Annotated in this window: 53 protein-coding genes (1 of these 53 running past the window's edge); 40 read left to right on the top strand and 13 right to left on the bottom strand. The window is 51.8% G+C overall.

Features of this window, described 5'->3' with window-relative positions:
* Positions 1-319 precede the first annotated feature (319 nt).
* A complete protein-coding gene (locus AC5JMP_RS21610; RefSeq protein WP_495853561.1) occupies positions 320-679 on the bottom strand; it encodes a hypothetical protein in 360 nt (119 codons plus the stop codon).
* Positions 680-985: 306 nt separating this feature from the next.
* Between AC5JMP_RS21610 and AC5JMP_RS21605 the strand changes: the two genes are divergently transcribed.
* The 3 genes from AC5JMP_RS21605 to AC5JMP_RS21595 all read left to right on the top strand — a co-directional run bounded on the left by AC5JMP_RS21605 (position 986) and on the right by AC5JMP_RS21595 (position 3,001).
* The gene (locus AC5JMP_RS21605) at positions 986-1,273 is read left to right on the top strand and encodes a hypothetical protein (protein ID WP_495853560.1); all 288 of its coding nucleotides are present in this window, start codon (positions 986-988) and stop codon (positions 1,271-1,273) included.
* A 3-nt stretch (positions 1,274-1,276) separates the two neighbouring features.
* Positions 1,277-1,510: a hypothetical protein gene (locus AC5JMP_RS21600; protein WP_495853559.1), complete on the top strand. Its 234-nt coding sequence runs from the start codon at positions 1,277-1,279 to the stop codon at positions 1,508-1,510.
* A gap of 84 nt (positions 1,511-1,594) precedes the next feature.
* Complete coding sequence (locus tag AC5JMP_RS21595) at positions 1,595-3,001, top strand: AMIN domain-containing protein (RefSeq protein ID WP_495853558.1); 1,407 nt, start codon at positions 1,595-1,597, stop codon at positions 2,999-3,001.
* A gap of 106 nt (positions 3,002-3,107) precedes the next feature.
* Here the strand turns inward: AC5JMP_RS21595 and AC5JMP_RS21590 are convergent, their stop codons facing one another.
* The 3 genes from AC5JMP_RS21590 to AC5JMP_RS21580 all read right to left on the bottom strand — a co-directional run bounded on the left by AC5JMP_RS21590 (position 3,108) and on the right by AC5JMP_RS21580 (position 4,856).
* A complete protein-coding gene (locus AC5JMP_RS21590; protein WP_495853557.1) occupies positions 3,108-3,755 on the bottom strand; it encodes a glutathione S-transferase family protein in 648 nt (215 codons plus the stop codon).
* A gap of 2 nt (positions 3,756-3,757) precedes the next feature.
* Positions 3,758-3,985, bottom strand: a complete 228-nt coding sequence (locus tag AC5JMP_RS21585) for a ferredoxin family protein (RefSeq protein WP_495853556.1) — start codon at positions 3,983-3,985, stop codon at positions 3,758-3,760.
* Positions 3,986-4,058: 73 nt separating this feature from the next.
* Positions 4,059-4,856 (bottom strand): PhnD/SsuA/transferrin family substrate-binding protein, encoded by a 798-nt coding sequence (locus AC5JMP_RS21580; RefSeq protein ID WP_495853555.1) that lies wholly within the window; start codon positions 4,854-4,856, stop codon positions 4,059-4,061.
* A gap of 141 nt (positions 4,857-4,997) precedes the next feature.
* Here AC5JMP_RS21580 and AC5JMP_RS21575 point away from each other — a divergent pair, with 141 nt between their 5' ends.
* The gene (locus tag AC5JMP_RS21575) at positions 4,998-5,675 is read left to right on the top strand and encodes a MotA/TolQ/ExbB proton channel family protein (protein ID WP_495853554.1); all 678 of its coding nucleotides are present in this window, start codon (positions 4,998-5,000) and stop codon (positions 5,673-5,675) included.
* A gap of 76 nt (positions 5,676-5,751) precedes the next feature.
* Positions 5,752-6,156 carry an ExbD/TolR family protein gene (locus AC5JMP_RS21570; protein WP_495853553.1) on the top strand — a complete coding sequence of 135 codons (405 nt, stop codon included), beginning with the start codon at positions 5,752-5,754 and terminating at the stop codon, positions 6,154-6,156.
* 13 nt (positions 6,157-6,169) lie between these two features.
* Here the strand turns inward: AC5JMP_RS21570 and AC5JMP_RS21565 are convergent, their stop codons facing one another.
* From AC5JMP_RS21565 to AC5JMP_RS21555, 3 genes are all read right to left on the bottom strand, one after another.
* Positions 6,170-6,373, bottom strand: a complete 204-nt coding sequence (locus AC5JMP_RS21565) for a hypothetical protein (protein ID WP_495853552.1) — start codon at positions 6,371-6,373, stop codon at positions 6,170-6,172.
* Between the two features lie 277 nt (positions 6,374-6,650).
* On the bottom strand, positions 6,651-7,871 hold the full coding sequence (locus tag AC5JMP_RS21560) for a nitroreductase family protein (protein WP_495853551.1): 1,221 nt from the start codon (positions 7,869-7,871) through the stop codon (positions 6,651-6,653).
* On the bottom strand, positions 7,871-8,527 hold the full coding sequence (locus AC5JMP_RS21555) for a TetR/AcrR family transcriptional regulator (protein WP_495853550.1): 657 nt from the start codon (positions 8,525-8,527) through the stop codon (positions 7,871-7,873). Before AC5JMP_RS21555 ends, AC5JMP_RS21560 begins: the two co-directional genes overlap by 1 nt.
* Positions 8,528-8,782: 255 nt before the next feature.
* Between AC5JMP_RS21555 and glyA the strand changes: the two genes are divergently transcribed.
* A complete protein-coding gene (gene glyA / locus AC5JMP_RS21550) occupies positions 8,783-10,066 on the top strand; it encodes a serine hydroxymethyltransferase (protein ID WP_495853549.1) in 1,284 nt (427 codons plus the stop codon).
* 85 nt (positions 10,067-10,151) lie between these two features.
* On the opposite strand, the gene AC5JMP_RS21545 is transcribed toward glyA, so the two are convergent.
* From AC5JMP_RS21545 to ndhN, 3 genes are all read right to left on the bottom strand, one after another.
* On the bottom strand, positions 10,152-12,065 hold the full coding sequence (locus tag AC5JMP_RS21545) for a R3H domain-containing nucleic acid-binding protein (RefSeq protein WP_495853548.1): 1,914 nt from the start codon (positions 12,063-12,065) through the stop codon (positions 10,152-10,154).
* Positions 12,066-12,122: 57 nt separating this feature from the next.
* Complete coding sequence (gene ldpA, locus AC5JMP_RS21540) at positions 12,123-13,229, bottom strand: circadian clock protein LdpA (protein WP_495853547.1); 1,107 nt, start codon at positions 13,227-13,229, stop codon at positions 12,123-12,125.
* Between the two features lie 194 nt (positions 13,230-13,423).
* Positions 13,424-13,900, bottom strand: coding sequence for an NAD(P)H-quinone oxidoreductase subunit N (ndhN, locus tag AC5JMP_RS21535; RefSeq protein WP_495853546.1), 477 nt, complete (start codon positions 13,898-13,900; stop codon positions 13,424-13,426).
* Positions 13,901-14,382: 482 nt separating this feature from the next.
* Between ndhN and rplC the strand changes: the two genes are divergently transcribed.
* The 32 genes from rplC (at position 14,383) to AC5JMP_RS21375 (ending at position 33,632) form a co-directional block, all read left to right on the top strand.
* The gene (rplC, locus tag AC5JMP_RS21530) at positions 14,383-15,021 is read left to right on the top strand and encodes a 50S ribosomal protein L3 (protein WP_495853545.1); all 639 of its coding nucleotides are present in this window, start codon (positions 14,383-14,385) and stop codon (positions 15,019-15,021) included.
* A gap of 97 nt (positions 15,022-15,118) precedes the next feature.
* On the top strand, positions 15,119-15,754 hold the full coding sequence (rplD, locus tag AC5JMP_RS21525) for a 50S ribosomal protein L4 (protein ID WP_495853544.1): 636 nt from the start codon (positions 15,119-15,121) through the stop codon (positions 15,752-15,754).
* The gene (locus AC5JMP_RS21520) at positions 15,747-16,049 is read left to right on the top strand and encodes a 50S ribosomal protein L23 (RefSeq protein WP_495853543.1); all 303 of its coding nucleotides are present in this window, start codon (positions 15,747-15,749) and stop codon (positions 16,047-16,049) included. Before rplD ends, AC5JMP_RS21520 begins: the two co-directional genes overlap by 8 nt.
* A gap of 21 nt (positions 16,050-16,070) precedes the next feature.
* Entirely contained in the window at positions 16,071-16,934 is an 864-nt protein-coding gene (gene rplB, locus AC5JMP_RS21515; protein ID WP_495853542.1) for a 50S ribosomal protein L2, read from the top strand.
* A 52-nt stretch (positions 16,935-16,986) separates the two neighbouring features.
* Complete coding sequence (gene rpsS, locus AC5JMP_RS21510) at positions 16,987-17,265, top strand: 30S ribosomal protein S19 (RefSeq protein WP_495853541.1); 279 nt, start codon at positions 16,987-16,989, stop codon at positions 17,263-17,265.
* A gap of 100 nt (positions 17,266-17,365) precedes the next feature.
* Positions 17,366-17,725 (top strand): 50S ribosomal protein L22, encoded by a 360-nt coding sequence (rplV, locus tag AC5JMP_RS21505; RefSeq protein WP_495853540.1) that lies wholly within the window; start codon positions 17,366-17,368, stop codon positions 17,723-17,725.
* Positions 17,726-17,780: 55 nt separating this feature from the next.
* Positions 17,781-18,533, top strand: coding sequence for a 30S ribosomal protein S3 (rpsC, locus tag AC5JMP_RS21500; protein ID WP_495853539.1), 753 nt, complete (start codon positions 17,781-17,783; stop codon positions 18,531-18,533).
* Positions 18,534-18,604: 71 nt separating this feature from the next.
* Complete coding sequence (gene rplP / locus AC5JMP_RS21495; protein ID WP_495853538.1) at positions 18,605-19,024, top strand: 50S ribosomal protein L16; 420 nt, start codon at positions 18,605-18,607, stop codon at positions 19,022-19,024.
* On the top strand, positions 19,024-19,239 hold the full coding sequence (gene rpmC / locus AC5JMP_RS21490) for a 50S ribosomal protein L29 (RefSeq protein WP_495853537.1): 216 nt from the start codon (positions 19,024-19,026) through the stop codon (positions 19,237-19,239). The genes rplP and rpmC overlap by 1 nt, the downstream gene beginning before the upstream one ends.
* Positions 19,240-19,264: 25 nt before the next feature.
* Complete coding sequence (rpsQ, locus tag AC5JMP_RS21485) at positions 19,265-19,513, top strand: 30S ribosomal protein S17 (protein ID WP_495853536.1); 249 nt, start codon at positions 19,265-19,267, stop codon at positions 19,511-19,513.
* Positions 19,514-19,546: 33 nt separating this feature from the next.
* Positions 19,547-19,912, top strand: a complete 366-nt coding sequence (gene rplN / locus AC5JMP_RS21480) for a 50S ribosomal protein L14 (RefSeq protein ID WP_495853535.1) — start codon at positions 19,547-19,549, stop codon at positions 19,910-19,912.
* Complete coding sequence (gene rplX, locus AC5JMP_RS21475; protein WP_495853534.1) at positions 19,912-20,253, top strand: 50S ribosomal protein L24; 342 nt, start codon at positions 19,912-19,914, stop codon at positions 20,251-20,253. The genes rplN and rplX overlap by 1 nt, the downstream gene beginning before the upstream one ends.
* Before the next feature lie 90 nt (positions 20,254-20,343).
* On the top strand, positions 20,344-20,892 hold the full coding sequence (rplE, locus tag AC5JMP_RS21470; protein ID WP_495853533.1) for a 50S ribosomal protein L5: 549 nt from the start codon (positions 20,344-20,346) through the stop codon (positions 20,890-20,892).
* A 23-nt stretch (positions 20,893-20,915) separates the two neighbouring features.
* On the top strand, positions 20,916-21,317 hold the full coding sequence (rpsH, locus tag AC5JMP_RS21465; protein ID WP_495853532.1) for a 30S ribosomal protein S8: 402 nt from the start codon (positions 20,916-20,918) through the stop codon (positions 21,315-21,317).
* A gap of 65 nt (positions 21,318-21,382) precedes the next feature.
* Positions 21,383-21,922, top strand: coding sequence for a 50S ribosomal protein L6 (gene rplF, locus AC5JMP_RS21460; RefSeq protein WP_495853531.1), 540 nt, complete (start codon positions 21,383-21,385; stop codon positions 21,920-21,922).
* 2 nt (positions 21,923-21,924) lie between these two features.
* Complete coding sequence (rplR, locus tag AC5JMP_RS21455; RefSeq protein ID WP_495853530.1) at positions 21,925-22,287, top strand: 50S ribosomal protein L18; 363 nt, start codon at positions 21,925-21,927, stop codon at positions 22,285-22,287.
* A 47-nt stretch (positions 22,288-22,334) separates the two neighbouring features.
* A complete protein-coding gene (gene rpsE, locus AC5JMP_RS21450; RefSeq protein ID WP_495853529.1) occupies positions 22,335-22,859 on the top strand; it encodes a 30S ribosomal protein S5 in 525 nt (174 codons plus the stop codon).
* A 75-nt stretch (positions 22,860-22,934) separates the two neighbouring features.
* On the top strand, positions 22,935-23,381 hold the full coding sequence (gene rplO / locus AC5JMP_RS21445; RefSeq protein WP_495853528.1) for a 50S ribosomal protein L15: 447 nt from the start codon (positions 22,935-22,937) through the stop codon (positions 23,379-23,381).
* A gap of 134 nt (positions 23,382-23,515) precedes the next feature.
* Positions 23,516-24,826 carry a preprotein translocase subunit SecY gene (gene secY, locus AC5JMP_RS21440; RefSeq protein WP_495853527.1) on the top strand — a complete coding sequence of 437 codons (1,311 nt, stop codon included), beginning with the start codon at positions 23,516-23,518 and terminating at the stop codon, positions 24,824-24,826.
* The gene (locus tag AC5JMP_RS21435; RefSeq protein ID WP_495853526.1) at positions 24,826-25,404 is read left to right on the top strand and encodes an adenylate kinase; all 579 of its coding nucleotides are present in this window, start codon (positions 24,826-24,828) and stop codon (positions 25,402-25,404) included. The genes secY and AC5JMP_RS21435 overlap by 1 nt, the downstream gene beginning before the upstream one ends.
* A 179-nt stretch (positions 25,405-25,583) precedes the next feature.
* Positions 25,584-25,814 carry a translation initiation factor IF-1 gene (infA, locus tag AC5JMP_RS21430; protein ID WP_495853525.1) on the top strand — a complete coding sequence of 77 codons (231 nt, stop codon included), beginning with the start codon at positions 25,584-25,586 and terminating at the stop codon, positions 25,812-25,814.
* A gap of 283 nt (positions 25,815-26,097) precedes the next feature.
* Positions 26,098-26,211 carry a 50S ribosomal protein L36 gene (gene rpmJ / locus AC5JMP_RS21425; RefSeq protein ID WP_006618079.1) on the top strand — a complete coding sequence of 38 codons (114 nt, stop codon included), beginning with the start codon at positions 26,098-26,100 and terminating at the stop codon, positions 26,209-26,211.
* A 116-nt stretch (positions 26,212-26,327) separates the two neighbouring features.
* Complete coding sequence (gene rpsM / locus AC5JMP_RS21420; protein ID WP_495853524.1) at positions 26,328-26,711, top strand: 30S ribosomal protein S13; 384 nt, start codon at positions 26,328-26,330, stop codon at positions 26,709-26,711.
* A gap of 195 nt (positions 26,712-26,906) precedes the next feature.
* Positions 26,907-27,302, top strand: coding sequence for a 30S ribosomal protein S11 (gene rpsK, locus AC5JMP_RS21415; protein ID WP_495853523.1), 396 nt, complete (start codon positions 26,907-26,909; stop codon positions 27,300-27,302).
* Positions 27,303-27,466: 164 nt separating this feature from the next.
* Positions 27,467-28,414 carry a DNA-directed RNA polymerase subunit alpha gene (locus AC5JMP_RS21410; protein ID WP_495853522.1) on the top strand — a complete coding sequence of 316 codons (948 nt, stop codon included), beginning with the start codon at positions 27,467-27,469 and terminating at the stop codon, positions 28,412-28,414.
* Positions 28,415-28,479: 65 nt separating this feature from the next.
* The gene (gene rplQ, locus AC5JMP_RS21405) at positions 28,480-28,830 is read left to right on the top strand and encodes a 50S ribosomal protein L17 (RefSeq protein ID WP_495853521.1); all 351 of its coding nucleotides are present in this window, start codon (positions 28,480-28,482) and stop codon (positions 28,828-28,830) included.
* Positions 28,831-28,890: 60 nt separating this feature from the next.
* Positions 28,891-29,805: a tRNA pseudouridine(38-40) synthase TruA gene (truA, locus tag AC5JMP_RS21400; protein WP_495853520.1), complete on the top strand. Its 915-nt coding sequence runs from the start codon at positions 28,891-28,893 to the stop codon at positions 29,803-29,805.
* 32 nt (positions 29,806-29,837) lie between these two features.
* Positions 29,838-30,293, top strand: coding sequence for a 50S ribosomal protein L13 (gene rplM / locus AC5JMP_RS21395; RefSeq protein ID WP_495853519.1), 456 nt, complete (start codon positions 29,838-29,840; stop codon positions 30,291-30,293).
* Positions 30,293-30,706 carry a 30S ribosomal protein S9 gene (gene rpsI, locus AC5JMP_RS21390; RefSeq protein WP_495853518.1) on the top strand — a complete coding sequence of 138 codons (414 nt, stop codon included), beginning with the start codon at positions 30,293-30,295 and terminating at the stop codon, positions 30,704-30,706. The genes rplM and rpsI overlap by 1 nt, the downstream gene beginning before the upstream one ends.
* Positions 30,707-30,790: 84 nt before the next feature.
* Positions 30,791-31,048: a 50S ribosomal protein L31 gene (gene rpmE / locus AC5JMP_RS21385; RefSeq protein WP_495853517.1), complete on the top strand. Its 258-nt coding sequence runs from the start codon at positions 30,791-30,793 to the stop codon at positions 31,046-31,048.
* Between the two features lie 50 nt (positions 31,049-31,098).
* A complete protein-coding gene (gene prfA / locus AC5JMP_RS21380; RefSeq protein ID WP_495853516.1) occupies positions 31,099-32,211 on the top strand; it encodes a peptide chain release factor 1 in 1,113 nt (370 codons plus the stop codon).
* A gap of 170 nt (positions 32,212-32,381) precedes the next feature.
* On the top strand, positions 32,382-33,632 hold the full coding sequence (locus AC5JMP_RS21375; RefSeq protein ID WP_495853515.1) for a metallophosphoesterase family protein: 1,251 nt from the start codon (positions 32,382-32,384) through the stop codon (positions 33,630-33,632).
* An 18-nt stretch (positions 33,633-33,650) separates the two neighbouring features.
* Here the strand turns inward: AC5JMP_RS21375 and AC5JMP_RS21370 are convergent, their stop codons facing one another.
* Positions 33,651-34,667, bottom strand: coding sequence for an EI24 domain-containing protein (locus tag AC5JMP_RS21370; RefSeq protein ID WP_495853514.1), 1,017 nt, complete (start codon positions 34,665-34,667; stop codon positions 33,651-33,653).
* 74 nt (positions 34,668-34,741) lie between these two features.
* Positions 34,742-35,653 carry a tRNA pseudouridine(55) synthase TruB gene (gene truB, locus AC5JMP_RS21365; protein ID WP_495853513.1) on the bottom strand — a complete coding sequence of 304 codons (912 nt, stop codon included), beginning with the start codon at positions 35,651-35,653 and terminating at the stop codon, positions 34,742-34,744.
* A 249-nt stretch (positions 35,654-35,902) separates the two neighbouring features.
* Between truB and AC5JMP_RS21360 the strand changes: the two genes are divergently transcribed.
* Entirely contained in the window at positions 35,903-37,201 is a 1,299-nt protein-coding gene (locus tag AC5JMP_RS21360; protein ID WP_495853512.1) for a S41 family peptidase, read from the top strand.
* A gap of 242 nt (positions 37,202-37,443) precedes the next feature.
* On the opposite strand, the gene AC5JMP_RS21355 is transcribed toward AC5JMP_RS21360, so the two are convergent.
* Positions 37,444-39,162 (bottom strand): SWIM zinc finger family protein, encoded by a 1,719-nt coding sequence (locus AC5JMP_RS21355; RefSeq protein WP_495853511.1) that lies wholly within the window; start codon positions 39,160-39,162, stop codon positions 37,444-37,446.
* A 107-nt stretch (positions 39,163-39,269) separates the two neighbouring features.
* Between AC5JMP_RS21355 and AC5JMP_RS21350 the strand changes: the two genes are divergently transcribed.
* A protein-coding gene (locus AC5JMP_RS21350) for a tellurite resistance TerB family protein (protein WP_495853510.1) crosses the window boundary here: on the top strand, positions 39,270-40,760 show its 5' portion. Its footprint extends 942 nt past the window's final position; only the first 1,491 of its 2,433 coding nucleotides appear in the window; it begins with the start codon at positions 39,270-39,272; its stop codon lies beyond the right edge, outside the window.

Genomic DNA, 40,760 nt, shown 5'->3' with positions numbered 1-40,760 from the left:
GTTATTGAGAGTGGACAGTGAGTTATTGAGAGTGGACAGTGAGTTATTGAGAGTGGACAGTGAGTTATTGAGAGTGAACGGCGAGTCTCTGAGGCTCGGACGCGAGGGTCAAGCATTAGGAGATGGAGTCTAGAGGTTGAGAAGTCGGTGGGGTGGCATTGCTGAACTAAAGATTTGTCAGAGTTGACAGTTTTCTAGCCCCCTAAATCCCCCAACTCTAGGGGACTTTGAGTTCCGGAAGTCCCTAAAAATTAGGGGATTGGGGGGCAGCGCAGGATGTTCAGCCAGATTCCCAGACGGGTTTACCCAGCAGATCCCCTCACCCCCGCAGCCGATACCGCTGCAAAATCCGCATCACCTCACCCGATCGCGGTTGCGGAAACTCGCCAGGACTGGGCAAATTGCGGCTCCAGTCGGTGATGTTGGCAAAGCCGCGTTGTTGCAGCTCATACAGCGTTTCTAGCGCACCCGCCTCAGAGCCAATGACGAGGACATAGAGGAGTTCGCGATCGCCCTTGGCACGGGAGGAGTCAAGAGTAGAGGAGTCAAGAGTAGAGGAGTCAGAAGCCAGGAGATTAGAAGCCAGAAATTCAGAATTTTGACTCCTGAATCCTGCCTTCTGCCCTCCTAAATTCAACAAAAACCGATTGGCATAATCCGACTGAAACGAGCTAACCATCAGAGTTCTCCTGTTTTGGGTTTCGGGAAGGAAACCCAAAAACCTAGCCGCCCCGAAAGCATGAAGCATCAGAGCGGCTGAAAGGAGTGTTAAAATTCCTCTTTAGCCACCAGACTGCCGCACCGCAGTTTGGGGTCAGCTACTCATCGCTGCTCGTAACAGCTTTGAGTAGCGCCAGATTTTTGGGATTTAGCTACCGCACGGCGAGTTGCAAATAGCTATTAACGTGTGAGCATAGAGGAAAAGAGGGGCGATCGTCAAGCGGCGATACAGTAGAAATATAGCCACAAAAACAGGGAGGCTCTTATGGAAGTGAGTCAAGGCGATGATCCTCATAAACCTATTACCGAGTCAAACTGCGATCGCTCGGCCGTAGCTAATAAACCAGCCGATGAAGCGTTGCGGGCGATTGCTTACAGTATGGATGCCCTCATTCCAGGACTCTATCTCTGGTGTGGCTCGATGCACATTAGGTTGGGAGGCAGCTTGCCTGAAACCAGCTATCCAGGAACGCTTCACAGCTCAGTGGGGATCGCCCTAGTCCTGCCGGGATATCGCATCTACAGTACTTATCAGGGCAGCTATGACCCTTGAGCGATGACCCTCGATAAGCACAAAATTGATGGCATTCCTCAAATCACGGTTAAAACCCTTCCTGCCGCTGATTTTGATCAACAGCTCATTCAAGCAGGATATAGCAAGCTAGGTTCAGCTCCTGCTCAAGGCAACCGTCTCAAGGTCTGGTGGACTCACCCTACTTATACTAGAGTCGAAGCGATCTATAGTCCAGATAGGGCAATCGCCATCACCGCGTATCATGTCGGCTCTTAATTCGGCGAAAAATTTCGCCTCGATCGCTCAAATCTCCCTTCAAGACGTACTATAGCTGTGGAAAGTCCAGCCTCGGAGGACAGGATGCACAAACAATTTCTTGGCAGTTTAGCTTTGGGTAGCCTAGCCGCGATCGCCCCCCTCGTTCTCGCAGCTCCCGCACGGGCAGATGCGCTGGACTGGACCTATAGCCCCACTACTCAACAGCTAGAAATTACCGTGTCGGGCGGTACCCCGCGCTATTTCTTGGCGGCAGAACCCGCGCGGATTGTCCTGGATTTGCCCAACACCGAAGTAGACCCGATCGCCACCGAGCAAAACTACAGCACGGGCGCAATTCGGCAAATTCGTATCGCCCAGTTTCAGCCCGGACAGGCGCGCCTGGTTATGGAACTGGCACCGGGCACCGTACTTGCCCCCGGACAGGTGGAACTGCGGCGGGTGAATGGCGATCGCTGGGTGCTGCGTCCGCTTCTAGTGGGCGAAACAGCCGCGACTCGTGAAACGGCTGTGACTCGTGAAACAGCGACATTGCCTCCTGCTGCTTCTGGTTCTGTACCCAGAACGATCGCCACACCTTCCATGGTGTTTCCAGGGGCGGCTCCCTCGACTTCAGCCACACCGACTCCCGCAAGTTCTGATGCCAGCTTGCCGCCTCTGGAGCCTGGAGCTTTAGCGATTCCTGTAGAAGTTCCTCCTGCTGAATCTCCGGGCACTCCTGCTGCTGTTCCCAGTTCTCCAGCCCCCAGTTCTCCAGCCCCTAGCTCTTCTGAGGCGATCGCGCTTTCTGTTCCTCCTCCTGCTTCCCCCGCTCAGCCCATTCCGCCGATCGCCGCTTCTCCAGCGCCCCTGACGACACTGCCCGCAGACTTGCCACCCGCGACTCAACCTCGCGATCGCGCTACGTCGGCGATTCGAGTTCCCGCCATTGCTCCGACTGCTCCGACTGCTCCACCCGTGCAATCGCCCGTGCAATCGCCCTTGCCCGTTCCATCTCGCCAATCCTCTGCTCAGCCTTTGCCTCAGCCCGCTCCGTTAACCTCTGAGGCTCCTCCAGTTTCGCTCTCAGTCTTGCCGCCTGCCGCGAGTAACGTTATTGAGTTTGGTCAGCCTTTGGCAGTTGCTGCCGTAGTAATTCCTGCCGGAACTGTCTTGAATCTGCGCTATGCCGGAAGAGAGCCGATCGCCTTATCCAACGCCTCTCAGCAAGAAGTTCTGCTGCTGGTTGAAGCTGTACGCGATCGCTCAGGCAACGTCATTATCCCTGCCAATAGCGAAGTCATCGGTCGGTTTGAAACGAGCGATGCGGGTAGCCAATTTATTACCCAATCTATTAATTGGCAAGACCAAACGCTGCTGCTCAATGCCGAGTCAGAAGTATTACGAGGCAACCGCCGTTTCCTAGGACTCTTGGGACAACGCAGCCGCCTCCGTCAGATTCAGCCCAATCAACCTGTAAAAGTACGGTTGATAGAGGATTTGGTCAGGTAGGGATGGGTGGATGAGTGGATGGGTCAATGGGTGGATGAGTTGGTCGCGGCATACCCCACTCATCTACCCCTCACTCATCTACTCATCCACCCCTCTCCCCTCAAACCTAGTGATCGACTAAAACCTCAGTTTCTGCCGCCGCAGCTATCAGCCATTCTTGCATTGCCGGAAGCCCTAAAGTTGCCTCAGCATAGGCTTGAGCGATCGCATCCAAGGGCACTCCGTAGGTGACAAAGCGGGAGACGACGGGGGCAAACATGGCATCAGCGATTGTCCAATGACCAAACAAAAAGTCGCCGCCCTCGCCAAACTCCTGCCGACAGGCGAACCACAGGGTCAGAATGCGATCGATATCGGCTTGCACGTCGGGTGGTGCGCCTTTCCAGGCAAAGCGACTGCGGCAATCCATCGAAAGCCTCTGCCGCAGCGGAGAAAATCCGGCGTGCATCTCGGCGCTAACGCAGCGGGCGATCGCTCTTGCCCTCGGCTCGGCAGGCCAGAGGTGGCGATCGGGAAACAGCTCGGCAAGATATTCGCAGATGGCGCTTGACTCCCACAGCAAAATTTCGCCATGCCGCAACGCCGGAACTTTGCCCGTGGGCGAGTGCTGCAAGATTTGCGATCGCGTTTGCGGCGTGTCTAGCGGGATGCGAATCTCTTCAAACTCGGCTCCTGTCTGCTTCAGTGCTAACCAGGCTCTTAGCGACCAGGAGGAATAGTTTTTGTTGCCAATGATTAGGGTTAGGGGAGGCATAGTCATGCAGGGGTGTTTTGCAGCTCTGGTCGCTCTTCTTGAACGATCGCCCCTTCTACAGGGCAGACTTGAAAACAAATGCCGCAATCAATGCAGGTGGAAAAGTCAATCCAGTACCAGTCGGTGCCTTTGGCGTTTTTGCCGGGACCTTCGCTGATGCAGGCAACCGGACAAGCATCAACGCAATCGGCAACGCCTTCGCAGGTATTTGTGACAATTGTATGGGGCATGGTGTTCTCGCTCTCTCAAATCGGCAGGGGGGTGCAGGGTCAAATCTGCCTGTCTATAGCCTATCAGGTGTTGCTAAAGCCTTGCGGTTTCTGCCAGTTCTGCCCTGTGACGAAGGGCATCATAGTCCCGATCGTCTACTGCCACAAAGCGATCGATCGTTCCCTGGCTGAGAACGGCTTTCCCTTCTGGAGTCTGATGCATATGCAGGAAGACTTGCTGGAGGCGATCGCGCAACTCTGGCGGTACCTGAGTCGAAATCACCCAAGGCGGAATCGGGCTAGCTCCTAGGTCGTCAATAATGCGGATTTGAGCTGCTATTTCTGGATGCCGCTGTAGCTCTAGCTCCAGAACCGTACTGTCGATTGCCGAAGCATCAATCTTGCCGTCTAGAATCCATTGCAGGGAGGTTTGGTGAGCGCCCGACTCGATCGCGGCTCCAAAAAAGCCGTCAAATTCTCCCAATGCCGCTAAGTGGGCGCGGGTAACGTAGTAGCCAGAGTGCGATCGCGGCTCGTTATAGGCCCATGTGCAGCCCCGTAGATCAGCAAAGGTGTGATACGAGCTGTCTTGACGCACCACCACATCTGAAAAATAGATGGGTTTGCCCTGATAGCGATCGCCTTTAATCACAGGAGCCGCCAACAGCTCAATGCTAGGAATCGCCTGATCTGCTTTCCAAACATAGGGCAATCCACAAATCCAGCCCACCTGAATTTCACCGCGATCGAGTCTTTTTTCTCGCTCTTGCCAAGGAATAGCGTCGATCCATTCGATTGGCATTTGGAGCTGTTGGCTGGTGTAGGTGACGATCGCCTCGCAGATTGGCGCAAAATTCTCTGCCATGCAAGAGGTAAATTTGAGGCTTTTCATGAAGGCTTGATGTATCTTTAGATTACAGCGCCAAGCTTAATCTTTTGTTGAGCAGGTGATTACCTATTGTTAACCAATCCTCAATGGCGTTCAGCTATTCTAGCCAGGGAGGCGGGTCTGTGAATACCTGTAGCAATTTTTATGTCTAATCTGCTTGAGCTGGCTCGTGAGGGCGGGCCAGTTATGGCTCCACTGCTAGGGCTTTCGGTTGCGACAATTGCCTGTGGTCTAGAGAGAGCCTGGTTTTGGTACAAGCTCTTGAGCAAAGAAGACCAGGTGGTGCATGATGTCTTGGACGCAGCGCAGTATAGTCTTGAGGAAGCACGATCGATCGCGGAACAGTCGCAAGCTTTGCCGATTGGTCGATTTTTGACAGCTCCTCTTAAGCTGAAACGGCCCACGCCTGAAACGTTTCGCTTGGCGCTGGAAGCCTCTGCCGACAAAGAGTTTGTCAGGATGCGCAAGGGTGACAAACTGCTGGAAACTGTGGTGGCGATCGCGCCGCTGTTGGGGCTACTGGGCACAGTCATAGGTTTAATCACGACGTTTGGCAACCTGAATGTGGGGGGCGGTGGCTCTGGCGAACAGGCCAGCGCGGCGGCTGCCGGGATTGGAGAAGCGCTCATTGCTACTGCCGCCGGGATGATTGTGGCAATTTTGGCTCTGGTTGTCTTTCGAGTTTTTGTCACCTTTCAGTCACAGCAGATGGATTACTTCTCTGAAGTGGGTTCAGAACTGGAGCTAATCTATCGACAAAACTGGTATGAACCGCAGAATCTGGAAATGACCGATCGCCGTTCACCTGTGAGTAATCTTTAACTAGACTTGTAGCTGTAATCCTGATGCTTTAAGTCTGATCTTCTCAGTCTACTGTTCTATCACCCTGCTGCTCCCCATGCGATCCAATCGCCATCGTCGCTCTAATTCTCTCCCCGAAGTTAACCTGATTCCGATGATGGACGTGTTAATGACCGTCCTAACTTTCTTCATCTTGATTTCGATGACGCTTGCCCTAGAGCAGGGTGTAGAAATTCAGCTCCCTCAGCAGCAGACGGCTAACCCTCAACAGCCTACCCCGTCACCGATGATCGTTGAGCTAGATGTCCAGGGTGTTTCTCTCAATGATCAGCCCATTGCCTCTGCTCCCCTGATGCTGCAAGTCAAAGCTTATTTAGAGAAAAATCCCAAGGGCGTAGTGGTATTGAAAGCTGAACCGCAGATGCCCTATGCCGATGTGGTGAAACTGCTGACTGATCTGAAAGCAACGGGTGGCGAACGAGTTTCACTGGCGATCGAGTAGAGACTCATCTTTTTTAAGAAGCCAGAAAAGGTGAGCTGTAGGAATTTTGTAAAGGCGATCGCGTCACCATAGCTAAGTGCGCTTCAGTCTTTGAAGGGTTCTTAAAGATGAATTCGCTGTAGTCTGCCAAGTTGTCCAATCCGGTCACGTTCAACAGGATTTCGGCAGCTATCCAGAATAGAGTGTTAAAGATTTGGCTTTTACAACGAGCGTTCATCTGTCTAGCCTCCAGCCAGTTTGGGTTTGCTTTTCCCTGGTGAACTCACTTACCTATCCGAAGAGGTTCGGCAGATTATGCAGAACCAAAAAATCCCCTGGAAATCTGAGCGATCGCCAAGGGAAGATGGAGGAATTAAAGTCAAAGGCTTTACTCAAGTTGTCAGCAAGGGCGGGTAGGATTACGCAAAACTTGCCAATCTATCCAAAAGGGCAGGGCTACGCTGACCGAGCTATAAAGGCGACCTAGAGATGGCTCGAAGTTCAGCTCAATCCAATTAAGTAGGCTTAGCGCCCATTACAATATCTTCGATCGGGCGACGGGCGCTAGCTAGCGCGGCTGAGGTCGGATAGCCTAGACGAAAAGCAAATGTTGGCTTCCAGCTTGCATCTTGAGTCATCTGGGCTAAAAGTTCCGCTGTTTGGGGCGCTTTGCCGAGCTGTCGTTCTCGATCTACCATCTCTGGAAGCTGGTTAAGCGGTTGCATAGCCAATCCTTGTGTCGTTGCCCAGAGATGAATCTGTTGCCAGAGCTGTCCAGCTTGTAAGGCTTGAGGCTGATCATACAAATCCCGAACGGCAATCAAACCAAACGCAGGCGAGGTGTCTAAAGCGGTTTTGGTGCTATTTATCCACGATTGATGCTGCGTCTCAGGTGAGACAGAGGGCAACATCTTAACCAATGAGCGCATCATCCAGGACAAGCCAGAAGCATCGATATGCACACCGCTCCGCTGCTTTTGAAGGTCTTGCCAGCTTGACCGAAACCAGCGATCGCCATCATGAGACATGGTTGGATCTGCGACGATCGCTTCTGTTGCCGCTAGCGTTCCTTCAGAAAAGCGCTGGCGCTCTGGGTCTGAAACTAACAGAAATAGCTTTAACTTAGCCTGATCTTCAGCCTGATCTTGAGCTAGGGCGGCCAATGATGCTAAAGCCTCAGGCGCAACCGAACGCTGGAGGTCATAAGCCGCACGATTTGTCCGCCGATTGGGGATGGCATCATACAGCGCTGGGGTAGAGCGTTGGCCGGAGGATAGGTTGAGCGTGGCTACCCGTTGAGAGTCGAGATTAGCAGGCGGTTGGGTCAGGGTGCCTGGGTCAAGCGTGAGTTGAGCGCGATACCCTTCAGCTTGAGCCGCCAGCAGCATGTTCTCAACAGCGCACCCTAGCCCGATTCGCATTTCTCGGAGGTAGGGGTCCATTGCACCCAGGTGGCGGCGGGTATCTGCATACACATTGATCTGCTCGCCTTGCTGAGAGCTTGTGACTTGGAATATCCAGGGCTGGGTATTGTGGGGGCTAGAGGCTAAGATTGCCGATCGCACTAGGGCTAAAGCTCCTTCAGGGCGATCGGTTCGCCAGGTTTCCCAGGGTTCATAGGCGGGGCCAGTGCCCGTGCTCCATACGCCTCGGTCATAAGAGCGCCATACACCGCCTGCAACGACAACGGTCACAGCACTAGCTGCCGTGAGTTTTAGAAAGCTTCGTCTTTTCATCAAGTTCTCTCTGGGGTGAGGGTAGGAATCGCAGCAGGCATTGCGGTTAGCTGGGGCCACTCTGCTAGAGCTGTTTTGCTCATGTAAGGGCGCATAACTTGCAGCATTAAATTAATGGCTGCTTGAATGGTTTGAGGATTGATAGCCGCGTCCTCCATTTCCAGCGAGGGCAGCCAGGCATCATTGATCAGCCAAATAATTTTGATTAGGGCAGGTAAAGTGGTCGAATCCTCGAAACGCCGGAGAACGCCCGTCTCAACCAATCCTTGGCAAAAGGATTCAATTTCTGCTAGCCGCTGTCGATGAATGGTGCGATACCGCTTTTTCAATTCCGGATCGGCTTGAAAGAGAGCGATTTGCTCTCGGTAAAAAAAGCGATATTCCCATAACAGAAAAAAGACGCGACTCAATCTTTCATGCAGATGACTCAATGAGGGCTTAACATTCGGGGTCCAGCCTCCGTCCATTTCACGGATCATTTGCTCCAAGATGGCTTGAATAATTTCCTGTTTATTTCTGAAGTGATAGTAGAGATTGCCAGGACTGATCTTTAGAGACTCAGCAATGTGATTGGTTGAAACGGCAGATGTCCCCTGTTGATTAAACAGTTGAATCGCGGTTGCAATAATCCGAGATTTTGTACTCTGGGCAGTCATAAACAAAAGCTTAGAGTAATTACTCTAACATCCTAGAACAATTACTCTAAATGTCAACCCTACCTTGAACTCCCATCCAAACGCTGTCAGCCGTTGGCGAGTTATATTTATTAAGCTGGAGGGCAGCGGCACTTCGCGCAGAAAACCCTGTGGGGTGACTGTACGAGGTTTGTCGATCGCGGCTGCAAACTAACCTGAGCGTGAGCAGCCACCCCTATTTCTAACCGTTCTTTTACCTTAAGTGGGAGTTTGCTTGTGACTCAGACCAACCTGGATTTTCTGGCAACAACTGATCCGATCGTGGCAGGGCTGGTTCAGCAAGAGCTTCAGCGCCAGCGCGACCACCTGGAGCTAATTGCCAGCGAGAACTTTACCTCGGCAGCCGTGATGGCAGCCCAAGGCTCGGTGCTGACCAATAAATATGCTGAAGGCTTGCCCAAAAAGCGCTACTACGGCGGTTGCGAATTTGTCGATGAAGTCGAGCAGATTGCGATCGATCGCGCTAAGCAGCTCTTCGGCGCCGCCCATGCCAATGTGCAGCCGCACTCAGGTGCTCAGGCAAACTTTGCCGTTTTTCTCTCGCTCCTAGAACCGGGCGACACGATTATGGGCATGGACTTGTCCCATGGCGGACATTTGACCCATGGCTCTCCGGTGAATGTTTCTGGTAAGTGGTTCAAAGCCTGTCACTATGGCGTGAGTCAAGAAACCGAGCGACTTGACTATGATCAAATTCGCGATTTGGCTTTGCAGCACCGTCCTAAAATGCTGATCTGCGGCTACTCGGCTTATCCTCGTGTGATTGAATTCGATAAGTTCCGGGCGATCGCCGACGAAATCGGGGCTTACCTGCTAGCAGACATTGCCCACATCGCTGGATTGGTTGCCTCTGGGCATCACCCCAACCCAATTCCTCACTGTCACGTTGTTACCACCACCACCCACAAAACCCTGCGGGGACCTCGCGGCGGTTTAATCCTCACGGGCGATGCTGAGCTGGGCAAGAAGTTTGATAAGGCAGTCTTCCCCGGAACGCAGGGCGGCCCCCTGGAGCACGTGATTGCAGGTAAAGCCGTAGCGTTTGGAGAAGCGCTCCAGCCCAGCTTTAAGACCTACTGTGGTCATGTCATCGAGAATGCTAAGGCGATGGCGGCTCAGCTTCAGGAGCGGGGCCTGAAGACCGTTTCTGGCGGCACAGACAATCACCTGATGCTGGTGGATTTGCGATCGATCGCCCTCACTGGCAAGCAAGCCGATCAGCTGGTCAGCGGGGTCAACATCACGGCAAACAAAAACACCGTGCCCTTTGATCCTGAGTCACCCTTTGTCACCAGCGGTCTGCGTCTTGGTTCTCCCGCTATGACCACACGCGGCATGGGCATCGAGGAGTTCGTTGAGATTGCCAACATCATCAGCGATCGCCTCCTCAACCCCGAAGATGCGGCTGTCGCGCAAACCTGCCGTCAGCGCGTCGCCGATTTGTGCGATCGCTTCCCCCTCTACCCTCACCTAGTGGCATCCGTACCTGCCCTGGTGTAGCTTAGGGTCTAACTAAAAAGGGAGCTGAAACACGTTTCAGCTCCCTTCGCCAGAATTCAAGATCCAGAATTCAAGATCCAGGTTTTTATGCCGGGTAAATCCTCAGCCGCCGATTCGGTTCTTCACCAAAGCTAGAGGACTTGAGCCGATAATGCTCTACTAACTCATGCTGCATTTTGCGCACCTTTGCTGATCGCGGTAGAAGCTCCACAGGTTGACCTTTGGGCAACACAATTTGCTCTACGGCTAGACGCGCTTCCTCCAAAGCCTCGATTTCGTCTTCGTCAGCGCTGTTGTAAAACAGGCTCAGGCTAGCAGACTCATCTTCTTCATCCGTTTCCTGAAGGTGCAGCATCCGCTGGAGGGCACGAATGATCTGCGGCAAGCTATTCGACTTGACGACATGCACCGGAACTTGACGGTTTTTTGCTAACAGCCGCAGCTTAGAGTGATTTTTGATATGCGATCGCAATGCCAGTACCGCATCAGCGCTGTCGATATCTTTGGTCAGGACGATCGGCAGATTCAGCGTCCGGATCACTTCCTCTAGCTGATGCCGACTGATAGCGTAAGGATAAACATGCAGCGGCAGATCTTCCCCATTTGGCCCAGGTCTGGGCACTGCGCCCATCGGCTCCATCTGCGTGAAAGCGTCTGCCAGAGAATCATTCAAGAGCTGATCAAACTCCTGCCGTTCAGAAAGAGGCTCTGAGGGAGCAATAGAGTTGCCTAACTCAGCCCAGCTTGAGTCGCCCCGACCTAACTCACCCCGACCTAACTCACCCCGACCTGAGTCGCCCCGACCCATATCGTTGCGCTTGTAGGAAGACATCGGGGTGACTTGTCCAGACGATCGCCATCCCCCCCGGCTCGAATTTTGCGTGTAGCCATTCAAAGGAGAGGCTCCGAAAGGCTTAGAAGCGGCAATCTGAGGGGCAGCAGGCGTTTCCTGCGTCGTAATCACGTTGCCCTGTTCATCCACTGTGCGCACCTGCAATACGGGCTGTCGTCCTCGCAGCAGCGTATCCACGGTTTCTGCTACCTGCTCATGCACAACCCAGCGCTGCCGTTCCAGCATTTCGACAGCAATGTCAAAGGTGGGCGGCGCTTTGCGTTCCAGCACGCTCTTTTGACTGCCCCGACGACGCGCTTCCTCATCCCCCAGGGTGACAGACTGAATGCCCCCTACCAAATCGGAAAGGGTCGGGTTTTTGATCAAATTCTCAATCCGGTTGCCGTGAGCGGTGCCCACAAGCTGCACGCCTCTCTCGGCGATTGTCCGTGCTGCCAAAGCCTCCAGCTCTGTGCCAATCTCATCAATCACAATTACTTCAGGCATATGGTTTTCCACAGCCTCAATCATTACCTGATGCTGAAGCTCAGGACGAGACACCTGCATCCGTCTGGCCCGACCGATCGCCGGGTGAGGAATATCGCCATCTCCCGCAATTTCGTTCGAGGAGTCAATAATTACTACCCGCTTGTTTAGGTCATCGGCTAGCACGCGGGCAATTTCTCGGAGAGCGGTGGTCTTGCCCACGCCGGGACGACCTAACATCAGAATCGATTTTCCTGTCTCCACCAGATCGCGGATCATGCCGATCGTTCCAAAAATAGCGCGACCGACGCGGCAGGTTAGACCAATCACATCTCCGGTGCGGTTGCGAATAGCGCTAATTCGGTGCAGGGTGCGTTCAATTCCCGCCCGGTTGTCCCCGCTAAATATGCCGACCCGCTCAATGCAGTAGTCCAAATCGGATCGGGAAATGGGGACTTCAGAGAGATACTCGGCTGTTCCAGGGAAGCGGGCTTCGGGACGACGACCTAGGTCTAGCACAACTTCCACAAGGCGATCGCGCTGAGGATGGTGTTGTAAAGTCTCTCGAATTGCTCCAGGCAGCATTTCCAGGAGCTGATTGAGGTCGTCCGTAACTTGATTTGTAATCTGAACAGGCTCAACCTTATCGGACAGAGGATCAGAGGGGCTACTAAATGTCATGGAGGATGAATATCTGGGTGCGAGAAGCGAATCGAGAAAAGGAGCGTGAGAAAAGGCTTACTTTGGGACGGTCTGTCTGAGTTTCATGGGTGCCTTGACGGGTGAAATGAGCGAGTGCGCCAGATGTACGGCTTGCCACAACAGCTCTGGCGTGTCTTCTAGCGCTGGAGATGCCGCTGGGTTAACCGACTGCTGCATTTCTAACTGGTCTAGAACGGGAGAAAGCAGCACACGAGCATAGCTGCCAAAGGCCAGTCCAGAGATGCCCTGTTGCGGGTTAGGCTGCTGTCCTTTACGCAAGCCGATCGCCTCTAGCTTGGCAACGGTATGGCTGTTCGTTCCACCCGCTAGCTGCACATAGCCCGGTAAGTTCATGGCCAGAACCTTTTGACCCAATTTCACTGCCGATCGGGTTGCGCCATCACCAATGTCTCCGCTCATGGGTCTGCCGTCAGTTTGCCAAATGAGGTCACAGGGCAATGATGACAAGCCAGACATTATCTTATAGAGTGCCCGAAGATAGTCCTCCAAGCCCTCGCCATCTGGACAGCTTAAAGCCACCAGCTTTAGGCGCGGCAGGACGGGCACAATCGCCGTTTTCCACAGCCGTTCAAACTCGCTGAAACGACCCATCTGAGTATGAATCTCGACAGCATCAACATCCCTCAGCAGGGCAGCGACTGTGGTCAGAGGCGCAGTGTGAGATTGTGTAAAAATCTTTTGCTCAGGACAAATGGGCAGACAGCGACCGCAACCATAGCAATGGCTCTCAAGAACGCCTTGCTCAAAAACGATCGCTCGTGCCGGACAAATCGTTTCACAGGGACGAGGACAGTCTGTTGGACAGGTGGATGGGTCAAAGCTTGCCTTGCGGAAGTGCGGATCTTCGCCATCGCTGAGGCTCACCATTAGCCAAGGCTGACCGTTGCCCGAATATCCTCTCATCTGCGCTTCGGGTGCTAGAGCTTCTGCTGCTCGCAGCCCATCTTGCGCCGCTGATACCACGGCTGGATCAGCCGCAACGTCAACACAGTCCGCACCTGCCAAAGCATACGCCAGGGTGAGGCTTCTAACGGCAGGGAGGTGCTGGAAACTGGCTCCGCAGATCAGCTTGAACCAAGTGCCACCCTTCAGCGATCGTAGGGGATAGTACAAATCAATCACCCTTACATACTAAAGGGTTATGTCTGAGCTGACGAGAAAACTCGCATACATTGCAGTCTACCGTAGAGACAGAGAACTTGCATGTATTATGAATTGCCTCCTCTCAATAGTGATCCCCATTGGATTTGGCTCAATTCCTCGTCAGTTTGTCTCGGTAAGCGCCGCAGATTTCAACAGGCTCTAAGAGACGCAACTCAAGCAGCCGCTAAAAATTGCTGTAGGGGCTTCCAGCTAAAGCTACGTCCGCCACCCATTTCAACCACAACCTTAATTCGAGGTTCGATCGAGGGAAGCGTAATTAAGTACTCGATCTCTTGCTGCGACAGCACTACCCCCTCCTGCATCCAAATCACAAGCCCTTTAGATTTAGCGGGTAGATGCTCTAGCTGATAGCCTGCCACTGGCATTACATAGTAGCGATAGCCAACCGATCCCTCCCGCTCCAACGTTTTCTTGCCCAGATGGGGCGGACGCATGCCGTGAATGTTCATTAAGTAAGAAGATAGATCTCCTAATCCACGGGCTGTGATGGAAAGCATGGTGTAGCCTGATGCGCGCAACCGTCGCTGATAGCGCCCTTCATGTCCACCCTCTAAAGGCACGTAAAGCCCAACTGAGCCGGAGGATTCTACGTCTTGAATGAATTTTTTGCCAGTGGTGATCAATGCCATAGCCTATTCGTCCTCAAAATTCAATTTCAAGCGCTAGAGAATCATTATAGGGAAGGCGCGATCGCCAATCAAGCTTACTGTCCTGAATAATTACGTTATTTTTCACAGGGGACAGTTTTTGCCCATTGAGCGAAGAGTCGCAACAAAAAAATGGGTGATGCTCTGGACAATTTCTCAATATTTGTTTATGATGAATGACTGTTGCCAAAACATGGATTGAGGCAGTAAGCGTCTCAGAGGATACTGGAAAGATCTTGCAAATGTTCTCTCCAAGTCCTGGCACACTTGCACAGAGATAGGCAAATTAGTTTTTGACTTCTCTAAGCTGACTTGAAGCGTGTAAAAGTTTTGTGTTGTCCTCAACTGCGTAAAAGCAGCTTGAGACATCACATTCTGTTGGATTAACAGAGAGGGAGAATCTAGTGAGCTAGTTCTGACTGGCTCCATCTCTGTGTGATGTGTAAAGCAAGGGGAGACTCATTGTGTCTGTTGGTATTCTTGGCACAAAGCTTGGGATGACCCAAGTGTTTGACGAAACGGGAATTTCTATTCCTGTCACCGTTGTGCAGGCTGGTCCCTGCACTGTTACACAGATCAAGACTCCGGAAACGGATGGCTATTCTGCGATTCAAGTTGGCTATGGAGAAGTTAAAGCAAAGGCGCTCACTAAGCCCGAACTGGGTCATTTCCAGAAATCGGGTGCGTCACCGCTACGGCATCTACAGGAGTATCGCCTAGAGAATCCCGGTTCTTATGAATTGGGTCAGCAGCTCAAAGCGGATACGTTTGAAGTGGGTCAAGTTATCGACGTCGTTGGCACCAGCATCGGTCGTGGCTTTGCAGGCTATCAAAAGCGGCACAACTTCAAGCGAGGTCCAATGTCGCATGGTTCTAAGAACCACCGCGCTCCGGGTTCAACGGGTGCAGGGACTACGCCGGGTCGAGTTTACCCTGGTAAGCGGATGGCGGGTCGTTTGGGCAATAGCCGCGTCACTATTCGGAAGCTGACCGTGGTGCGGGTTGATGTCGAGCGGAATCTTTTGCTGATTAAGGGCGCTGTTCCGGGTAAGCCGGGTGCATTGCTCAACATCTTGCCTGCCACGATCGTGGGTCAGAAGTAGGGCGATCGCAACTCTCAGGTCATAGCTCTTAAGTCATAGCTCTTGAGTCATAGCATTGGGTTCCGAATAGTGCCCGCTGGTGTAAAAGGATAAAGATATGGTGGATTGTGTAGTAAAAGATTGGCAAGGAGCAGAGGCAGGACAAGCCTCGCTCGACCTAAGGGTTGCTAAAGAAGGAAGCGCGGCTCATATTGTGCACCGGGCACTTGTGCGGCAAATGAATAATGCCCGTCAAGGCACTGCCTGTACCAAGACTCGCGCTGAAGTCAGAGGCGGCGGTCGCAAGCCTTGGAGACAGAAGGGGACAGGTCGAGCTAGAGCTGGTTCAAACCGTTCTCCGTTGTGGCGTGGCGGTGGCGTGATCTTTGGACCTAAGCCCAGAGATTATTCTGTCAAAATGAACCGCAAGGAGCGCCGATTGGCTCTGAGAACGGCTTTACAGAGCCGTGTAGACAATCTAGTCATTGTTCAAGATTTTGCCGAGAATCTTCCTCGTCCCAAAACGAAGGAATTGGTGCAAGCAATGGGTCGTTGGGGCATTGAGGTGGAGTCTAAGATTCTGCTGATTGTCTCTCAAAGAAATGACAATGTTTACCTGTCTGCTCGCAACGTAGGCAATCTAAGACTGATTTCTGCCAATAACTTGAACATTTTTGACATCCTGGCGGCAGATCAGATTGTGGCAACGCAGTCCGCCATCGAAACGATTCAGGAGGTCTACGGCGATGACTAGAATTGATTCTCGTTCCCTTCCAGATTTAATCCGTCGCCCGCTCATTACTGAAAAGGCAACTCGGTTGTTGGAAGAAAACAAGTATTCCTTTGAGGTGGAGACTCGTGCCACGAAGCCTCAAATCAAAGCGGCGATCGAAGAATTGTTTGACGTGAAGGTCGTAAGCGTCAATACCTACAATCCACCTGCTAAAGAACGTCGTGTTGGTCGCTTTGCGGGACATCGTGCCCAATGCAAGCGGGCGATCGTTACCCTGGCATCAGGGGATTCCATTAGCCTGTTCCCTGAAGTTTAGAGTCTGTAAAGAGGTTGATCCATGGGCATTCGATACTACCGACCCTATACTCCCGGCACCCGCGAACGGGTCGTCTCTGACTTCTCCGAAATTACGCATACCGTTCCGGAAAAGTCCCTAACGAAGCGAGTTCATCGTCCAAAAGGTCGCAACAACCGAGGCGTCATTACCTGTCGCCATAGAGGCGGTGGGCACAAACGGCTTTATCGCATTGTTGATTTTCACCGCAATAAGCACAATATTCCTGCCAAGGTCTTCTCGGTTGAATACGATCCCAACCGGAATGCTCGGATTGCGCTGCTGCATTATCAAGATGGCGAAAAGCGTTACATTATTCATCCTGCCAATCTTAAGGTAGGCTCGACGGTAATTTCTGGACCTACGGCTCCCTTTGAAATTGGCAACGCGCTGCCTTTGGGCAATATGCCTTTGGGTACTGCCGTTCACAATGTGGAGCTGGTGCCTGGTAAGGGCGGACAGATTGTTCGGGCTGCTGGGACTTCGGCTCAGGTTGTGGCAAAAGAGGGTGACTACGTGACCCTGCGTCTGCCCTCGACTGAGGTACGCCTCATTCGCAAGGACTGCTACGCCACGATTGGTCAAGTTGGCAATGGCGATGTGCGGAACACGAGCCTGGGCAAGGCTGGACGCAAGCGCTGGAAAGGTCGCCGTCCCGAAGTTCGGGGAAGCGTCATGAACCCAGTGGATCACCCACATGGTGGAGGTGAAGGTCGGGCGCCGATCGGTCGTTCTGGACCTGTTACGCCTTGGGGTAAGCCTGCATTGGGCTACAAGACTCGCAAGAAGAAGAAGCTGAGTAGCTCTATGATTGTGCGCCGCCGCCGTCGGACATCGAAGCGGGGCAGAGGCGGACGTGAGTCTTAAGGCTCTCTGTTGAATACGCTGAACTTAATTTGACTAGAGGTTTATTAAGACTATGTCTCGTTCTCTCAAAAAAGGTCCTTTTGTCGCCGATCATCTGATGAGCAAAATTGAGGCGCTCAACGTTAAGGGTGAGAAGCAGCTCATTAAAACTTGGTCGAGAGCATCCACGATCTTGCCGAACATGATTGGACATACGATCGCCGTTCACAACGGTCGTCAGCATGTACCTGTTTTTGTGACAGAGCAAATGGTGGGACACAAACTCGGTGAATTTGCCCCTACTCGCACCTTTAGAGGTCATGCGAAGGGCGATAAGAAAGCCCGTCGATAAGGGTCAAAAGATACGGTTGGAAAGGCAGTGATAGGTAACGGCAATTAGCATCAGCGATCGGGCTGATAGCTGATGGCTAATCGCTTTAAGGAGATAAAGAATGGCTACTGCTACTGGAGAGGTCAAAGCAATTGCGCGGTACATCCGGATGTCGCCCCATAAGGTGCGCCGGGTATTAGACCAAATTCGAGGAAGGTCTTACCGTGAAGCTCTGATTATTTTGGAATTTATGCCCTACCGAGCTTGCGAGCCTATCCTCAAGGTTTTGCGATCGGCGGTTGCCAACGCTGAGCACAACGAGGGCTATGACCCAGCAAGCTTAGTGGTCAGCACAGCATTTGCCGATCAGGGTTCTGTGCTGAAGCGTTTTCGCCCACGGGCACAGGGTCGCGCTTACCAGATTCGGAAGCCAACCTGTCATATTACGATCGCCGTGGCTCCGGGCGAAGTCGAAGAGTAACGGTTTCTAAAAATTTCTATTTATTCTCTAACGCTTTCATCTCAGAGGACGCACCGTGGGACAGAAAATTCATCCAGTAGGCTTTCGCCTTGGCATTACGCAGGAGCATCGATCGCGCTGGTTTGCGGATTCCAGTCGCTACCCTAAGCTCTTGCAAGAGGATCATACGATCCGTGATTTCATTGAAAGAAACCCCATGAAGCTCAAGAGCCTTGAGAGTCCTGGAATTTCTCAAATTCGGATCGAGCGCAAGGCGGATCAAATCGATCTGGAAGTGCATACAGCTCGTCCAGGGGTTGTCGTCGGTCGGGGCGGACAAGGCATTGATGAACTGCGTGTTGGATTGCAAAAAGCCCTAGGTAATAGCGAGCGCCAAATTCGCATCAACGTTGTGGAAGTAGCGCGAGTGGACTCAGATGCGGGTCTGATTGCTGAATATGTAGGGCAGCAGCTAGAGCGCCGCGTTTCGTTCCGCCGAGTTGTGCGTCAGGCAATCCAACGAGCGCAGAGAGCTGGTGCGGAAGGCATCAAGATTCAGGTCAGCGGTCGTCTCAACGGCGCTGAAATCGCTCGGACTGAGTATACCCGTGAGGGTAAAGTGCCGCTACACACCCTGCGGGCGGATATCGATTTCGCCTACAAGACTGCTCAGACCATCTATGGCATCTTGGGCATCAAGGTGTGGGTCTTCAAGGGCGAAATTATCCCTGGTCAAGAGGAAATCGCAGCCCCCACAGGTGCACAGCCTCGGCGCAAACAGCAGCAGCGCAAGCGGCAGCAGTTCGAAGATCGATCGAATGAAGGTTAAAGGAAAGCGAACGGAGTATCGTCTCTGTTCCTGAATCCTGACCCCTGACTCCTTAAAACAAGGCAAGTATCATGTTAAGTCCAAGAAGAACTAAATTTCGCAAGCAGCATCGCGGACGGATGCGCGGTCTGGCAACTGCAGGAAACGAGATCAACTTTGGCGACTTTGCGCTCCAGGCTTTAGAACCTTCCTGGATTACCGCTCGTCAGATTGAGGCTAGTCGTCGAGCTATGACGCGCTACATCCGTCGGGGCGGAAAAATCTGGATTCGGATTTTCCCAGATAAGCCCATCACCATGCGTCCTGCTGAAACCCGGATGGGTTCTGGTAAGGGGAACCCAGAGTTTTGGGTGGCTGTAGTCAAGCCCGGTCGCATCATGTTTGAGGTTGCTGGGGTTTCTGAAGAAATTGCCCGTGAAGCCATGCGGCTTGCTTCTTTCAAGCTGCCGATTAAGACCAAGTTCATCACTCGTGAGTCTGGAGAGTCATAATGCCTCTACCTAAAGTGGATGAGGTTCGAGACCTCAGCGATCAGGAAATATCCGATCAAATCGTGTCAGTTAAGAAAGAGCTATTTCAGTTGCGCTTTCAGAAAGCCACTCGCCAGCTCGAAAAGCCCCATCAGTTTAAGCATTTGCGCCATCGCCTCGCTCAATTGATGACAATCGAACATGAGCGGCAGGCTAAAGCAGCTTCGGATTCATAAATTAAGCGCATGGAGTTAAGTGGCAATGGCAGTTAAAGAGCGGGTGGGTGTAGTCGTTAGCGACAAAATGGAGAAGACGATCGTTGTGGCGATCGAAAATCGTGCCCCCCACCCTAAGTACAAGAAAGTTATGGTGCGAACCAAGCGCTATAAAGTTCACGATGAAGAGAACCGATGCAAGGTGGGCGATCGCGTTCGCATTCAGGAGACTCGACCCCTCAGCCGCACCAAGCGCTGGACTGTGATTGAAGTTCTCAATGCCCCCAGTTTATAGAGTCAAAGGTTGAAATAACGAGGGAGGCTAACGATGATTCAACAGGAATCTTACCTGAATGTGGCAGACAACAGCGGCGCTCGCAAGCTCATGTGTATTCGGGTTTTGGGGGGTAACCGTCGCTACGCAGGCGTGGGCGACGTAATTATTGCGGTGGTCAAAGACGCGATCCCCAATATGGCTGTGAAAAAGTCTGATGTGGTGCGCGCGGTGATTGTCCGCACTCGCAAGGGTCTAAGACGCGAAAGCGGCATGAGCATTCGATTTGACGACAATGCTGCCGTTATTATCAATGCTGAAGGCAATCCCAGAGGCACTCGCGTGTTCGGGCCTGTTGCCCGTGAGCTACGCGACAAGAGCTTCACCAAAATTGTTTCACTGGCACCGGAGGTATTGTGATGGCTAAACCCACGAAGGTTCGTCACAAGGTACATGTTAAGAAGGGCGACACGGTTCAAGTGATCGCGGGTAGCGAGAAAGGGAAGGTTGGCGAAGTTTTACGGGTTCTTCCTGAAATCAGCAAAGTGGTGATTAAGGGGGTCAACATTAAGACAAAGCACGTCAAGCCTCAACAAGAAGGCGAGTCTGGACAAATCACTGCTCTAGAGGCGCCGATTCACAGCTCAAACGTCATGCTCTATTCCACCAAGGAAAAGGTGGCTAGCCGCATTTGCTACACCCTGAATGCGGACGGTCGTAAAGTGCGGATGCTGAAGAAGACGGGCGAAATGCTGGACTAGCATGGACACCGACTAAGGATAAAGCTCGATTCAAGACTAAAGATGTTTTTCCCTGACCAAGCCCAGGGATTTGATTAAGGATAAAACTTTATGGCACATAGCAAAATCAAGTCGCTCTACCAGGACACGGTTGCCCCAAAGTTAATTGAGCAATTCAACTACGGCAACATTTACCAGGTGCCCAAGGTTGTAAAGGTGACTATTAACCGAGGATTGGGGGAAGCGGCGCAAAACGCTAAGGCGTTAGAAGCTTCTCTGGCAGAGATTGCTCTGATCACGGGTCAAAAGCCTGTTGTGACGCGGGCTAAAAAGGCGATCGCCGGATTCAAGCTCCGGAAGGGAATGCCTGTTGGCATTATGGTAACGCTACGTTCTGACCGGATGTATGCGTTTCTCGATCGCTTAATCAACCTCTCACTTCCTCGAATTCGCGACTTTCGAGGAGTCAGCCCAAAAAGCTTTGATGGTCGAGGCAACTACACGATCGGCATCCGAGAGCAAATTATCTTTCCTGAAGTGGAATACGACAGGATTGACCAGATTCGTGGCATGGATATTTCAATCATCACTACTGCTAACACCGATGAAGAGGGTCGCGCCTTGCTTAAAGAGTTGGGAATGCCCTTCCGGGATAACTAAGGCAGTTTCATTAAGAGGAAGCTATGGCGGCTAACGATACTATTGCAGACATGTTGACGCGCATCCGGAATGCAACCTTGGCGCGGCACCAAACGACAGAAGTTCCATCCACCCGGATGACACGCAGCATTGCTAAGGTGCTACAGGAAGAAGGCTTTATCGCCGAATTCTCCGATCGAGAAGAAGGTCCTGGGCGCATATTGACTATCGCGCTTAAATACAAAGGCAAGGGTCGTCGTCCGATCATCACTGCTCTGAAGCGAGTCAGTAAGCCAGGGTTGCGGGTTTACTCTAACCGTAAAGAGTTGCCAAGAGTCTTGGGCGGCATTGGGATTGCGATTATCTCGACCTCTAGCGGCATCATGACCGATCGCGATGCTCGCAAGCAGGGACTGGGAGGGGAAGTGCTGTGCTACGTCTGGTAGTTGCTGCTAGCAATTGTTAGACAGCAAGGCGGCTGTGTTATTGACCGTGTTCTGGAGAAACTATCATGTCTCGTATTGGTAAGCGCCCAATTTCCATCCCCCAGAAAGTGACGATCGAGATTTCTGGACAAGATGTTGCCGTTAAAGGGCCGAAAGGCGAACTTGCACGCACTTTGCCCCCTGAAGTTGAGGTATTGCAGGAAGGGGAAACTATTCTGGTCAACCGTCGGAGCGATTCGCGTCCGGCTCGGCAGCGTCATGGTTTATGCCGCACGCTGGTGGCCAACATGGTTGAAGGGGTGTCTCAAGGCTTCCAAAAGCGTTTGGAGATTCAAGGCGTGGGCTATCGTGCCCAGGTGCAAGGACGAAATTTAGTGCTTAACGTTGGCTATAGCAATCCTGTACAGATTGAGCCTCCTGAGGGAATACAAGTTTCCGTAGAAGGGAATACAAACGTGATTGTGGCAGGGATTAACAAGGAATTGGTGGGCAATATGGCTGCCAAGATCCGTGCTGTTCGTCCGCCCGAACCTTACAAGGGCAAGGGGATTCGCTATTCGGGTGAAGTGGTTAGACGTAAGGCTGGTAAGGCAGGTAAGAAGTAATTATGAAGTCTACGCGTAAGGAGGCGACTCATCGTCGTCACAATCGAATTCGACGCAAAGTTACGGGGACGACCGATCGCCCTCGTTTAGCGGTTTTTCGCTCCAACCAGCATATCTATGTGCAGGTGATTGACGATACGCAGCATTGCACGATCGCTTCTGCTTCTACGCTGGAGGCAGATCTGCGCACTGAGCTAGCTTCGGGCGGAAACTGTGCGGCTTCAGTTCAAGTTGGTAAGCTGATTGCTGAACGGGCGATCGCCAAAGGCATCCAACAAGTTGTCTTCGATCGCGGCGGCAATCTTTATCACGGGCGGGTCAAAGCGTTAGCCGATGCCGCCAGAGAGGGTGGACTCACCTTCTAGGATCTCAATCACAGGTCTGGGTTGCAGACTTAAGGAAGAATAAGACAATGGCAAAAGAACGTCGTAAGAATGACCGCGCTAAAGAGAAAGAATCAGAGTGGCAGGAGCGAGTTGTTCAGATTCGCCGAGTCACCAAGGTGGTGAAGGGCGGTAAAAAACTCAGCTTCCGGGCGATCGTCGTCGTCGGCAACGAGCGGGGTCAAGTCGGTGTTGGCGTTGGCAAGGCAAGTGATGTCATTGGCGCAGTCCGTAAAGGCGTAGCTGACGGCAAAAAGCACCTGGTCAAGGTACCGCTGACAAAGGCTAACTCCATTCCGCATCCCGTTAACGGAGTTGGCGGTGGTGCCAAAGTCATGATGCGTCCAGCCGCACCGGGAACGGGTGTAATTGCTGGGGGTGCTGTCCGTACAGTGCTGGAGCTAGCAGGCGTTCGCAACATCTTGGCAAAGCAGTTGGCATCGGGTAATCCGCTCAATAATGCCCGTGCGGCAGCAAATGCTCTGTCGTCCCTACGCACCTTCTCTGAAGTAGCTGAAGAACGAGGTATTCCTCTAGAAAACTTGTACGGTTAGAGAACCTGTACATTCAATTATCCACACACCTTGATTTAGATCATTGGTAAATTAGCAATCATTGGTAAATTAGCCATGAGATTAGAAGACGCTTTACCCCAGGATGGCTCTCAAAAGCGGAAGCGGCGAGTCGGTCGCGGTATCTCTGCCGGACAGGGCGCAAGCTGTGGCTTTGGTATGAGAGGACAGAAAGCCAGATCTGGGAGTGGAACCCGCCCCGGATTTGAGGGCGGTCAGATGCCGCTTTATCGTCGGATTCCCAAACTAAAGCATTTCCCGCTGATCAACCGTCGCGAGTATACGGTGATTAATGTTAGCGCCCTAGCCGCGCTGGTGGCTGAAAGTGAGGTCAGCTTGTCCTCGCTGATGGAGGCAGGAATTGTCACTACTGATGATGGCCCCCTCAAAATCCTAGGCGATGGTGAATTGACGATTGCTCTAAAAGTTCAAGCTGCCGCTTTTACGGCTTCTGCACGTTCCAAAATTGAAGCAGCAGGTGGCTCTTGTGAGGTTCTGAGCTAAAGTTGTGAGCTGAGGTATTAAATTAGCGCACTTGTGATTAATCAGCTTAAAAACTTAAACTATTGAGTACAGCTTCAAAAACTGTCTCTCTTATGGGTTCTGTGTAACCGCCACTACGCAAAAGGTATTGCTCTATGGTTGTCAACCGAGATAAAGCCCCAACAGCGCAGGAAACATTCGTACAAATGGCCCAAGCAGCCGGACTCCGAGGTCGGCTGCTTGTCACTGTTGGGATGTTGATCTTGGTGCGCCTGGGCATCCGTATTCCCATACCGGGGATCGATCGCGTCGCATTTCAAGATGCTGTCCAGGGCGGTGCACTGGGCAGTATTGTGGGTCTGCTGGATATTTTTTCGGGCGGAGGACTGTCCGCCTTGGGAATTTTTGCGTTAGGCATTATTCCTTTCATTAACGCCTCGATCATCATGCAGTTGATGACGAAAGCTCTCCCTAGCCTGGAAGATTTGCAGAAGAATGAGGGAGAAGCAGGGCGACGCAAAATTTCTCAAATTACCCGATATGTTGCTGCTGGATGGGCAATCATTCAAAGCACGGGGCTGGCACTGTTTGTCAACGTCTATGCCGAGAACCCAGGAACGCCATTTATCGTCCAAACCGTTCTAGCATTAACCGCGGGTTCAATGTTCGTGATGTGGGTTGGCGAGCTGATTACAGAGCGTGGAATTGGCAACGGAGCTTCGCTGCTTATCTTTGTTAGCATCGTTTCGACATTGCCTCAGTCTTTAGGCAATACGTTTGAACTTGCTCAAAACGGCGATCCTAGCCTTGTGGGTAAGATTATCTTTTTAATCGTGGTCTTCTTGGCGATGATTGTGGGCATCGTTTTTGTTCAGGAAGGAACTCGTCGGATTCCAGTTATTTCAGCTCGTCGTCAGGTGGGTCGGCGCACCTACCAGGAACGGAGTAGCTATCTACCGCTGCGTCTTAATCAGGGAGGGGTAATGCCAATTATCTTTACCTATGCGGTGCTCTCTCTGCCTTTTTTCCTGGTTCAGGTTTTACCGAACAATCCCATCTTGGCGCAGGTCATTAAATACTTGAGTCCTGATAGCTTTGTTTATATCATCCTTTACTTGGCGCTGATTCTATTCTTCAGCTATTTCTATACTTCCCTTTTTGTGGACTCGGTGGAGTTATCCCAAAATCTTAAAAAGATGGGGTCAAGTATCCCTGGAATTCGCCCTGGTAAAGCGACAAGTGACTACATCCAACGAGTTTTAAATCACTTGACGTTCTTGGGCGCGATATTTCTGGGCGTTTTGGCGATCGTCCCGACGGCAATCGAGCAGCAGTTAGGGGTAACGACTTTCCAGCGAATCGGCGCAACGTCTCTTTTGATTCTCGTAGGTGTGGCGATCGACACAGCAAAGCAGATCCAGACCTACGTAATTTCTCAACGATATGAGGGCATGGTGAAGCAATAGTGACCAGATTAATCTTTTTGGGAGCGCCTGGGGCAGGTAAAGGGACTCAAGCTCAAGCCTTGGCTCAAGAGTATGGGATTCCTCACATTTCGACGGGTGATATTTTACGGGGTGCAGTCGCTAACAAGACTGAGCTGGGGCTAAAGGCCAAATCTTATATGGATGCGGGTGAGCTGGTTCCAGATCAGCTCATGCTAGATCTGGTGCGCGATCGCCTTAGCTCAGAGGATGTTAAGGCTGGCTGGATTCTGGATGGGTTTCCCCGCACGGTTGGGCAGGCGAAGTTCCTGGATATGCTGCTTGAGGAGATTCACCAGTCCTGTAGCCATGTCATTAACTTTGATGTACCTGACGAAGATTTGGTGGCTCGTCTGTTGGGACGGGGACGCGTAGATGACACGGATGCTGTTATCCGCAATCGATTAGCGGTCTATCATGAGCAAACGGCTCCCCTAATTGATTTTTATAGCGATCGCGGTCAGTTAATTTCAATTGATGGGAGTCAGAGCGTTGAGGCTATTGGCTCCACTTTGAGACAGACTCTAGGATCTTCCTCAGAGATTAAGTCGGCAAGCTAGGTCGGCAATGGCTAAGTGGCAATGGCTAACGTCGGCAACAGCGTGTAGTAACGCCTTAAAGTCTATTTTTCAGAGCATTTGCTACTCTAAAGTAAGGGCACGAGCCTGTATGGCTAGATCTCAAGAAGCCTCTGGATGTCCAACAACGCAATATTCAATCGCAGCAGGAGACTACAGCTTTGTCTAAACAAGATTTGATTGAGATGGAAGGGACGGTGATTGACTCACTCCCTAACGCCATGTTTCGGGTGGATCTAGACAATGGATTCAACGTTCTGGCTCACATCTCAGGCAAGATTCGGCGGAACTACATCAAGATATTGCCAGGCGATCGCGTCAAGGTAGAGCTAACGCCCTACGACCTGACTAAAGGTAGAATCACCTATCGCCTTCGCAACGCCAAAAAGTAGCATCTGAAATTCTTGGATGCCCTCTTTGAGTGTGAGCGATCGCGCTTTTGAGGCGTTATTGATCCAGCTGTAATTGATTAGCTTTTCTTTAGGTAGCTCTTTATATAGTCTATTGGATAGCAATATCAAGCTTTAGTGACAGCACAGTCCTCTTGTTCCAATGCTGTTCTAGCGCTTTGCTAGCTTAGCTTGCGCCTCTAAGGGGTTTCTCGCTTCAGATTGACAAATTAATTTTAGTCTGATACAATAGCCGTTTTGTAGTATCAAAATATAACTAGGGGACATGAAAGTCCGAGCATCTGTAAAGAAGATTTGTGAGAAGTGCCGTGTCATTCGTAGACGCGGTAGAGTCATGGTGATTTGCTCAAACCCTAAGCATAAACAGCGCCAAGGGTAATTGTGTACCCTAGCGGGTGTCAGGAAAGTCATTTTGGGAGTGTTTTTCAACATTCCAATTGGTGATTGTCTAGGTCTTAAGGTTGTAACGAAAGAGCAAAAAGAGAGGGTTAGAGCGTGGCAAGAATTGCTGGGGTAGACCTTCCACGAGACAAGCGTGTCGAGATTGGTCTAACTTATATTTACGGAATCGGTCTTACGAGATCGAAACAGGTTCTGGCTAAAACGGGTGTCAATCCCGATATTCGCATCAAAGATTTGAGTGATGCGGACGTTATTCTGTTGCGTGAAGCGATTGAGGGCGATTATCAGATTGAAGGTGACTTGAGACGATGGGAATCCATGAACATCAAGCGCCTGATGGATATTGGTACTTATCGTGGACGGCGGCATCGCTTAGGTCTGCCCGTCAGAGGACAGCGGACTCGAACGAACGCGCGGACTCGCCGAGGCGGTCGTCGTACAGTCGCAGGCAAGAAGAAGGCGCCAACCAAGAAATAGTGCAAAGGGCAGTTTGTTGGGTTGCGTGTGCGTCCTTTCATTCTGCCCCTCTTTGCGTCTGGCACCAAAGCGTCAGGCATCAGAAATCTGTGACTTCAGTTTTATAAGGTCTAAGCTGAACGCACAAAGCTCGGTCTTTGCGATCGATCTATTACTCAGTGAATTTGTTAATTAAAGGCAGCTAATTTTAGGGATATGGCGCGACAACCAACTAGAAAGACAGGTGCGAAGAAGCAGAAGCGGAATGTGCCCAGCGGCGTGGCTCATATCCAATCTACGTTCAACAACACGATTGTCACAATTACCGACAATAGCGGTGAGGCTATCTCTTGGGCTTCATCAGGTTCAAGCGGCTTCAAGGGCGCTAAGAAAGGCACTCCTTTTGCTGCACAAACAGCTGCAGATAACGCAGGTCGGCGGGCGGTCGATCAGGGCATGCGCCAAATTGAGGTAATGGTGAGCGGTCCTGGCTCAGGACGCGAGACGGCTATCCGAGCTTTGCAGGGTGCCGGACTGGAGATTACCTTGATCAGAGATGTGACTCCAATTCCTCACAATGGCTGCCGCCCACCCAAGCGACGACGTGTTTGAAGCTCAGCACTGAATTGTTTGAACACCGGAACCAGGTTTTCCAGGAAAGTCAGATTTCAAGCATCGGGTTTGAAAAGACGTTGCCGAGTCTTCGAGGCAGTACGTTTGCCAAGGGCTGAAATTTACGTTGATGTTCTAGGGTCAAAGATAAGGGAGGATAGGCTGTGGCACAATTTCAGGTTGAGTGCATAGAGTCAGATGTTAATGAAGATCGAAGCTCCTACAGCAAATTTATATTGGAGCCGTTAGAGCGGGGTCAGGGTATTACTGTTGGTAATGCCTTGAGACGTGTTCTCCTCTCCAACTTGGAAGGGGCAGCGGTCACGGCTGTTCGGATCGCAGGTGTTACCCATGAGTTTATGACCATCCCTGGTGTTCGAGAAGATGTCCTAGACATTCTCATGAACATGAAGGAGATCGTTCTCAAAAGTTATTCATCTCAGCCTCAGATTGGCAGGTTGCGAGTCGAGGGACCTGTAACTGTGACGGCAGGGTACTTTGAACTTCCTTCTGAGGTGGAAGTAATTAACCCTGATCAATACGTTGCCACTCTTGCGGCTGGCTCAACTTTAGAGATGGAGTTTCGGATTGAGAAAGGGGTAGGATACCGGGCGATCGATCGCTCTAAAGATGAAACTTCCTCCCTAGATTTTTTGCAGATTGACGCGATCTTTATGCCCGTTCGTAGAGTTAACTACACGATCGAAGGGGCAAGGGTTGGCGATACCGTGCAAAAAGATCGGCTGGTTATGGAGATCTGGACAAGCGGCAGTTTGACTCCTCAAGAGTCTCTGAGTCAGGCGGCAGACATTTTAGTGGATCTATTTAATCCTCTACGAGAAATAGATTTTGCTCCCATAGACGATTTAGACGAAGGGACAGATGATCCGGCAAATCAGATTCCAATTGAAGAGCTACAGCTTTCGGTGAGAGCCTACAACTGCTTGAAACGGGCGCAAATTAACTCTGTTGCTGATCTGCTGGATTACACGCAGGAAGACTTGCTGGAAATCAAGAACTTCGGTGCTAAATCTGCTGAGGAAGTCATTGAAGCCCTGCAAGACAGACTGGGAATCACCTTGCCCCACGACAAGTCTTCCCGACCAACCTAGCTGCGATCGCTCCTTCCTACGTCGTAAAAATAACTATTGTTCTGTTCTTTTAGCCTTTTGTTGTTATGCGCCACCGTTGTAATGTCCCTCAACTTAGCTTGCCCGCCGATCAGCGGAAGGCGCTCCTGAGAGCGTTGACGACTGAACTTATTCGTCACGGTCGAATTACCACGACCAAGACTCGTGCCAAAGCCGTTCGTTCGGAAGCAGAACGAATGATTACTTTGGCAAAAGATGGCTCTTTGGCTGCCCGTCGGCAGGCAATGGGCTACATCTATGACAAGCAGCTGGTTCATGTCCTGTTTGAGCAGGTGCAAGAGCGCTATGGCAATCGCCAGGGCGGCTATACCCGCATTCTCCGCACGGTCAACCGTCGGGGTGACAATGCTGAGATGGCTATTATTGAGCTGACTTGATTAAGTTAACTTAGCGAACTGCTAAGTTGAAGTGTTTATTGGCTAAAGTGTTTTGTCGAAATGTCTCTGAATCCGTCTACGCTAGCCTGTGTTTCTGAGTCCGAGGATGCTGATCCTCAGTCTTCAAGGACGTTGCAAAGAATTGCTCTGGTCATTCAGTACCTGGGCACTCATTTCCATGGCTGGCAGCGACAGTTAAACTATCGCACGGTGCAAGAGGAGATCGAACAGGCGCTTCAGGCTTTTATGGGCTACCCAGTGGCTCTGCATGGCGCAGGTCGGACAGATGCGGGAGTCCATGCTGCTGCTCAGGTGGCTCACTTTGAAGCCCCAGCCCATGTCCCGGCGCATCGCTGGAAGGATATTCTCAATTCGCGGTTGTCCAAAGATGTGTTGATTCGCGCTTCGGCAGCGGTGAGTCATGACTGGCACGCTCGGTTTTCGGCAATTTGGCGGCGCTACCGATATACGATCTATACAGAAAACTGTCCAAATCTGTTTGTGCGATCGTTTTCCTGGCACTACTACCACGCGCCTTTGAGTGAGTCGCTGATGCAGGAGGCGCTAAATCCGCTAATCGGACGGCAGCATCTAGCAGCCTTTCATCGAGCTGGCTCAAAACGCCCTCACTCCTGGGTTGATATGCAGGTGGCTGAGTGCGATCGACAGGGTTCACTTCTCCATATTGAGCTACAGGCGAGCGGCTTTTTGTATGGCATGGTGCGGCTGTTGGTGGGAATGCTGGTGCAGGTGGGGAGCGGGGAGCGATCGCCTGGACAGTTTACTGAACTGTGGCAGCAGCAGCGTCGCGATCTGGTGAGGTATGCCGCTCCGCCCCAGGGGCTTTGCTTGCTTAGAGTGGGCTATCCTGATTTTCCCTTTGCTCCGGAGATTTGGTATGATGCCCAGCCCAAGCTTGTTTTCCCCGCAGCGGGGGCTGCGATGAACGATGCCTTGACCTGCTGTATCCCCTAAGATTATCTTTACATTTGTTTAAGGAATGCGTGATGAACAAGACTTATTTACCGCCTCAAGACTCGATTGTTCGGGATTGGTATGTAGTGGATGCTGAGAATCAGCGGTTGGGGCGATTGGCTAGCGAGATCGCTATGGTTTTGCGCGGCAAAAACAAGCCGACCTATACGCCTCACATGGACACAGGCGATTTTGTGATTGTGATCAATGCTGAGAAGATCAATGTTACAGGCAAGAAGAGCAGCCAGAAGCTTTACCGCCGCCACTCAGGTCGTCCAGGCGGAATGAAGACCGAAACCTTTGCTAAGCTGCAAGACCGGATGCCAGAGCGGATTATTGAGCAAGCGGTTAAGGGAATGCTGCCCAAAAATACGTTGGGTCGTCAGCTCTTCACCAAGCTCAAGGTGTATGCCGGAACGAATCATCCGCATCAAGCGCAACTGCCCGTGGTTCTCAATGTTCAAACTATTCCTGGAGAGAAAAGCTAATGCAGGCAACAGATAAGAACGATCGCGTCGTCTATTGGGGCACCGGGCGGCGTAAGTCTGCGGTGGCTAGAGTTCGATTAGTGCCAGGTACAGGTCAGCTCGTGATCAATGGTAAGCCGGGAGATTTGTATCTTCAGTTCAACCCCACCTATCTGACGGCGGCTAAAGCCCCTCTGGAAACGCTAGGTTTGGGTGGTGAGTATGACATCCTGGTAAATGCTAGCGGTGGCGGTTTGACTGGACAAGCCGATTCTATCAAGTTAGGTGTGGCACGGGCACTTTGTCAGCTTGATCCCGATAACCGGAAGCCTTTGAAGGTAGAGGGCTATCTGTCTCGCGACCCGCGTGCTGTTGAGCGGAAGAAGTATGGCTTGCACAAAGCTCGTAAGGCTCCTCAATACTCGAAGCGCTAGACTTGATGCCTTATGCCTGGTGTTCCAGGCTTAACGTCTTGCTCAATTTGCTAAAATCGAATTCCATCAACTGTTTTTATTACCATGGCTAAACCCGAAATTCATCCCAAGTGGTATCCAGAGGCAAAAGTTTACTGTAACGGTGAGCTGGTAATGACCGTTGGCTCTACCAAGCCCGAACTGCACGTCGATATCTGGTCGGGTAATCACCCTTTCTATACCGGAACCCAGAAGATTATCGATACGGAAGGTCGTGTCGAACGCTTTATGCGGAAGTATGGCATGGTGGATGCGACCAAGCCTGCTGAAGTTGAAGCTGCCAAAGATGACGCTAAGAAGTAGCGATCGTAGTCCTCTTCGCGTTTTCGATCGCAGTTTCTGAGGCTACGCCCATGGCAGAATCTTATCTACTAGACAAACTAAAATCCGTTGAACAAACGTTTCATGAGCTGACCCGGCGATTGGCTGACCCTGATGTGGCAACCGATCCGTCGGAGTTTCAGCGTGTTGCCCGATCGCGTTCTTCGCTAGAGGAAACGGTTGATACCTTTGATACCTGGAAGAAAGCTCAGGAAGATTTAGAGGATTCTCGGCAAATTCTGAAGGACGCTGGCGGCGATTCAGAACTTCGTCAGATGGCTTCCCTGGAAATCGAGGAATTGGTTGCAAAAGTGACGGCTCTGGAAGCTCGCCTGAAGGTCTTGCTGCTGCCCCGCGACCCGAATGATGACAAAAACATCATGCTAGAAATTCGGGCGGGAACAGGCGGCGATGAGGCCAGTATTTGGGCGGGAGACTTGGTGCGAATGTACTCGCGCTATGCCGAAGGTCAGCGCTGGCGGGTAAAGCTGCTCAGCGAATCGCTGGCTGACATGGGCGGATTCAAGGAAGCCATTCTGGAGATTCAGGGCGATCAGGTCTACAGTAAGCTGAAGTTTGAGGCAGGTGTTCACCGCGTTCAGCGGGTGCCAATGACCGAAGCGGGTGGACGGATTCATACCTCGACTGCGACTGTGGCGGTGATGCCAGAAGTTGACGATGTTGAGGTGACGATCGATCCTAAGGATATTGAGTTAACGACAGCGCGATCGGGCGGTGCGGGCGGTCAAAACGTCAACAAGGTGGAAACAGCCGTTGACCTGATGCACAAGCCTACCGGAATCCGAATCTTCTGTACTGAGGAGCGATCGCAGCTGCAAAACCGGGAGCGCGCCATGCAGATTCTCCGGGCTAAGCTGTATGAAATCAAGCTGCGGGAACAGCAGGACGCAGTGACTTCTATGCGGCGATCGCAGGTGGGCACCGGATCACGTTCTGAGAAAATTCGCACCTACAACTACAAAGATAATCGCGTGACCGATCATCGTCTGGGGCAAAACTTTACCCTGAATCCGGTGCTGGAAGGCGACATCGAAGATGTCATCCAGTCCTGTATTTCGATGGATCAGCAGGAGCGCCTAGAAGAGCTTGCGACTTCTACTTCTCCGTCAGGCTCGTTTAACTAGATTCGGCGTGACTGGTTTTAGGTATGATTTTTCACAAGGGGCGGAGCGCCCCTTGTGAAAAATCATACCCAGATTCAGCAATATCCTAAATTCTGTCTAATTAGATCACCAGTACTAGACTCTAGACAAATGCGGGGCTACAATGACCGAATCCTAGAGTCTTTTTGCTTATGCCTCGGTTTCTCCACCTTGCTGATGTTCACCTAGGGTTCGATCGCTACGACAATAAACAGCGAACCCAAGACTTCTTTTTTGCGCTTCAGGACGCGATCGAGAAATATGCGATCGCCGAAAAGGTTGATTTTGTGGTGATTGCAGGCGATCTGTTTGAGCATCGCAATATTTTGCCTGCCACCCTTAACCAAGCACAGACCTGTCTGCAACTGCTGCAAGCAGCCAAAATCCCGGTGTTGGCGATCGAGGGAAATCACGATAACCGTCCCTATGGCACTAAAACTAGCTGGCTGCGCTACCTGGCGGATTGGGGCTTGCTGATGCTGCTAGAACCGGGTGACTCGGCTCAGGAGGAAAGCTTTTATTCGCCTTGGCAAGAAGGCTACGGTGGCTACGTGGATTTGCCCTGCGGGGTGCGAGTGCTAGGCTCACAGTGGTATGGGGCTTCTGCGCCCAAGGCGATCGAGCAAATTGCGGCGGCTATTGAAGCGTTACCGCCGATCGCCCATACGATCCTGCTGTTTCATCACGGGCTGGATGGGCAAATTGCTCGATATCAGGGCGCTCTGCGCTATGCCGATTTGCTGCCCCTCAAGCAGGCAGGAGTAGACTACCTGGCGTTGGGGCATATCCACAAAAGCTATACCGAGGGCGGCTGGATCTTTAATCCTGGCTCGACTGAGGCAAACAGCATTGAAGAGTCTAGCTTCGATCGCGGCGTATATTTAGTAGAAATTGATGCAACGGGGATCAAGGCAGAGCTAAAGCAAGACTACTATCAGCGATCGGTCGTGCGGCTGCGATGGACGGCTGAGGGGCATGAAAGTCTTGAAGAAGTGGAAGAGGCGGCGATCGCCCAAATCCAAACCGCCATTCAATTTCAGAAGCTGATTCCTGCTGACCAACCGATTGTCGAACTGCGAATTGAGGGAAAAGTCGGTTTCGATCGCCTAGATTTGGATACCCGAAAACTTCAGCAGCAGCTCCAGCAGATGAGCAATGCCCTGATTTTTTTGCTGAAATATGATGCCGATGCGGTTGCTTACGCTTCACCCCTATCGGAAGAAGCCAGTCGGCTGGAGATTGAGCAGGAGGTGTTTATGGATCTACTGACTGCCAACAACAGCTACAAGAAGCGCGCAACAGAGCTATCCCAGGGGCTAATTGACTTGAAAGATCGGCAGCTAGAAGGGCGATCGGAGTCCGATCTGTATGGGTTTGTTCAGGATTTGCTAATCGTAGACTGACAACCAGCTTGATCGCGCTTACCGACTTGCCACATCTTTGTCATACCAAGGCAGGACTCGATCGCAGAAAAACAGCGTCCCTGCCGCCACGCACACCGGAACCGCCAGTAAATTAACCAGTGGAATGCTGACTAGCCCCAGGCACACTAGCCCAAAGGAGCCGCTGGCGGGCATACTGCGCCAGACAATCCCTAGCTTTTGGCGGAAGCCAGGACGGCGACGTTCAACTGCGGCATCCATAAAGTCCATGCAGACGATCGTGGAAGCAAAAGCAATGCCCGTGAACGTGGCGATCGCTGTGCCCACGCCCGGAAAAAAGTTGAGCAGCAGTAATGGCACGCCAACGCTAATGCTCAGCAGCAGCTTTTTCAATTCATAGAAAATGGCGCGGGAAATGTCGCTTGCCACACCCACTTCCACCAGCGTCACTTTGCCTGTTTTCATGCGCTCTAGCTCCTCCGAGAGCTTGCCATACCAAGGTGCGCCCAGCAGTCCGCCAAATTGCAGAAAGATGAAGCCCGTCAGAAGGAGGAGGGCGATCGTCAGCACTCCGCGCAGAATCCAGATGAAGAACATTGCCGCCCAAGTGGGGAGAAATGCGATCCAGTCGGGAAGCGTGGGTTGCCAGTTGGGAAGTGAAAAGCTGGGGAGTGAAAAGGCAGGGAGTGGAAGAGCGGGAATTTTCCAGTGAGGGAGGGAAATTTTCCAGGCAGGGAGATGGGGCAGCCAGGTTGCTAGCCAGGTAGGTGCTGCAAACTTCCAGTCGGGGAGGTCGATCGCCCAATGGGGCACGCTGACTGTCCAGGTAGGCACGCTGGCAATGATATTATCGATCGCCTCCAATCCGGCAAACAGTAGCCCTGCATATAGAGTGATACCCACAACTAAGTTGATCAGAATCGGGAACAGGATGTAGCTGCGCAGTTTGGGAGTTGTCAAAAATAGTCGCAGGGCGCGGAGCGGGTAAGTTGCGCCGCTAAACAAGCTGCCAAGTCCACGATCGATACGTTGGGGCGGTTTGGGCGATAGCTCCATGAGAAGAAATGAGATAGGTTACAAGATTTTTCTATTTCGAGCGTAGCGAAGAATGAGAGGAAATTTCTCAATCTTTAATCCCACACTAATTTAGGAATCAGCATTTCTTCCTCAGCGTGACGCACTGCTTCTCCCATTCCCAAAAACCGCCCATCTTCATGCTGCACTTGGTAGAACGCAGATAAATCCGTGCCACAGCTTCGTAAAGAATTGGTCTGAATCTCTGCAAAGTCGATTCGTCGTCCCTGACTCCATCGCTTTGCCAAGGGTTCCGAGAGAACGATCGCCTCCCAATGCAAGGCAACCTGCGGCGAAATGGGTACGAACTGATTGGACTGGATCTGGACTTCTAGAGCGTCTAGCGTCAAGCTGTTCTCTAAGGTGAATCCGTTGCTGTGGGTACGAGTTAAGGCTGCCAACGTGCCGCCTGTCTCCATCAGTTCGCCCAAGTCTCGCGCGATCGCTCGGATGTAGGTTCCAGCTCCACAAGCAATCGCTAAATCGAGTTCGGGAAAGTCGCCCGATCGCCACTCTAGCGCCTCAAGGCTGTAAACCTCAACTGACCGGACTGGAGCCTCGATCGTTTCTCCGGCGCGGGCTAACTCGTAGAGCCGTCGCCCTCCGATCTGAATGGCGCTATAGCTAGGCGGAATTTGCTGAATCTGCCCCACAAATTTAGGCAAGTAGGGCTGGACTCGCGACAGGGTAAGCGTTGGCGCAGGTCTGGAGGTTAACACTTCGCCCTCCAAATCATCTGTTGCTGTTCTGATGCCAAACCGCACGGTGCCGCGATAGGCTTTGTCGTGCTGGAGGTATTGCAGGAGGCGGGTGGCTTTACCCAGAGCGATCGGCAATACGCCCGTTGCTGCCGGATCAAGGGTGCCCCCGTGCCCCACGCGCTTCATTTTCAGGAGCCGCCTGACCCTCGCCACACAATCATGGGAGGTCAGGCCAGCAGGTTTGTTCAAGTTTAAGAAACCATTCACGCTATTGAGCTATTTGCTATTGAGCTGTTTACACTGTTTACCGTAGCTTGCGAAGCTTGCCGTAGCTTGCGAAGCTTGCCGTGGATTGCAAAGCGCTTGTCACACGCCTGACACATCAGATCACTAAGATAGAAAAACTACAGCCGAAGCTTAAGATTCCTAACACTAAGTATTAAAAGTAAGGGCGGTTCTTCTTAAAACCCTCCATACTGGATTTTATTGGCAACACTCCTCCGATTTGATGACCCTATGACTTTACTGAATCGTCTGCATGTCAGCTTCAATCGTTTGCACGCCACGCCTCGATCGCGAACTTTTTTTGCCGTCACCACTACAATAGCGCTGGTTGGCATCCCGGCTGTGGCGATGAGAGCCTATGCTCAGCTACAGGCGAGTCCTAAGGCAGTCCTTGACCAAGCTTGGCAGATTGTCGATCGGGAATATGTAGACCCTAAGTTTAATCAGGTGGATTGGCAGCAAGAGCGGCAAACCCTGCTTTCGCGTTCCTATGCCTCACCCGAAGAAGCTTATACTGCACTGCGAGAAGCCCTTAAAAAGCTCGAAGATCCCTACACCCGCTTCATGAATCCTGAAGAGTTTCAGGCGCTGAATCGGGAGATGGGTGGCGAATTGACGGGCGTGGGGATGCAGCTTAAGCAAGACGAGACTACAAAAGCGCTCACGGTTGTCAAGCCGATCGAGAATTCCCCTGCTTTGCAGGCGGGTGTACTGCCGGGAGACCTGATTCTGCAAATTGATAGGCGCACCACTGAGGGGATGACGGTAGAAGCGGCGGCAGGTCTGATTCGGGGTGAACCTGATACACAGGTGCGGCTCCAGTTCCAGCGTGAGGGCAAAGAACCCTTCGAGCTGACGCTGACACGGGCACGGATTAGTATTCCAGCCGTGCGCTCATCGCTGCGGATGGAAGGTCAGCGGAAGATTGGCTATATCCGTTTAAATGAATTTAGCGCCCATGCAGCCGAGCAGATGGAGCAAGCTATCACTACGCTACAGAATCAGAACGTAGATCAGTTTGTTCTGGATCTGCGGGGCAATCCGGGAGGCAGGCTGGATCAGGGTGTGGCGATCGCCCGGATGTGGATCAACAGCGGCGATATCGTGCGGACGGTCGATCGCGATGGCTCCGCGGAGCAAATTCGGGCTAATAACAGCGCTCTGACGGATCTGCCGCTGGCGGTGCTGGTGGATGGCAACTCTGCCAGCGCCAGCGAAATTGTCGCAGGAGCCTTGAAGGATGATAACCGCGCCGTGGTGGTCGGCACCCAGACCTTCGGTAAAGCCCTGGTGCAGCAGGTAAATCAGCTTGCCGATGGATCAGGATTGAATGTGACGATCGCCCGTTACTTCACCCCATCCGGTCTGGATATTAACCACAAGGGCATCACGCCTGACATTGTAATTGAGCTGACCGAGCAGCAACAGAAAGACCTGGCAGCGAACCCAGACCAGGTAGGCACGGCTCAAGATCCTCAGTATCTTAGAGCAATCACCCATCTAGAACAGGCTGCGATCCCGCGTTCTTAGCAGGACGTGTCGATGTTTGGGAAGACACATACTTTCTAAACGTCAGATGACAACGGCCACTACAAATATCCCAAGGTTCGCAAATTTAATCAAACCGAATAATTTTTTGAAAAAGTGGGCGTAGCCCACTTTTTCAAAAAATTATTTCATGTTATGGCAACCGCCAAGGCGGCAACTACAATTTGTTCGCAATTTTAAGCAAATTAGCGACAGCAATAGAACCAATGGGGATTTAGCCTCTATTAGTCAAGTCCCTGATCAATCAGCAGCTTAATGAAATTTCGCTTGTTCCTATAGGTTTTCTGTAGATGCTGAGTATATGCCTCAAATTGCGATCGCAATCCCATTTTCAGCATAGTTTTCTTCGCCTTTTTCACAAATTCAATCGCTTGGGCGTAGGCATTGTTGTTCGTCTGCTGGATCAGTGGCTCAATCTCCTGAAGGTAGATGGAAAGAGCATCTTCAGGGTGGTCTTTCTGACGCGCATCTGCTAGTTTTAGCCACAGCTGTTTCGAGCATTTGCCTTGCTGTGCCTCTTGCCATGCGCTATCAATGTCTTCCTCCCACAGCAAGATTTCCACTAGCAACGAATGATCTCTAAATTGCCAGGATATTGAGTAGGGAGAGGTCGTCTTAGCTGCCTTTTGGTTCTGCTTAATCTGCTCTCGGATATAGGCGATCGCTCGTTCTCGCCATTCTGCCCACTTGTGTTTGCGATCGGCTTCGGTCTTTAGCTTTTGGTAATTTGCAAGACTGGTAGATGCGGTAAATTCTTTCCATACCAACGCCATGGCATCGGCAAACCTGCCGCGCCGCTGATATTCTGCTCGCAAGAAGTCTTGTAGCCGCGAGTCAATTCGATCGGGGAATGCTTTCAAGCCATTTTCTGCCCACTGAAGGGCGCGATCGGTCTGTCCGTCTTCCTGATAGAGCTGGGCAATCTGCAAATAGTTATAGGGATGGAACAGGCTGCGGCTTTTGATAGCCACGATCACCTCCAGATCGCCTCTCTGTCTAGCCAGGTTTTCCAGAATAGAGCTGAGCTTCCTGTGACCGATGTTTATCTGTCCCGGCGTTGAGGGCGGCAGCTTTTCCCAGTCGGCTTCTGCACGTTTTTGGTAACGATTGGCTCCAGCTGTACCCAAGACATCCGCGTACTCTTCTGCCGCACCGTAAAATATTTCATAGGGGTCTGCCATTTCGAGCTGATACAGGCGATCGGCGAGGGCGATCGGGTCGGGCTTCACTTTTTGGCAAGCTTGATGATGCAACTCCTGGACGTCGGACATGATTTCGCCTAGGTCGCCATCGGAATCGTCAATGGACTGCGTTGCCTCATTGAGTAGTGGCATTGCATACTCGCAAAGCTCCATGACGGCTTGGGCGTGATCCTCCAGCAATTTAGCAATGGACTCGATCACGACCTTGATGTTGCGAGTATAGGCTCTGGTTTCGCCGTAATCAATGTAGCCTTTAACAGCGATCGCCTTGCGCAGAGCCTGCTCAAAGGTTTTAATGTCTAGACCTTTAGGACGGGCTGCTGCCGCTTTTAGCGTTAATTGGTTGCGCCAAACGCCATCTCTGAGGGCGCGATCGACTATCATCTGCACGAGAGTATCCTTGCTCTGCTGGTTGAGGTACTGACGAACATCCTGAAGGTTCATTCCACCCGATTTCTGAGCAGGTCGCGCTAGCCATGCCAGCCCCACTGCCACACAGTGTTTGCACAAGCCGCCCACAGGGCAGTCGCATTGGTAAGCTAAACCGCCATCCTCTTCAATCCAGAACTCAACTTGATATTCTTCGCTACCCTGCACTTCTGCCGAAATCACTTCGCCCTCTTCCAGGAGGGACTGCACCTGTCCGTTCTTAAAATAGGCTTGTCCGCGCTGATGGGTTACAGCCCCCGCCGTTTTTTCCAGAAATCCAGAGGTGAGCAGATTAGCAAAGGGCGATCGCATGGCTGGATAGACTAAGTGAACGGTTTTAACAAAGCGTTTGAGCGTTTGCTCCCGTAACTAGCATAAAACGATAAACTAATCAAATCGCACTTCGATCGCCGCTTCCAATGGAATTTAGACCCTTTTGGGAACTCCTCGCTGACTTGGGCATCGCCCTACCTGAGCCTGACAAGCTTAAAGGAAAGATACTCGATCGGCTTGATCCCTCTCGCACTGAGGGAAAATCTGAACCCCAAAGAATGAAATCGGGGCGTGCATCAAGGCGAACCAATGCAATGCCAGTCAGTCCTCAAGAACTCATAGACTTCTTCTCAGAACTTGAGTTTGAGGAAAGGTTGGCGGGAAGAACCGAGAGAATGGAGCCGTCTCGTAACCAGAATGGCGAGTGGATTCCGCCAGATGAAACGGTGACTGTAGCCGGATACGAGATCCCTGGCATGGTGTATGTCGGTGAAGACCTGGCTGCCATTAACAATAGCCGAGCTTCGGAAACCAGCCTGATTAATCCCCAGCTGAAGGTAAAGCGCGATCGTCCTGATCACGAAGGCAAGCAAATGCCTTACTCGACTTCCTATAGCCAGATGCCACCTGCTTGTCGAGCAGCATATTTGCAGTGGCTCTCTACGGGTAGAAATGCGCCCAATACTTACATTGGCTACATTTGGCTGTTTTTCTATGGGCTAGAGCGACGGGTTTTTCATGACCTGCTGCGGGCAGATTTGAAAAATGACGCGGTACGCCAAGAGCTAGATCAAATTGTGGCGGAGGTAGAGCGGCTTAATAAAGTCTATGGCGGTAATTCTCTCAGCGGCGGCATTCGCTACAAGACGGAGACTTTCCTGGAAACCTGTCAGGTAATGCGATCGGCTGATTTGAGCAAGACGATCGACCCGATGACTGCCAAAGCTCTGCCGCTTCAGGTGGGTTTGGGGCAGCTTGTGGCGCAGGGTCAGCCAATTCCGGCAAATTGGGCGTTAGCCTGGTATATGCGATTGGCTAATCTACGGATGCCAACCGCTGCGACACGTTGCCCTGACGAGTTCCAAGCGCTATTTCAGTTGAGGTACAGCCAGCAATACGGTGACGGCATGAAGCTGAAGTCGGGAAAATCGAAGCTGACGACGGCTTACTACCCGGCTAGCCAGTCCTTCTGGAGTCGATCGGTAACGGTGCCGATCGGCAACCTGCCCGATGTCACCCGATTTGCAGCAAAGATTAAAAAAATTGGCGAAGTGGTGGAAACCTGCCGCGTTGAGCTGGAGCCGCTGAGCCGTTATCTGGGACGCAATCCCAAAGGGCGCGAAACCCACGGGGCGATCGCTCTTTTACCTGCCGAGTTGCTGGCGACCCACGGCGGCAAAGTCGTTCAAAAACTGCAAAAGTGGCTGGACAAAATCTTTCCCAAGCCTGAAAATCAGATTGCCGTTGTGTCAGGAGCAGATTTGCTGAAGCAATGGCTAGGCGCAAATCTTGACAAGCTCACCAGGGCAGAAGCTGCTGGGCTGGCAAAATTTCTGGAGCTACTGGGTTATGGCATGGAGCCTGACGTGCGCCTAGGCGGCACCCCACCTACCCTGAAAAACAGTATTGCCCTATTT

Source organism: Drouetiella sp. (assembly GCF_059504425.1).
The sequence above is the reverse complement of the archived record's forward strand: the minus strand, read 5'-3'. Positions and strand labels throughout refer to the sequence as shown.

Bases quoted from the DNA above. Each gene is read 5' to 3' on its own strand.
- AC5JMP_RS21595 (WP_495853558.1), top strand. From the start codon at position 1,595: ATGCACAAACAATTTCTTGGCAGTTTAGCTTTGGGTAGCCTAGCCGCG.
- AC5JMP_RS21520 (WP_495853543.1), top strand. From the start codon at position 15,747: ATGACTAGAATTGATTCTCGTTCCCTTCCAGATTTAATCCGTCGCCCG.
- AC5JMP_RS21355 (WP_495853511.1), bottom strand. From the start codon at position 39,162: ATGCGATCGCCCTTTGCTAATCTGCTCACCTCTGGATTTCTGGAAAAA.
- AC5JMP_RS21545 (WP_495853548.1), bottom strand. From the start codon at position 12,065: ATGACATTTAGTAGCCCCTCTGATCCTCTGTCCGATAAGGTTGAGCCT.
- rplN (WP_495853535.1), top strand. From the start codon at position 19,547: ATGATTCAACAGGAATCTTACCTGAATGTGGCAGACAACAGCGGCGCT.
- AC5JMP_RS21585 (WP_495853556.1), bottom strand. From the start codon at position 3,985: ATGCCCCATACAATTGTCACAAATACCTGCGAAGGCGTTGCCGATTGC.
- AC5JMP_RS21560 (WP_495853551.1), bottom strand. From the start codon at position 7,871: ATGAAAAGACGAAGCTTTCTAAAACTCACGGCAGCTAGTGCTGTGACC.
- AC5JMP_RS21565 (WP_495853552.1), bottom strand. From the start codon at position 6,373: ATGAACGCTCGTTGTAAAAGCCAAATCTTTAACACTCTATTCTGGATA.
- rpmJ (WP_006618079.1), top strand. From the start codon at position 26,098: ATGAAAGTCCGAGCATCTGTAAAGAAGATTTGTGAGAAGTGCCGTGTC.
- rplP (WP_495853538.1), top strand. From the start codon at position 18,605: ATGTTAAGTCCAAGAAGAACTAAATTTCGCAAGCAGCATCGCGGACGG.
- rpsS (WP_495853541.1), top strand. From the start codon at position 16,987: ATGTCTCGTTCTCTCAAAAAAGGTCCTTTTGTCGCCGATCATCTGATG.
- AC5JMP_RS21600 (WP_495853559.1), top strand. From the start codon at position 1,277: ATGACCCTCGATAAGCACAAAATTGATGGCATTCCTCAAATCACGGTT.
- rplM (WP_495853519.1), top strand. From the start codon at position 29,838: ATGAACAAGACTTATTTACCGCCTCAAGACTCGATTGTTCGGGATTGG.
- rpmE (WP_495853517.1), top strand. From the start codon at position 30,791: ATGGCTAAACCCGAAATTCATCCCAAGTGGTATCCAGAGGCAAAAGTT.
- AC5JMP_RS21570 (WP_495853553.1), top strand. From the start codon at position 5,752: ATGCGATCCAATCGCCATCGTCGCTCTAATTCTCTCCCCGAAGTTAAC.
- AC5JMP_RS21605 (WP_495853560.1), top strand. From the start codon at position 986: ATGGAAGTGAGTCAAGGCGATGATCCTCATAAACCTATTACCGAGTCA.
- rplB (WP_495853542.1), top strand. From the start codon at position 16,071: ATGGGCATTCGATACTACCGACCCTATACTCCCGGCACCCGCGAACGG.
- AC5JMP_RS21580 (WP_495853555.1), bottom strand. From the start codon at position 4,856: ATGAAAAGCCTCAAATTTACCTCTTGCATGGCAGAGAATTTTGCGCCA.
- rpsK (WP_495853523.1), top strand. From the start codon at position 26,907: ATGGCGCGACAACCAACTAGAAAGACAGGTGCGAAGAAGCAGAAGCGG.
- ndhN (WP_495853546.1), bottom strand. From the start codon at position 13,900: ATGGCATTGATCACCACTGGCAAAAAATTCATTCAAGACGTAGAATCC.
- rplQ (WP_495853521.1), top strand. From the start codon at position 28,480: ATGCGCCACCGTTGTAATGTCCCTCAACTTAGCTTGCCCGCCGATCAG.
- truA (WP_495853520.1), top strand. From the start codon at position 28,891: ATGTCTCTGAATCCGTCTACGCTAGCCTGTGTTTCTGAGTCCGAGGAT.
- prfA (WP_495853516.1), top strand. From the start codon at position 31,099: ATGGCAGAATCTTATCTACTAGACAAACTAAAATCCGTTGAACAAACG.
- rplF (WP_495853531.1), top strand. From the start codon at position 21,383: ATGTCTCGTATTGGTAAGCGCCCAATTTCCATCCCCCAGAAAGTGACG.
- rplX (WP_495853534.1), top strand. From the start codon at position 19,912: ATGGCTAAACCCACGAAGGTTCGTCACAAGGTACATGTTAAGAAGGGC.
- AC5JMP_RS21370 (WP_495853514.1), bottom strand. From the start codon at position 34,667: ATGGAGCTATCGCCCAAACCGCCCCAACGTATCGATCGTGGACTTGGC.
- rpsI (WP_495853518.1), top strand. From the start codon at position 30,293: ATGCAGGCAACAGATAAGAACGATCGCGTCGTCTATTGGGGCACCGGG.
- AC5JMP_RS21375 (WP_495853515.1), top strand. From the start codon at position 32,382: ATGCCTCGGTTTCTCCACCTTGCTGATGTTCACCTAGGGTTCGATCGC.
- rplE (WP_495853533.1), top strand. From the start codon at position 20,344: ATGGCACATAGCAAAATCAAGTCGCTCTACCAGGACACGGTTGCCCCA.
- rplR (WP_495853530.1), top strand. From the start codon at position 21,925: ATGAAGTCTACGCGTAAGGAGGCGACTCATCGTCGTCACAATCGAATT.
- AC5JMP_RS21610 (WP_495853561.1), bottom strand. From the start codon at position 679: ATGGTTAGCTCGTTTCAGTCGGATTATGCCAATCGGTTTTTGTTGAAT.
- AC5JMP_RS21555 (WP_495853550.1), bottom strand. From the start codon at position 8,527: ATGACTGCCCAGAGTACAAAATCTCGGATTATTGCAACCGCGATTCAA.
- rpsQ (WP_495853536.1), top strand. From the start codon at position 19,265: ATGGCAGTTAAAGAGCGGGTGGGTGTAGTCGTTAGCGACAAAATGGAG.
- AC5JMP_RS21575 (WP_495853554.1), top strand. From the start codon at position 4,998: ATGTCTAATCTGCTTGAGCTGGCTCGTGAGGGCGGGCCAGTTATGGCT.
- AC5JMP_RS21360 (WP_495853512.1), top strand. From the start codon at position 35,903: ATGACTTTACTGAATCGTCTGCATGTCAGCTTCAATCGTTTGCACGCC.
- rplD (WP_495853544.1), top strand. From the start codon at position 15,119: ATGGTGGATTGTGTAGTAAAAGATTGGCAAGGAGCAGAGGCAGGACAA.
- AC5JMP_RS21590 (WP_495853557.1), bottom strand. From the start codon at position 3,755: ATGCCTCCCCTAACCCTAATCATTGGCAACAAAAACTATTCCTCCTGG.
- secY (WP_495853527.1), top strand. From the start codon at position 23,516: ATGGTTGTCAACCGAGATAAAGCCCCAACAGCGCAGGAAACATTCGTA.
- rpmC (WP_495853537.1), top strand. From the start codon at position 19,024: ATGCCTCTACCTAAAGTGGATGAGGTTCGAGACCTCAGCGATCAGGAA.
- rpsE (WP_495853529.1), top strand. From the start codon at position 22,335: ATGGCAAAAGAACGTCGTAAGAATGACCGCGCTAAAGAGAAAGAATCA.
- rplV (WP_495853540.1), top strand. From the start codon at position 17,366: ATGGCTACTGCTACTGGAGAGGTCAAAGCAATTGCGCGGTACATCCGG.
- rpsH (WP_495853532.1), top strand. From the start codon at position 20,916: ATGGCGGCTAACGATACTATTGCAGACATGTTGACGCGCATCCGGAAT.
- rplO (WP_495853528.1), top strand. From the start codon at position 22,935: ATGAGATTAGAAGACGCTTTACCCCAGGATGGCTCTCAAAAGCGGAAG.